The organism is Streptomyces sp. NPDC028711, assembly GCF_055565415.1.
The window spans coordinates 1-53,989 of sequence record NZ_JBVHUJ010000014.1; the positions used below are offsets into that span (position 1 = coordinate 1).

The window sequence follows — 53,989 nt, forward strand, 5'->3', positions numbered from 1 at the left end:
ACCCGCTACGACAAACGAGCCCGGCACTACCAAGCCATGGTCACCCTCGCCTGCCTTCGCCTCTGGCTGCCATGACTTTCCGGACACCCCCTAGGTCGTGAGGAGGGATTCCGGGGTCAGTTCGAGACGGCGGCCCCGGAAGCCCCGTCTGAGCCGGCGGTCGTGGGTGACCACGACCAGCGTGCCCCGGTACAGCGCGAGCGCGGCCTCGATCTCCTCCACGAGCGCCGGGGCCAGATGGTTGGTCGGCTCGTCGAGGAGGAGCAGATCGGCGGGCTCGGTGACGAGCCGTGCCAGTTCCAGTTTCCGGCGCTGTCCCGTCGACAGGTACCGGACCGGGGTCGTCAGGTCCCCGGCGGAGAAGAGACCGAGGGCGAGCAGTGCGTCCGTGCGGTCCACTCCGAAGGCCTCGCCCACCGTACGGGGGTCGGTGGGTGGGGCCGTCTCCTGACGCAGCAGCCCGACCCTGGCCGGAACGTTCACCGTGCCGGCGTCCGGGGCGAGTTCGCCCGCCAGGACCTTCAGGAGGGTGGTCTTCCCCGCGCCGTTCGCTCCGGTGACCAGGAGTCTCTCGCCCGCGGCGAGGTGGAGGCCGTCGAGCCGGAGCCGGCCGCCGACCCGTACGCCGTCGAGGTCGACGGTCGCGCCCTCGCCCATGAGGTCCGCCCGGAAGCGGAGGGGCTCCGGGGGTGCGGGCACGGGGTCGGTGGTGAGCCGGGCGAGCCTCTCGCGGGCCGCCCGGATACGGCCCATCGCCCCGTGCGCCCGTGACCGGGCCCGGAAGGCGCCCGCCCCGCTGAACGCGGCCGGGGCCTTGCGGGGGATGGCGGAGAACCGGTCGATGTTCGTGTCCGCGAGCGCCCGGTACCGGGCGAGCTCCGCCTTCCACTCCTCGTGCTCCCGCCGTCTGCGGGCCCGCTCGGCGGCGCGTCCGGCGAGGTAGCCGGAGTAGCCGTCGCCGTACCGGCGCAGGGTGTGACGGTCCTCGTCGACCTCCAGGACGGCGGTGGCGACCCGGTCGAGGAAGACCCGGTCGTGGGAGACGGCGACGACCGTGCCCCGGTGGGCGAGCAGCCGCTCCTCCAGCCAGGCCACGGCCTCGTCGTCGAGGTCGTTGGTCGGCTCGTCGAGCAGCAGCAGTTCGGGTTCGGAGGCGAGCACGGCGGCGAGGGCGAGCCGGGACCGCTGGCCGCCGGAGAGCGTCCCGAGCCGCCGGCCGCGGTCGAGCGGACCGGGTTCGCCGAGCCGCCGGAGCGTGGTGGCGACCCGCCGGTCGGCCCCGGGACCGCCCCGCGCCTCGTAGGCGTCGAGCAGCTCGGCGTACCCGGTGAGGTCACCGGTCACGGCGAGGACCGCCTCGGCCGCGCGGATCGCCCGCTCCAGCTCCCGTACGTCCGCGAGCGCGTGGTCGATCGCGGTGCCGACGGTGGCGGTCGGGGGGAGGTCCAGGGTCTGGGCGAGGTGGCCGAGTCCGCCGGGGACGTCGACGGTCACGGTGCCGTTGTCGGGGGCGTCGAGCCCGGCGAGGAGCCGGAGGAGGGTGGACTTCCCCGAGCCGTTGTCGCCGACGACGCCGAGGCGTTCGCCGGGGCGGACGGTGAGGGAGACCCGGTCGAGCACGGTCCTCCGCCGGTCATGGGGAGAGGGGCTTTCGTAGCGCTTGCTGACCTCGCTGAGCCGGACGTGGAATCGGTCAGGGAATCGGACAGGGAACAAGGGCGGTCTCCGGACGTCGACGACATAAACGATACGAGACGTCTCGTCTCATGTGCGTGACCGTACGGCATCGGCGGACCCGCCGCAAGACGTTTCGTCTCGCAATGGAGGCTGGGGCTGGGGCTCAGGCGGAGGCTATGCGCAGCACCAGGGCGGCCACCGCGAGCACGGTGAGCACGATGACCGGCGCCACCTCGTAGTCCTTCGCCCGCAGGTGCGTGATCAGAGCGCCGACGAAGTAGAGAACCACGCCGATCGCCGCCGCCCCGCCGAGCAGCGGCACGGCGAGCCCCACGAGCAGGCCGATCGCGCCCGCCGCCTTCAGGGTCGCGAGGCCCGGCATCCAGGACTCGGGCACGTCCAGCTTGGTCATGCTGCCGACGATCTGCGCGTTGCGGGTGAAGGTCAGGAACGAGGAGGCGGAGAGCGCGAAGGCGAGCAGTGCGGCGACGACGGCATAACCGATGAACATGGGTGTACTCCAATGATCTGACGACTTCAATCGTTGAACTGTATCAACGATTGCCCTCGCTCCACAATGGAGCCGCTGTTACGGTGGGTGTCATGGCAGCTCTCCCGACCGACCGCCTCGGCTTCCTCCTCTCCTTCCGCGGGGAACTCACCGGCGCGCGCATCCGCGCCGCCCTGGGCGTCGCCGGACTGCACCCCAGGAACGCGATGACCCTCATGCAGCTCGCCCCCGGGGCCATGGGGCAGCGCGACCTGGCCGCCGCGATGGAGATCGATCCCAGTCAACTCGTCGCCGTCCTCAACGAGTTGGAGACGGCGGGGCTCGCGGAGCGGCGGCGCGACCCGGCCGACCGGCGTCGTCACATCGTGGAGATCACGGAGGCCGGCTCGGCGGCCCTCGAACGGGTCGACGCGGCGGTGACCGCGGCCGAGAGCGAGCTCTTCGGCGATCTCACCGAGGCGGAGCGGACGCTGCTGCGCGGACTGCTCGACCGGGTCGTGGTGGACGCCGACGGCCACGACTGCGGCGCCGAGTAGAGACTCCGCCCGACGGGGTCCTGTGGAGAAGGTCCGCTCACCGGCCGCGCGGCCGATGAGTTCCGGTGGCGACGGGGGTCTACCCCCTGACCGTCCCACCACCGAGGAGAGACCGATGGCCGAGACCGAGACCCGGACCCTGGAGACCACTGGCGCGACCCTGCGCTACGACGTGCGGCCCGGCGCCGGGACCGAACACCGTCCCCTGCTGCTCGTCGGCTCCCCCATGGACGCGAGCGGCTTCACCACCCTCGCCTCCCACTTCGCCGACCGGACCGTCGTCACGTACGACCCGCGCGGAGTGGGCCGAAGCGAGCGCACCGACGGCGCGGCGGAGACGCTCCCCGACGAGCACGCCGACGACCTGGCCCGGCTGATCGAGGCGCTCGGCACCGGTCCCGTGGACGTCTTCGCGAGCAGCGGAGGCGCCGTCAACGCCCTCGCCCTGGTGGCCCGGCGCGGCGACCTGGTGCACACCCTCGTCGCGCACGAGCCGCCGACGGCCCAGGTCGTCCCGGACCGCGAGGCGGCCCTCGGGGTCTGCGCGGACGTCCACGCGACCTATCTGCGGGAGGGGTGGGGGCCCGCGATGGCCAAGTTCCTGACCCTGACGAGCCGTAAGGGGGAGTTCCCGGCGAACTGGGCCGAGGAGCCCGCCCCTTCCCCGGCCGCGTTCGGCCTGCCGGCCGAGGACGACGGCAGGCGGGACGACCCGCTGCTCGGCCAGAACATGCGCGGCTGCACGTCCTACCGACCCGACTTCACCGCGCTGCGCGCCGCGCCGGCCCGCATCGTCGTCGCCGCGGGGAAGGAGTCCGAGGGCGAGTTCGCCGCCCGCGCGGCGGCCGCGGTCGCCGAAGGGCTCGGCACCCCGCTCGCCGTCTTCCCGAGCCACCACGGCGGCTTCCTGGGCGGCGAGTTCGGGCAGCACGGCGCCCCGGCGGAGTTCGCTGAGGCGCTGCGCGCCGTCCTGGACGACAGCGGGAACTGACGGCTACCTCTCGGACGCGGCGGCGGCCTTCACGGCCGCCGCCGCGTCGACGTTCCCGAGGCCCAGCTTGGCGAGGTTCTCCGGGTTGGCGGCCGAGTCGCGGATCGTCCGCATGACCGCCGCCGGGTCCAGGCCCTGGTGGTGCAGGAGCGCGGCCACGGCGGAGACGTACGGCGAGGCCATCGACGTGCCGGAGAGCTTTCCGTACCCCGAGGTGTTCTTCAGGGTCTCCTTCGTCGTGTACGTGGGGAGGGTCGACAGGATGTCGACGCCCGGCGCCGAAACGGCGTTCCGCGCGCCGAAGTTGGTGAAGGAGGCCGGCTTGCCGTTCTCGTCGGCGGCGTTGACGACCAGGACCGGCGTGTCGACCTCGTAGGGCTGGAGCAGGGTGGAGTCGTTGCCCGCGGCAGCGACCACGACCGCGCCCTTGCCGTTGGCGACGGAGATGGCCTGGTTGAGGACACCACCCTTGAGGAGGCGGGCCATCAGGCCGGACTCGCCGAGGGAGAGGTTGATGACGTCGGCGCCGTGCTGGGCGGCCCAGACGATCCCCTTGGTGATGGCGGCGTCGCTGCCGCTGCCGTCCGCGCCGAGCACCCGGACCGGCATGATCTTCGCGCCGGGCGCGCCGCCGGCGACCCCGATGCCGTTGTCGGTGTGGGCGGCGGCGATGCCGGCGACGTGGGTGCCGTGGCCGTTCATGTCCTTGGGTTCGTCGTCGTCGTCGACGAAGTCGTAGCCGTCCACGAGCCGGCCCTTGAGGTCCGGGTGGTCGAGGTCGACGCCGGTGTCGACGACGGCGATGACGGTGTCCTCGCCCTGGGAGGTCTTCCAGGCGTCGGGCTGCTTCAGCGCGTCGAGTCCCCACTGCTGACCACGCATCGGGTCGGGCTTGTCGTCGTCGCTGCCGCAGCCGGTGACGAAGGCGGCGGTGAGGAAGGCGAGGGCGGTGAGGGTGGCGGTGGCGGGCCGACGGCGCATGCGTATCTCCCCGTTCGTGGGCATATGGGCCAGTCAACCGTCGATGATCAGCGCCCGCATCCCGAAGAGAAGACGAGTTGTTCTAGCGAAGTACGAACAACTTGTTCTATCCTGGTGCGAACAATGGAGGTTTCCATGCACCGATCCACCCTCACCCCCACGCCCCTGCTCCGCACCCTCGCCGCGCTCCCCTTCGCCCTCGCCCTCGTCGCGTACCTGCTGCTGCTCGCCCTCTGGCAGGACCGGCTCCCCGACCCCCTCGCCACCCACTTCACCGCCGGCGACGGCGACCGCGCCGACGGCTTCACCGGCCGCGCCGCGTTCGCCGTCGTCAGCGCCGCCCTGTTCCTCGGACTCGGCGCCGGCTGGACGCTCCTCGTCCGCCGGACCGCCCTCTGGGGCGCGTGGGCGACGGCCGGCCTCCTCGGAGCGCTGCTCGTCCTTCTCGTACGGAACAACCTGGACGCCACCGATCCCGCCCGGGTCGTCACCCCGCTCACCGACCTGGCCGTCGGAGCGGCCGCCGCCGCGGTCCTCGGCCTCACCGGATGGGCGCTGGCCTCGCTCGTCCCCGCGGACGCGCCCGCCGCCCACGCCGGCGCGGCCGACGGCCCCCGGCTCACGCTCGGCGCGAGCGAGGTCGCCGGCTGGTCCCGCGCCACCGTCTCCCGCCCGCTGACCGTCCTCGCGGTGCTCGCCCTCGCCGCCGTCCCGGCCGGTCTGCTCCTCGCGCCCCGGCCCGCCGCGCTGCTCGCCCTGCTCGGTCTCGTCGTCGGGGTGCCGGGCCTCGCCCTCGCCCGCGTCCGGGTGGCCGTCGACCGGCGCGGCGTCACCGTCAGGCCCTCGCTCGTGCCCCGGCCCCGGGTCCGGGTGCCGCTCGACGACGTCGTGGGCGCGGACGTCAGGGAGCTCGACACCGCCGCCGTGATCGCCGACTTCGGCGGCTGGGGGTACCGGGTCCGGGCCCACAGGACCGGCGTCGTCCTCCACACCGGCGAGGCCCTCGTCGTACGGCGGAGCAGCGGGCGCGAGTTCGTGGTCACCGTGCCCGACGCGCGGACCGCCGCCGCCCTCCTCAACACGCTCGCCGACCGCCATGGGAAGGTCTGACCGTGCTCTTCCGTGTCGACCCGGCCTCCGCCGCCCCCCTCGGCGACCAGATCGCCGCCTGCGTCCGCGGCGCCCTCGCCGACGGCTCCGCCGCGCCCGGCGAGCGCCTCCCGGCCGCCCGCGAACTCGCCGACTCCCTCGGCGTCAACGTCCACACCGTCCTCCGCGGCTACCAGCGGCTCCGCGAGGAGGGCCTGATCGAACTCCGCCGCGGCCGGGGCGCCGTCATCGTCCCCGGCGCCACCGCACCCGACCGCGCCCGCCTGGTCTCCCGGCTCCGCGAGGCGGCGACCGAGGCCCGCGAACTCGGCCTGTCGGACGAGGAGTTCCTCGACCTGGCGCGTACGAGCCTGGGCTAGCGGAGGCGCTGGCCGCTTCGCTCGGGCCGGGGATCGGGCCGGCTCCCGTACGCGCGCGCGTGGACGGCCGACATACGGTTCAGGCCAGTTCGCGTACGGGCGCGCCCTCCAGGAAGGCCTCGATGTCCTCGACCGCCTGGCCGAAGTACCGCCCGTAGTTTCCCTCCGTCACGTATCCCAGATGCGGCAGCGCGAGCACGTTCGGCAGGGACCGCAGGGGGTCGTCCACCGGCAGCGGCTCGGTCTCGAAGACGTCGAGGCCCGCCCCCGCGATCCACCGCTCCCGCAGCGCCCGCAGCAGCGCGCCGGCGTCGACGAGACCCGCGCGTGAGGTGTTGACGAGGTACGCGTGCGGGCGCATCGCCCGCAGCTCGGGCTCCCCGACCAGGCCCCGGGTGCGGTCGGAGAGCACCATGTGGAGCGAGACGAAGTCGCTGTCCGCGAACAGCTCCCGCTTGTCCTTCGCGAGCCGCACGCCGTGCTCGCCCGCGCGCTCCTCCGTCAGGTTCGGGCTCCACGCGCGCACGTCCATGCCGAAGGCGAGGCCGATCCCGGCCATCCGGGCACCGATCTTGCCGAGGCCGACGAGCCCGAGGGTCCGGCCGGCCAGGTCGGCGCCGACGGTGGACTGCCAGGGCCCGCCCTCCCGCAGCGCCCGTGCCTCGGCCGGGACGTGCCGGGCGAGGCCGAGGAGGAGCGCCCAGGTGAGCTCGGTGGGCGGTGCGGAGCTGCTGGCGGTCCCGCAGACGGTGACCCCGCGCGCGCGTGCGGCGGCGACGTCGACGGAGGCGTTGCGCATCCCGGAGGTGACCAGGAGCCGGAGCCGGGGCAGCCGGGCGAGGAGCGCGGCGTCGACGGGGGTGCGCTCGCGCATCACGACGAGGATCTCGCAGTCCTCGACGGCGGCGACGAGCGCGTCCCGGTCGGTGAGGTGCTCGCGCAGGACGCGCACGTCGACGCGGTCCGCGAGCGGGCTCCAGTCGGCGGAGGCGAGGGCGACACCCTGGTAGTCGTCGAGTACGGCACAGCGCAGCTTCATGACGGCATGATCCCGCACGGCCCCGGGGGCACGGGCCCCACCGGCCTCAGGCGGTCGGCGTGCGGCTGAAGGAGCGGCGGTAGGAGCGGGGCGGGACGCCGCGGCGGCGTACGAACTGGGCGCGCAGCACCGCCGCGCTGCCGAAGCCGACCGCGCGGGCGACCTCCTCGACCGGGAGGTCCGTGGTCTCCAGGAGCTCCTCGGCGCGGCCGAGCCGCAGGGAGAGCAGCCAGGCGTGCGGGGTGGTCCCCGTGGACGCGGCGAAACGGCGTGCGAAGGAGCGGCGGCTCATCAGGGCCCTGCGGGCGAGCTCGGCGACGGGCAGCGGCTCGTGGAGGTTCTCCCGGGCCCAGGCGAGGACGCCGGTGAGCCGCTCGTCCCGGCTGTCCTCGGGGACGGGCGTGGCCAGGTACTGGGCCTGGCCGCCGTCACGGTGGGACGGGAGCACCAGGTCCCGGGCGATGGCGTTGGCCGTGGTGGCCCCGTACTCCCGGCGCAGCAGGTGCAGACACAGGTCGAAGCCCGCGGCGGCGCCCGCGCCGGTGACGATCGGGCCCTGGTCGACGTAGAGGGCGTCGGGTTCGACGGTGACGTCGGGGTGGCGTTCGGCGAGGAGCCCGGCGAACCGCCAGTGGGTGGTGGCCCGCCGGCCGTCGAGCAGCCCGGCCGCGGCGAGCGCGAACGCGCCGACGCAGTGGGCGGCGACCAGCGCCCCGCGCGCGTGCGCCGCGGTCAGCGCGTCGAGCACGGCGGGCCCCGGTGGCGTACGGAACTCCGCCCAGGGCAGCGCGATCACCAGATCGGCGGCGGCGAGCCGGTCCAGGCCGTGCTCGACCACGAGGGGCAGTCCGACGTCGGTGCGGACGGTCCCCGGCCGGTCGGTGCAGAGCGCGAAGTCGAAGCGGGGCAGGTCCCCGCCACGGGCGTCGAACACCTCGGAGACGATCCCGGCACCGAGCATGCCGACCCGGTGCGGGGCGTAGGCGGCGACGGTCACGAAGGGCGGTGGCATGGGGGCGAGTCTGGCACGCGGGCGTGAGGCGCACGCGTGTCGAGCCGGGTCACGCGCACGCGGACGTACGTGGCACGATTCCCGCGATCGATGGCAGTGCGGCCACTCGTGGCGGGCCGGGCGCCGCAGAAAGACTGGGGGCATGACACACCACGACGACGCGCCCCGCGGCCGCACCGCCACGTACACGATCCTGACCACCGGCTACACGCTCTCCACCGGCCCGGGGGTCGCCGCCACCGTCTCCTACGTACGCGACGGCGACCGGCATGTGATCGTCGACCCCGGCATGGTGGCGAGCCGCGACCGGATCCTCGGCCCGCTCGCGGAACTCGGTCTCGGCCCCGACGACATCACCGATGTGGTGCTCAGCCACCACCACCCGGACAACACCATGAACGTCGGCCTCTTCGGCCGGGCCCGCGTCCACGACCACAAGGCGATCTACGAGAACGACCAGTGGACCGACCGCGACGCCGAGGGCCACGAACTCGCCCCGTCCCTGCGGCTGATCCGGACCCCTGGCCACAGCCCCGAGGACATCACGCTCCTCGCCGGTACCGGCGAGGGTGTCGTCGCCTTCGTGGGCGACCTCTGGTGGCGCCCGAACGGCCCGGTGGAGGACCCGGTGGCCCCGGACCACACCGTCCTGAAGGACTCGCGCCTCCGGGTCCTCGCCACGGCCGACGTGATCGTCCCGGGCCACGGCCCGGCCTTCCCGGCGGACGACACGGCACCGCTCTAGGGAGTGTGGGGACGGGCGTTCCGCCGATGGTGGGGGTGGCGCCTAGAATCGGCTTCCATGTCGAAGCCTGACGAGCTGCTCGTTGACATTGCCGCCACGGTGGAGTCCGGGCAGAGCAATCAGATGTCCCTCACGGTGGTCGTGGGGGGTGTGGTCCTCACCGGTCGGCTGGCCCCGGAAGCGCTGTGGCGACAGCGCGTGTCCGAGGTCCTGACCGACTCCACCCGCCTCGGTGAGTTCTCCGGGATCTTCAGCCCCTCCGAACGGAAGGAAGGGCCACCCACCCACCTGCACTTCCATCTCGCCCGGATCCTCCAGGGCACCGTCGGCATCCCGGAGACCGGCGGGATGTACCGGGTCGCCCTCTCGGACGTCAGCGCCTGGACGGTGGGCGACTTCCACTACTCCGACAACTGAGCGGGCCACGCACGACGACGGGCGGCGGCTGGGCAGCCGTACTCACGCGGCCACCGCCGCCCGCTCGGCCTCCCGCGTGTCGGCGGGGGCCTCAGAACGTGTCGAAACGCTGTTCGGTGGGCTGCTCAGCGGGCTGCTCGGCGGGGACGGTGAGGCAGGTGAAGCCGAGCTTCGTCATCGCCCGTACGACCTCGCCGGCACTGAAATCACGGCGGTCCTGGCGGGTGACGACCTCGCCCACCTGCTTCACGGGGAACTGGCGGCGCCCGATGACGACGACGTCACCGACGGCCGGCTCGGGCTTGACGCCCTTCATCGATTCGAGGACTCCGGCTTTGGTCAGCTCGAACGGGAAGCGGGCGATGACACAGCGCATGATGACTCCTGCGGAGAAGCGGTCCAGAAGTGGTCCAGAAGAGGGCCGGCCGGAATATTCCCGCAGCCGGCGATGAGGTGCAAAGAGCTGAGGCCCGCACCCCAAAGGTGCGGGCCTCAGCTCGTCAGCTTGTGCTACGCGTCAGCGCCTGGCGTCAGGCGGGGACGATGTTCTCGGCGGTCGGGCCCTTCTGGCCCTGCGCGATGTCGAAGCTCACCTTCTGGCCTTCCTGCAGCTCACGGAAGCCCTGGGCGGCGATGTTCGAGTAGTGGGCGAAGACGTCGGGGCCGCCACCGTCCTGCTCGATGAAGCCGAAGCCCTTTTCCGAGTTGAACCACTTCACGGTGCCAGTAGCCATGTCATTTCTCCTTCGGGGCAGTGCTCGGAGCCCACACCCTGTGTGCTCCGCGTCGCTGCGATGATCGCCCCGCCCGGAAAAAGCCCGGAAATGAAAAAGGGTGCCCAGCGCCGGATGAACCGGAAGGGGCACTCGTCGTTCGGGACCCACAACTGCAACTGATATCGACAGTAGCACGGTGGCGCGATGTGTGCCGGGTGAAGAATTGCGACACGCGCCATCCCGTGTGTTTACATGACAAATTTTCGCCCCGCGTCGCTTCGAATTCATACGGTGACGTCACCGCGATTTCCCTGCCCGGGACCGGGCAGGGAGGGGGCTGCGGCGCGACGGTGGCTCAGTGGGAGGCGGAGGACACGGCGGCGGCCTCCCACGCGAACCCGTCCGGATCGGTGAAGGGCGCGCCGGTGCCCTCGCCACCGAGCACGATCCGGTGCGATCCCTCGCCGTCGACCGGGACACCGGCGTCCTTGGCGAGGGCGCGGCGCCCGTACAGGGCGAGCTTGACGGGGCTGTCGCCGGTGGTGAACTCGACGTACTTGCGGCCGAAGCTCTTCCCGACGGTGAGGCCGTGCTCGACGTAGAACTTCCTGCTCGCGGCCACGTCCGCGGCCCCGAGCAGGAGGACGAACTGGTCCACCCGGCCGGTGGCCGGGCCGGTGTCCTTCTTCGCCGAGGTCGCGACCTTCCAGATGGTCCCGTCCGGGGCCCGGAAGGCGCCGCCGACGCCCCAGAAGGACTTCGCCACGGGCTTGAGCTCGGCGGCGCCGGCGGCCAGGGCGGCGTCGACGAGGAGTCGTACGTCGGCCGGCTGGGAGACCGTGAGCGACAGCGTGAACCCGCGGAAGCCGGTGGCCGGCGCGTCCGAGGCCCGCAGTCGCACATGGGCGCCCAGACCGGAGGCGGTGTAGAAGCGGTCGGCGGCCGGAAGGTCGGCCACCTCAAGGGTGACGGAGGCGATGGCGTTCATGGGAATCACGCTAGGCGGGGGGTGCCCGCCGGTGCTTCTCGATTCCTGACGGGTCGTGTGACCTGCTTCGCCACGCACGACGGCAGTCCGGCCTCGGCGTCCGCGACCTGACGCCGGTAGACGCTGGGCGGTACGCCGACGAGCTCGGTGAACCGGGTGCTGAAGGTGCCGAGCGAGGAGGAGCCGACCATGAAGCAGACGTCGGTGACGCTGAGGTCGTCACGGTGCAGCAGGGCCATCGCGCGCTCGATGCGCCGCGTCATGAGGTACGAGTAGGGCGACTCGCCGTAGGCCTGCCGGAACTGCCGGCTGAGGTGCCCCGCCGACATGTTCACGCCGCGGGCGAGCGCCTCGACGTCCAGCGGCTGCGCGTACTCCCGGTCCATCCGGTCGCGGACACGGCGCAACCGGGCGAGGTCACTGAGGCGCTGCGCCTCGTTCAGTGCGCTCATCCACGCAGGATGACACATGAGGAGAACCCTTTCAGCGGAGCTCCTGGACGCGGACGAGGTTGCCTGCCGGGTCGCGGAAGGCGCAGTCGCGGACGCCGTACGGCTGCTCGGTCGGCTCCTGGACGACCTCGACGTCCGCCGACTGCACCTTCTCGAAGGTGCCGTCGAGGTCGTGCGTGGCGAGCAGGATCCAGCCGTACGTGCCCTTGGCCATCATCTCGGCGATGGTGCGCCGCTCGGCCTCGGTGATCCCCGGGTCGGCACCGGGCGGCGCGAGCAGGATGGACGTACCGGGCTGTCCGGGGGGCCCGACGGTGATCCAGCGGGTCCTGCCCTGCCCGACGTCGGTGCGCACCTCGAAGCCGAGGGCGTCGCGGTAGAAGGCGAGGGAGGCGTCCGGGTCGTCGTGCGGAAGGACGGTGGTGTGAATGGTGAGATCCATGCCCACAAGCTAGTTGGGCGGGACCGCCCCCGCTTCTCGATTCCTGACGCGAGGCCCGACGCGAGGCCCGACGCGAGGCCCGACGCGAGGCCTGACGAGACGCCCGACGAGCGCCCGACGAGGCGCATCGTGGGACGTGTAGCACCGGCGGTGCCGGGCAGCCGCACCCCGAGGGCCGGGCCGCGGCCGTCCGCCCCCTTCCCTTCCACCCCGCGGCGGAGGTCGGTGCATCATGAACACGTCGATACCCCTGATCTACGCCTCGCGCGGCGAGCTGCTGATCCCCGCCACCAAGGTGACCGGCCTGCTCCGGCGGATCGGCGCCGGATGGCTGCGGTCGACCGAGGCGGGCGAGACGGACCTCGATCCCGAAACCGTCCTCGCCCTGGTCCGCCAGCTGAGCGACCTGGCCGATCAGATCGACGTCGAGTGCATCGCGGTCAGACGCCCGGCGAGCGGGCCCCCAGCGCGCGGAGGCGCGGACCGGGACCGCTGAGCGGTCCTTCAGCCCGGGTCCTTGAGGCCCGTCGCCCGCCCGCTCTCGTCCCACTCGACCTCCAGGACCCGGGCGACGGCCTCGCGGTCGACCGGGCCGAAGAGGTGGGGGAACAGGACGTCCGCGTCGGCCCCGGGCGGCGGAGCGGGAGCCGCCGCCTCGAACTCGAGCCGGGACGTCAGCCGGTCCTCGTCCAGCAGCAGCGCCAGGAGCGGTCTCGGCGCGCTCCGGTAGAAGGCGTTGACGACCGCGAGGGTCGTCCGCACGTCGGGGGAGCAGTGGACGAAACCGTCCTCCGCGAGGGAGGCGGGCGCGTACGGGACGTCGGGGCGGGCGTTCCACTCGCCGGAGGGCACGACGTGGTAGATCATGAACCATTTTCCCACGCGCCCGCGTGCCGGCCGGCGGGCCGGTCGACGTACGACTCCAGCGTGCCCCGGCGCCGTACGTCGAGCGTCGCGCAGTGGAAGGAGCCGCCGAACGGGGCGTAGTGCTGGAGGTCGCAGGGGATCGGCTCGAAGCCCCAACGCTCCAGGGCGCGCAGCGTGCTGGTGTGGTTCCGCTCCGCGATCACCCGCTTCTCGTCGACCATGAGGATGTTCATGCTGAGCCACTTCCCGCACATCGAGGTGAGCCTGAGCAGCCGCTCGTCGATCGGATCGGGCTGGGGGGCGACGAGCACGTCCCACGAGCTCAGGACGTCGGGCAGACGGTCGACGTCGACGTACTCCGGGTTGACGAGCACCTTGCCGGGCGCGAGCGGGAGGAACGTCGTGTCGATGTGCATCGGCGTGCGGCAGCGGCTCTCGATCTCGTGGATGCGGTAGCCGGGGCCGAGGTGGCGGCGCAGCCATTCGATGCCCATGCGGTTGGTGACGTTGCTCCGCGTCACGAAGAGGTCGCGTCCCGCACGGACGAAGTCCGCCGCGTCGAAGACCGGCTCGAACTCGGTGAGGATGTAGCGCATGGGCTCGCCGTCCCGGGGGGTACGGAAGTCCGCGTCGAACAGTTCGTCGGTGAGCTGCGGTTTCGGCGCCGCCGTCCAGCGCGCGCCGCGCCGGAAGTAGTCCTTGATGAGCGCGCGGTACGTGCCGGTCTCGAAGTACCGGCACGGCCAGGCCCCCGGCGTCTCGATGATCTCGTCACCGATCACGAGCAGGACGTCGCGCGGGCAGGCGTTGCAGAAACCTCGGGAGGACCAGTGGGGGGTCGCGAAGCGCTGCTTGTGGTCGACCGCGTCGGGCCGCGTGACGGTGACGCCGAGCGACCGCAGGAGGGCGATGAAGCCGTCGAGCTCCTCCTGCGCCCGCTCGACCAGCATGCGCGGGTACCGGAAGCCGGCGGAGAGGCCCTGCCAGCGTGCCGCCCACGGGGGGATGTTGCAGGAGACGACCGGATGGCCGGAGGGGATCGTCGCGCCTTCGAGGCGCCCGACGACGATCTCCTCCAGGGGATCCCACTCGTTGTGCGAGGAGACCGGCGACGCGAGGGGCGCGGGGCCGCCGGCCGTCGCGGCGGAGGGCGCCGCTGCCGGCGCGTCGGGGGTCTGTATCCGTGGTGCTGGCACGGCCGCCTCCTGGAATCGGTCAGGACACCCGAGGTGCTTGGTGCGGCTGCCCCTGTTCCCCTCCCGGCATGCGTACGGAAGGGGAACAGCGAGGTCGGAAGGGGAACAGCGAGGTCGGAAGGGGAACCGGCTGCCCGTCCGACCCGACCCCTGCTCCGTGTCCCGCCGCTACCGCCCGACCACCGCGTCGATGCGGGCCAGCTCCTCGGCGTCGAAGTCCAGGTTTCCGATCGCGGCCACGCTGTCCTCCAGCTGGCGCACGCTGCTCGCGCCGACCAGGGCGGAGGTCACCCGACCGCCGCGCAGCACCCAGGCGAGGGCGAGCTGAGCCAGGTTCTGGCCGCGGTCCTTGGCGATGTCGTCCAGGGCCCGCAGCCGGGCCACCAGGTCCCCGGTGACGGCGTCCCTGTTCAGGAAGGGGCTGTCGCTCGCGGCCCGCGAGTCCTCGGGGATGCCGTCCAGATAGCGCCCGGTGAGCAGGCCCTGCTCCAGCGGGGAGTACGCGATGGAGCCGACCTGGAGCTCGTCGAGCGCGTCGAGGAGGCCCTCGTCCTCCGGGCGCCGGTCGAGCATCGAGTAGCGGGGCTGGTGGATGAGGAGCGGGGTGCCGAGCTCGCCGAGGATGCGGGCGGCCTCGCGGGTCTGCTCCGCCGAGTAGTTGGAGACGCCGACGTAGAGGGCCTTGCCCCGCTGGACGGCGGAGTGCAGGGCACCCATCGTCTCCTCCAGCGGGGTGTCGGGGTCGAAGCGGTGCGAGTAGAAGACGTCGACGTGGTCGAGCCCGAGCCGCTTCAGGCTCTGGTCGAGCGAGGCCAGCAGGTACTTGCGCGAGCCCCATTCGCCGTACGGGCCGGGCCACATCAGGTAACCGGCCTTGGTGGAGACGATCAGCTCGTCGCGGTGGGGCGCGAGGTCGGTCCGCAGGACGTCGCCGAGGGCGGACTCGGCGGCGCCGGGCGGCGGGCCGTAGTTGTTCGCCAGGTCGAAGTGGGTGACGCCGAGGTCGAAGGCGCGGCACAGGATCGCGCGCTGGGTGTCGGCCGGGCGGTCGGGGCCGAAGTTGTGCCACAGGCCCAGGGAGAGCGCCGGGAGCTTCAGACCGCTGCGTCCGGTGCGGCGGTAGGGCATGTCGGCGTAGCGGCCGGGGTGTGCGGTGTACAACGCGACTCCAGGGGTGAGGGACGGTGTCCCCCGACTCCAGGAGTGAGGGGACGGCGTCCATCTCATCCGGCTCGCGGCCATGCGTCCAACAGGAGAATCCGATGGGATTCAGCAGTCAGGATTCTCAATCGATGGCTAGGCTCCTCCCTCATGGAACTCCGCCATCTCCAGCACTTCGTCGCCGTCGCCGAGGACCGGCACTTCACCCGGGCCGCGGAACGGCTGCTGGTCTCCCAGTCGGGCCTGTCGGCGTCGATCCGGGCCCTGGAGCGGGAGCTGCGGGCGCCGCTGTTCGTACGGACCACCCGCCGGGTGACGCTGACGGAGGCCGGGCGGGCGCTGCTCGTCGAGGCGGAGCGGATCCTGGCGCACGTGCGGGCGGCGCACGAGGCGGTCGCCGCCGTGCAGGGCGTGCTGCGGGGGACGCTCGCGCTCGGGACCGAGCAGTGCATCGCGGGGGTGCGTACGCCGGGACTGCTCGCCGCGTTCCGGCGGCGGCACCCGGACGTGGAGATCCGGCTGCGGCAGTCGGGCTCGCCCGACCTGGCCGAGGAGGTCGCGGCGGGCCGCCTCGACCTGGCGTTCGCGTACCGCACGCGCGCGGACACCGACCAGCTGCGCTCGGTCTCCCTCGCGGCCGAGCCGATGACGCTCCTCTGCCACCCCGACCACCCGCTCGCCACGGCCGGGCCCGCCCTCTCGCCCGCTGACGTGGCCGGGGAGGTCTTCGTCGACTTCCACCCCGACTGGGGCCCGCGCCAGGCCACGGACACGGCGTTCGCCGCGGCGGGGGTGCGCCGCACGGTCGCCCTGGAGGTGAACGACGTCCACAGCCTGCTCGACCTGGTGGACGAGAACCTCGGCGTCGCCGCCGTCCCCCAGCACTTCCGCCACAAGCGCGCGTCCCTGATCGCCACGCCCCTGAAGGGCACGGCGGAAGCGGCGTACGAGACGGTCGCCCTGCTCCCGCCCCCGGACGTCACGAGCCCCGCGGCCCGCGCCCTGATGACCCTCCTGGAGACGGGCGGCCACTGACCGGGGCACGGTCCGCGCTTGTCCACCGACCGGTGGACGCCGGGTTCCACCGGTCGAGGCTGCCGGGAGGCCGGTCGCGCGAACCAGCATGTGAGGCATGAGAAATCGCCCGGTACGCATGGCCCGCTGGAGCGCCCGACACCCATGGAGCGCGATCACCGGCTGGTTCGTCTTCGTCGTCCTGTGCCTCGGCGCCGGCCTCATCGTCGGGGGCAACGCGGCCACCACCGAGGACTTCTGGGTCGGGGAGGCGGGCCGCGCCGAGTCGATCGCGACCGAGGGCGGCCTCCAGCGCCGGCCCACCGAACACGTCCTGATCCACGCGCGGAACGGCCCTCTGGACGAGCGGGCGGCCGGTTCCGCCGTACGTGACCTCACCCGCCGCATGGCCGCCCTGCCCGAGGTGGACAGCGTGGCGGCCCCGGTCCGTTCGCGGGACGGCAGCGCCCTGCGCGTGGCCGTGGTCCTGAAGGGCGCCGAACTCGACGCCAAGAAGAACGTCGCCGCGCTCCTCGACCAGACGGCGAAGGTGGCCGCCGCCCACCCCGGCCTGGTCGTGGAGGAGACCGGTTCACCCGCCATCAGCAAGGGCGTCAACGACCAGCGCGACGACGACCTCGCGCTCTCCGAGCGCATCACCCTGCCGGTCACGCTCGTCATCCTGCTGATCGTCTTCGGCTCGGTGGTCATGGCCGGCGTGCCGCTGCTGCTCGCGCTCTCCTCGATCGCCGCCACCATAGGCCTGGCCATGCTGGCCTCCCACGTCCTGCCGGACCCCGGGGTCGGGACCAACATGATCCTGCTCATCGGCCTCGCGGTGGGCGTCGACTACACGCTCTTCTACCTCAAGCGCGAACGCGAGGAACGGGCCCGCGCCGACGGCAGGCTCAGCGCCGAGGCGCTGGTGGAACTCGCGTCGGCGACGGCCGGCCGGGCCATCGTCGTCTCCGGCCTCGCGGTGATCGTCTCCACCGCCACCCTCTACCTGGCCACGGACGTCATCTTCTCCTCCCTCGCGACGGGCACGATCCTCGTCGTGGCGGTCGCCGTGATCAGCTCCCTCACCGTGCTCCCCGCACTCCTGGTGAAGATCGGCCACCGCACCGAACGCCGCGCCGCCAGGAAGGCCGCGCGCCGGGCGAGCCGGGGCGAGCCGGTCCGTACGAAGCGGGTGAAGCCCGAGAACGGCAGGGTGTTCGACGCCCTGCTGCGCCCCGCGCGGCGGCATCCCGCGATCACCCTGTGCGTATCCGTACTGCTCATGCTCGGTATAGCGGCGCCCGCTCTGGGCCTGGAGCTCATCGACCCGGGCAAGGACACCTTCTCCCGCGACATCCCGGCCATGCAGGTCTACGACCGGCTGACCGCGCGGTTCCCGGAGGTACTGGTCAGGCACGAGGTCGTCGCCCGCTCCACCCCCGACCGGGCCCCGCAGGTCAGGGAGGCCCTGACGGAGCTGGCGCGACGGGCCCAGGCGGACCCGCTGTTCACCCGGAACGCCGAGCCCGCGGTGCGGACGTCGGCGGACGGCCGGATCAGCGTGCTCGAACTGTCCGTCCCGTACCCCGCACCCTCCAGCCGGGCGATCGCGTCACTCGACCATCTCCGTGAGGAGTACCTGCCCGCGACGGTCGGCGAACTGCCCGGTGTGGAGACGGCGGTGAGCGGTGACGTGGCGCGCGGCCAGGACTACGTGGAGCACGAGCAGGGCAAGCTGCCCCTGGTCATCGGGTTCCTTCTGCTGCTGACCTTCCTGATGACCGCGGTCGCCTTCCGCTCGGTGGGCATCGCCCTGATCGGCGTACTCCTCAACCTGCTGTCCGCCGCGGCCGCGCTCGGCGCGCTCGTCCTGGTCTTCCAGGGAACGTGGGCGGAGAACCTGCTGGACTTCGACTCCCTGGGCGCGATCGCGTCGCGGGTGCCGCTCTTCCTCTTCGTGATCCTCTTCGGCCTTTCCATGGACTACCAGGTGTTCGTGGTCAGCCGGATCAAGGAGGCCATGGAGAACGGGATGACGGCCCGCGCGGCGGTCGTCGACGGCATCGGCCGGTCGGCCAAGGTGGTGACCAGCGCGGCCACGGTGATGGTCACGGTGTTCGCGGCCTTCGTCTTCCTGCACCTCACGGAGATGAAGCAGATGGGCTTCTGCCTGGCGGTCGCGGTCCTGCTGGACGCCGTGGTCATCAGGATGATGATCCTGCCGTCGATCCTGCTGCTGCTCGGCGAGCGGGCCTGGTGGCCCCTGCGCCCCGCGCCGAGGACAGCGAACGCCGCCCCCGTCACGCCTCCCCTCCAGAACGTACGCTGACGACATGCTTCAACTGCCGCGCCGCGGCGACCCCTTCCTGATCTGGGCACTCCACTGGTGGGAGGGGTTGTCCTGGGCGCTGATCGCCCTCGTCACCCTGATCACCGTCCTCGGTGACGCGCCCACGACGACGAAGTACGGGATGTCGGCCCTCGTGGCCGTGCTTGCGCTCTCCTACGCGCTGGTGCGCCGCCACCCCGACAACCCCGTCCTTCGCCCCTACGGGTATCTGTGCGTCCTGGTCGTCACGCTGGGCGGACTCTCCTACGTCGGCGACGGCCTCGGGGTGTTCTACACCGTGACGCTCGCGCAGTTCGTCGTCTTCGCGGACAGCGTCAGGTCCGCGGTCGTGTCCACCGGCCTCGGCGCCGTGGCGATCACCCTCGGCGGAACGCTGCGGGAGGGCTGGCGGGCCGACGTACTCGCCACCAACACCGTCTCCTCGCTCGCCGTGTACGCGGTGGGGCTCCTGATCGCGGTACTGACGCCCCGGGCGCTGGCACTGCGAGACGAACGGGCGCGACTGCGGGCCGAGTTGAAGACCGCGCGCAGGGAGCTGGCCGAGGTGTACCAGCGACAGGGCGCGGCGGAGGAGCGCGAGCGTCTGGCCCGGGAGATCCACGACACCCTCGCCCAGGGCTTCGCCTCCATCATCGTGCTCGCCGAGGCGGCCAGGTCCGGCCTCGCCGTGGACGTCGGGAGAAGCGCCCTCCAGCTGCGGTCCATCGAGCAGACCGCCCGGGAGAACCTCGCCGAGGCCCGAGTCCTCGTCGGCGCCGCGCCCCGCAGCGGCGTGGCCGCCGGATCGGTCGCCACGACGCTCCGCCGCACCGTGGACCGGTTCACCGAGGACACCGGGCTCGTCGTCACGGCGGAGCTCCCTGACATCGAGTGCGACCAGCCGACCCGGGTGGCGCTGTTGCGGTGCACCCAGGAGTCCCTGGCCAACATCCGCAAACACGCGGCCGCCTCCACGGTGGGCGTCGTCCTGGCGAGGCACCCCGCCGGCGTCGAGCTGGAGATCACCGACGACGGCCGCGGATTCGTGGTCGAGGAGTCCCACGGCTTCGGCCTCGACGGCATGCGCAAGCGCCTCGCCGAATTCGGCGGCGACCTCACGGTCACGAGCTCGGTCGGCGGCGGCACCAGGATCCTCGCGATGATTCCGATGAACGGCCAGGAGTGACATGACGAGCGCGACGACGACTGCGAAGCCGACAAAGGTCCCCCTGCGCGTCATCCTGGCCGACGACCATACGGTGATGCGCGCCGGCCTGGTCGCGCTGCTGTCCTCCGAGCCCACCATCGACATCGTCGGCGAGGCGGGAGACGGCCGCGAGGCCGTACGGCTCGTGGAACAGCTGGAGCCGGATGTGGCGCTGCTCGATCTCCGGATGCCCGTACTCGACGGCGTGGGCGCCACCGTCGAGATCGTCAGGAGCCCGGCGCGGACCCAGGTGCTCATCCTGACCACGTACGACACCGATGAGGACATCGAGCGCGGCGTCGAGGCGGGAGCGACGGGCTATCTCCTCAAGGACGCGACGCGCGACCAGCTCGTCGAAGCCATCCACGCGGCGTCCCGGGGCGAGACCGTCCTCGCCCCTCGGGTCGCGCAACGGCTGGTGGCGAAGATGCGGCAACCGGTGCCCGTCACCCTCACCGCACGCGAGTCCGACGTACTGGGCGGGGTCGCCGACGGGCTGTCCAACGCGGAGATCGGCCGGCGTCTGTTCATCGGAGAGGCCACGGTGAAGACCCATCTCCTCCGCATCTTCGCCAAACTCGACGTCAGCGACCGCACGCGCGCGGTGGTCGTGGCGATGAACGGCGGGCTGCTTCCCAGGCGTTGACGGCGATCCGTCACGCCCGGCCGCATGCGATTGCCCCCTGCGAGGGGCCGATCGCGGACTACCGTAGGCGCAATGACTACACGATCTACGTCAGCCGACCGGCCCGCGTCCGTGGCCCTGGCCGAGGCGCCCAGGCGCCAGGCCCGTAACTCCGCCGCCTTCTGGGCCGCGACCGGCCGGTCCAGGGGCCATGAGGTCATCCGGCGCCGCGGATTCGTCGCGGTCGACGGCGGCGTGCGCGCCGGCCTGCGGGTCCTGGTCCAGGAGCCGGTCCTCGACGCGGGTGAACTGGCCGAGGTGAGCGAGCTGGTACGCCGAGCCGCAGGCCCGGTGACCGCCGAGGATCCGTTCAGCTCGACCGACCTGAGCCACCTGGACATGCGTCATTGGCAGATGCCGGTCATGCTGCGCCCGCCCGGGCCCGTCGGCGAGCCGGCGCTGGACGTGATCCGGGTACGGCGGCCCGAGGACCTCCAGGCGGCCGAGCGGATCGTGATCGAGGGCTTCGGGCTGGCCGGATTCACGCCCTACCACCCCGGTGAGCTGTTCCCGGCGGCGCTGATCGAGCAGCCGGGCGTGGACGTGTTCCTCGCCACGCACGAGGGCGTCCCCGCGGGAGCCGGCGTCAGCGTCGTGGACGACGGTGTCGGCAGCCACTACTGGGTCGGTACGTCGTCGGCCTTCCGGTCGCGTGGCGTGGGGCGGGCCGTCATGCTCGGCTCCCTCGCCCACCTGGCGGACCTGCCGGTCACGCTCACCGCGTCGAAGCTGGGCAGGCCGCTGTACGAGTCGCTGGGGTACACCGTCGCGGCGCCCTCGACCTGGTGGGCCTCTCAGTGACGCCGCCGCGGTAGCTCCCGCCGGCGCGCGTCCGCACACCCCGACCGCCCACCGGGCGGACACGACCGCGCTCGGCACCGGCGGAAGCGGGTAACGTCCTTGTCATGTTCTTCCACACGCCGATTCACGCGTGGAGAGCGTGACGGGCTCCCGCTGACGTCCTTCGACGTCGCGCGCCCGTCCCCCACCGATGAATCCGTGTTACCGGGAGAACCCATGACCGTGAGCAAGAACATCAACAACCCCGTGGGCCAGGGCGGCGGCCAGCGCAAGAGGCAGTCCCGCGCCGAACGGCAGAACAACGGTCCGCACCGCAACCTCGACCGCCGGGGTGCCGCCGACCAGAAGGCCGAGCTGGTGCGCAAGATGCGCGAGAAGGCAGGCGCGACCGGGAGCACCGGGCAGACGGGCGACAACAGCGCCCAGAGCTGACACACCGCCGCTGCGGATCGACTACGCGACGGGCTCGGCGTCACCTCTCGCCGGGGCGAGCTCCTTCGGGCCGTAGAGGGCCGCGGTCTCTCCTGTGACCAAGGCCCAGTAGCGGTCCCCGAAGGACCAGTGCCACCACTCCGTGGGGTAGTTCACCAGCCCCGCGGCCGTGAGCACGGTGCCCAGCAGCTTCCGGTTGGCGCGGGCGTCGTCGCTGATGTTGGTGGCGTGGGTGTAGCAGGCACCGGCGCTCTCCTCCGGGTCCGCGTTCATGCGCGTGCCCAGGTCCAGCTCGCGCCCGTCGGCATCGGCGAGGGTGAGGTCGACGGCCGCGCCGGCACTGTGCGGGGCGATGTCGGGGGGTGACACGTACCTGCTCGCCGCCGAGTGGATCTGTGGGGAGGACCACTCGGGGTTGGCGGCTCGCAGCTGGTCGGCGTACTCCTCGAAGTACTCCCGCTGGAGGGAAGGGGGCCGGTACCCCTCGACGAACAGCAGCCGCATGCCCACCGGAAGCATCGTCTGTGCCGTGAGCAGCCGCTCCAGCAGACCTTCCCGCAGGTGGGCGAAGGCGTCCGCAGGGTCCTGCTTGCGGGTGTCGACGAGCAGCAGGCCGCCGAGGCGGACGTCCACGAGGCGTTCGCCGGACTCGATCACAGGCACGGCGGCGACCTTCGGATCCGACATCAGCACGATCTCGCTCATGGTGCCGCCCTTCATCCGGCCGGCGTGGCCGAGGGGCGCACGCCGAACCACTGCTCCGCGCCGTACTCCTCGAACCGCTCGACCTCGATGAAGCCCAGCTTCGCCGCGAGGCGCATCGCCCGGCCGTTGGCGCTCCGGGTCGAGAGCACCACGGGTTCGCCGGGACGTGCGCCGGCGAACCAGTCGAGTGCCGCTGCGCACGCCTCGAAGGCGTACCCGCGTCCCCATGCCTCCGGCAGGAACAGGTAACCGAGCTCGGCTTCCCCGGCCTCCGGGCGGACATGCCCCCGGCGCTCGGCACCGCGGGGGTCGAGCGTGACCACGCCGATCATCGTTCCGTCGAGTTCGACCACGAAACAGCCGGGGCGTCGGCCCGGCACTTCGGGCACGGCGCGCTCGAGTTCGTCGCGAGGCCGGGCGCCACCGATGTGGGTTCCCACCTCCGGCGAGGCGAACAGCTCGACGAACGCCGCGCGGTCCCGGGCCTCGGACTCGCGGAGCACGAGCCGCTCGGTCGGTATCGGGGCGGGCGGCCAGGCGAAGGCTCCGGGTTCGATCACGGCCGGAAACCTATCGCACGCCCGTGAGAACGATCGGCGGAGAAGCCGGGCTCCTGCCTGGCGATCTTTTTCCATCGGTCCGCAACCGGGACCGCTTCGGCGCGCGTGTCGATGATCTGAGAAGCGCGAAGCGGGAAGTCGTTGTCCGCATGGCCGTCACGGGGGTTCGAACCGTCTGGCCGAGAGGACGAGTGAGCGCGGGGCGGCGAGCGGACGGGGGCGGCACGGCGTGGACCATGATCAGGTGCTCGAAGCGTTTCGGCTGGAATGCGAAGCCCTCGGCGACGCCGTGGCCGGACTCTCCGAGGGCGAGTGGAACCTCCCGACACGCTGTACTCCCTGGACCGTACGCGACCTGCTCGGGCACGTCTGCGTGGTGATCGACTGGCTCCCGGCCATGCTGGACGCCCCGGCACCCCGCGAGGCGGAGATCTCCGCGGTGGAGTACTACCGCCCGGACGGCCGCTTCTCACCGCAGACCAACGGCAAGCGGATCGCCTTGGCCCAGGACCGTGCGGCGCGGCCGGCCGGCGGCGCCGCCTTCGCCGAGGACTTCACCGCGACCTGGCGGCGGGTCGACCGGCTGTGCCGGGCCCAAGCAGGCGGTCGGACAGTGCGGACACGCCATGGCGACGCCATGCTCCTGTCGGAGTTCCTCCTCACCCGCGTCGTGGAAGTCGCCGTCCACGGCATCGACCTGGCCGACGCACTCGGACGCGAAGCCTGGCTCACACCGGCGGCTGGTGACGCCGTGACGGAGCTGCTCCTCGGCCCTGAGCACGCCGCGGCGGCCGACGAGCTGGAGTGGAGCCGTCACCGCCTCCTGCGCAAGGCCACCGGCAGAGAGCCGCTGGACGAAGTGGAGGCCGCGCGGATCGATCAGCTCGGCATCCGTTGGCTCGCCCTGGGCTGACGTCCCTCCCCAGGTGCTGAACCGGGCGGCCGCCCGCCTCCCTGTAGGGAGAAGGCCTCGGTGATCCACGAGACGGTGCGCCCGCTCACCGCCGCCTCGTCCGGTGACGGATCGGAGTCCGTCGCACCCGCACGGAGCTGGTCGGCGCACGCCGTGGATGGAGACGGAAACGGATACGCCTCGTGGCCCGATGCCGAAGCCGTCGTCACGAGTGGGAGCTAGCCCGCCTCGCGTCGAGCCGCACTCGTGCCAGAGGTGGACGCCTGCGCGTCCTCGTCGAACAGGAAGGCTTCGGTCTCCCCGAAGTCGGGAGCCTGGAAGGGATGTGTGGAGGGATGCGGTGATGCTGAAGCGGCGCAGGGGGACGCCTCTACCGGAGCGGAGAACGGCGAGGTCAGGTCGATGGGAGGGGTCCTCTTCCTTGCGGGTCCATGAACGGATCTGGTGTGCCGTGACCGGGCACGGCGGTCCTACAGCTTGCTCATCTTGGCGTACGGACTCAGGATCCGCTCTTGCGCCGAGCCGAAATCCACGACCGCCGCGATCCCGTCCTCGACGCCGGTGACCCGGCCGAGGCCGTGCACGTCGTGTGTGACCTGGTCGCCTACGGCGAACTGCTTGGGAGGCAGCGCGACGGGGGCTTTGAAGGGGCTGGTGGGCAAAAAGCGCTTCGGTGCACTGGGCTTTGTCATTGCTGCCAGTATGCGCCCGCACGTAACCGCTACGCCCGTTCACGTCCGCAGCGCGAAGCAGCTGAGAAGAGTCTCGCCGAGAAGGCCCTCCGAGCGGACGTGGACGGGGCAGACTCCCAGGCCCTGGGCGGCGGGCTTGGTGCCGCGCAGACGGGCCCCGATCTCGGCGACGACGAGGTCGCGCGAGGCGGAGGTGTCGCCGGCGTACGGGGCGAGGCCCCCGACGGCAGGATTCATCGGCCGGTCGTCACGTACGCGGACCGTGCCGGTGCGCCCGAAGCGCCGGTAGGGGAAGGGAAGGCGGCACCGCGGAGGATGGCCTGCTCGGCGGGGGTGGCCCGGCGGATCCATGCGGGTGCGAGCGCCGCGTAGGTGGTGACGTCGTGCCACCGGCCCTGGGTGTGGAACAGTTCCCGCAGCGTGGCCTCGGGCTGCAGCCCGGCCGCGAGCATCACCTCGCGCATCCGGGTGTGATCGGCGCGGTGCCCGGCCCAGATGCGGTGCAGCCCCAAGTGACCGAATCCATAGGCCATCAGGAGGCGCCCCGCTTCGTGCCCGTGACCCCGCACAGGTGCGTCGGGGAGCAGGACCAGGCTGGTGAGCATGGCGTTGCGCCCGTAGTCCTCGATGAGCAGGCCCATGGTGCCGACCATGACGTCCTGGCCAGGTGGACAGACGGCGAGGGTGTGCTTGCGTCGCGGATGGGTGTAGGGCTGGGCGAGATGCTGCGCGAACGCGTCCTGGGCCTGACGGGCGTCCATCCGGTCGACACCGAGGTAGCGAGTGAGCACACGGTGGGTGTGGATGCGCTCGAAGGGGGCCAGGTCGGTGGCCCGCAGTTCGCGCAACCACAGGTGTTCACCGTGGAGTTCGGGAAGGTGGTTCACCGGGCTGCTCCCGCGGGGACAGGCTCGGCGTCGATGACGCCGATGATCTCTTCGAGGTCCGTGTAGTAGCGGCCCGAGACCACGGGCGCGCCGAGCAGGATGCGGCGCGCGGTGTCGGTGACCAGGGCGCCGCCCAGCGTCACCCCGCTGGCCAGCTGTGGCCAGCTGGACAGGGAGTGCCCGATCCGACCGAGAGCATCCTTCATGGCAGGACTGAGCCGGCTCTCGTCGCAGACGCGCAGCAGGTAGGCCAAGGCGTCCGCCGGTGTGAGACGCCGTACGTCCTCGGCACTCAGGTCGCCGCCCCGGCCGTGGAACAGAGGACGGTCCGGCTCCAGGTCGAAGCGCTCGACGTCCAGCATCCCCCGGTCGTTGGTGTCCATCAGGACGGGGACACCGTGCCGTCGTGCATGCTCGCGAGCGGCGGTCTTCACCCAGGGGGTGTCACACTCCTCGATCACGAGGTCGAGCGGACGGTCCGCGGCGCCGAAGAAGGCGTCGATGGTGTCCTCGGTGAGTCCCTCCGGCCACAGCTCGATGTCGAGGTAGGGGTCGATCTCGTACATCTGCCGTGCGCACAGCTCTGTCTTGGGCAGCCCCAAGTCGTGCACGCCGGCCCGCAACCGGTTGAGGTTGCTGAGTCCGAGAGTGTCGAAGTCGGCCAGACGAAACGATCCTGCGACGCCCTCTATGGCACAGGTGAGCGCCGCACTGTTGCCCACCGACAGGCCGATCACCCCGATCCGCCGCGCGAGCAGACGCCGCTGCTCGGCAGTGGTGATCTTGCCCCGGTTGCGGTCGGTGCGCACCCGTCGGAACTCCTCGCAGGGCAGCACATGCACGAGGCGCCCGGACCACGGGTACCACGCCCACGTTCCGTAACGGCTGAGCTCGGCGCCACCGGTCAGCTCTTCCACGGCTTCCGCCAGCCGACGTCCCGTGAGGACGTCATGAGGGCGCGAGCAGCGCGCCAGTTCGGCGAGCTGCTCGTCGATGCGGTCATGTCGCTCGCGCACGCGGCCGGAGTCGAGCAGGGCGTCGAGGACGGCCCGGTCGTCCTCCTCGGCGGGGCGTAGAAGGGTGGGACGGACGGAGAGCTCCCGTCCCGGTGGCATCGGCATGGAGTACTGCGGGTCACCCGTACTTTCGGGAAACGAATTGATCACGAGGCCGGAAGCTACCAGCGTGTGATCTTTGAATCCCTCTGCGCGAGGGGGCGTACGTGGTCGAATTCGTGCGCGGTATTTCACCACCTCACGCCCCCTTGCACCGACGCGCTCCCGAAGGCGACCTTGGCCAGGTGGCACAACGCTTTTCGCCACGCCGGACCAGCGCGGAGAAAGTCGTACCGGGCGCGGCAAACGGGTGACGGCCCGGGAAAGTCATCTCTTATGATCGCGCCGCGCCGACGCCCTACAGGGGTGGTTCACCGCCGGCCGCCCAGGCGAGCATCTCGCCGGGGTCGGCATGGGCGGCCTCGCTGCGGTACGACTCGTAGGCAACCGCACCCACCAGCCTGCGTGCGGTGTCCTCGCCCGCCTCGCGCAGCGGGGCCACGTCCGGAGCGCCACGCTGCGGATGCCCCACCGCGTCCCACAGCCGCTGGCCCGCGCCGGATGCGAGCGCCGCGGAATAGCCGTCTCCGTTGGCGGAGAAGGCCGCGGCCAGCATGTCGAGGCCCAGCGCGATGCCGAAGGTGTCGCCGATCTGCTGCTTCGCGTGCAGCATCGAACGGGCGTACTCCAGGGCCAGTTCACTGTCCCCCTCACGCAGCGCGATCACACACATCTGGTAATCGGCATACGAGCGGATCCAGTGCTCGCCCATGGCGACACACTCCGCGCGCAGGACCGTGGCCGACTCCAGACTCTCCTCCAACTCCCCGAGCCCGGTGAGGGCGAACAGACGCAGCATCCGGCACATCATCACGGCCTGGGGAGCGGCGTCCGTGCCGTGTGCGTCCGCGTTCCGCAGGGCCTGCTCCAGAAGCTCCAGGCTCGGCCGGGGATTGCCCCGCAGAAGGTCGCTCATGGCCTGCAGATAGGCGGCCCGCAGCAGCGCCGCCGCATCCCCGGTGACACGGGCGTGCTCCAGGCACTGGCGCGCCAGGTGCGTCCCCGCGGCATGATTTCCCTGCAGGAGATAGGTCAAGCCGAGGGCCCACAAAGCTCGTTGCCGCACGGGCCCCTGGCTGTCGCAGGCCTTCAGCGTGCGTGAGAGATAGAGCTGCGCGGTGTGCGCATGTCCGCAGCAAGTCCAGTAGAAGCCCGTCAAGGTGGCCAGCTCGAGCGCCGCGTCGACGTCGTGGACGATCAAGTGGTCCAGGGCCGCACACAGATCGGGGTGCGCCTCCTTGATGGTGCGATACCAGCCGGTCTGCTCGGCACTCGTCCACGTGGCGTCCGCATGCCGCGCCTCAGTCAGGAAGTACGAGGCGTGCCGGCTCGCCATCGCGTCCAGCTCGCCGAGCTCGGCGAGCCACAGACGTCCGTATTCACGCACCGTGTCGAGCAACAGGTAGCGCCCGCGTCTGCGGGTCACGACGGACTTGTCCACCAGCCTCTCCAGAGCGTGGCCCACGTCGAGGGCGGAGAGCGGCCCACCGGCGCACAAGGCCACTGCCAGGGTCTCGTCGAAGTGCCCTTGGACAATGGACAGCCGCGCCCACAGCAGACGCTCCGCAGGCGTGCACAGTTCATGGCTCCACCCCAGGGCGGTCCGCAGCACGTCGTGCCGGCGGGGCGCCACTGGACGCACCTCATCCTCCCCCCGGCTCAACTCGTGCCGCGGGCGCCGCAGAAGGTCCTCGATGCCGCAGTGCCGCAGTGCCCCCGCGGCGAGCTCCAGCGCCAACGGAAGCCCGTCGAGGTAGGAACACAGCTCGGTGACCTGGTTCAGGTCCCCGGGCTCGGGCACGTGCCCCAATTCCGTGGCACGCCGCAGAAACAACTCGGGGGCATCCGTGGCACACGGCAGCGGTTCGACGACAACGACGTACTCCCCGTCCAGGTGGAACATTTCGCGGCTGGTGGCCACGATCCTCAGATGCGGACACTTCTCGAGCAGCCTCCGCAGCAGGCTCCGGCACGCGGTCAGCACATGCTCACAGGAATCGAGCACGAGCAGCAGTTCGCGATCGCCGATCCAGTCGCAGATCACATCCACCGGCATCCTCGGCGTGTGATCGGACAGACCGCACGCATCAGCCACGAGCGCCGCGAGCAGGCCGTCATCGCGCAGCTGCCACAGATCCGCCCAGCAGGAATCCTCCGCGGCGGCCACCAGGCCGAGGTCCACCACCTGCCGCGCAAGCCGCGACTTGCCGACGCCCGCCACACCGGTCACGGTCACCAGCCGGCAGACCTTCAACGCGCTCTGGAGCTCAGCCAGTTCCCGCTCGCGCCCTACGAACACGGCCCCCATCCTTCCCCTACCCGTGGATAGGCTTCCGGCCCGGCGCGACGGCCTCCTTCATGCCGACGGGCTGCACAGAGGGACACGTATCGCGTGTCCTGCGGCAAGACCCCGGAGCTGGGGCCGCGCCGAGAACGAAAGCGTGCACGCATCCTGGCAGCCCGGGCCTGATCACGGAATACGAATGACGATGGTCGAACCGGCACCACCACCGAGACCGTCACAGGGACCCGGCAGTCGCCGCCTGCCGTACCGTCCCGGCCCGGCTGCGTGGAACGCTTTCACGCCGATGACCGCCGTGACGGCGACCTGGCGGCGCCGAGGGAACGCGTCTCGGTGGGCAGGTCGGCGTGGCCGCGCCGCAGCTGGTCGAGCCCGCTGAGGGCGGCGGTGCCCCAGGTGCCGAGGCCGGCGATCAGGAGAGCGGAGCCGGTGCGGTGTGCGCGCCCAGAGAGGGTCGAGACAACGACGAGTTGGTTCCGACTTCCGAACGGCCGTACAACCCTGAACGGCCGTCGTGAGTCGCTGTGGTCGTGGCACCTGGAGGTGCCACGACCACAGTGCCCGAGAGGACTTCCCTTGGACCACCTCAGCCCCGCCGGTCGGCGCCTCGCCGTTGCCGCCGCCGTGGCCCTCGCTGTGACGGCCGGCGTCCTGACCGCCCCAGCCCTCGCGGCCGGCCCGGCGGTCTCGGCATCCGCCACGACCCAGCATCAGGCGATCTCCTTGCCGCCCGGCACGGTCGCTCTCTCCGGCGGGCCCGTGGGCTTCCTGTCACGTCACAAGGAGGGCGAGACCGACGTCTACACGTGGACGCGGTATGACGGCACCCGGACCCCGCTGCCCGGCGGGCCGTACGAGGCGAACACGGGCACGGATACGGTCGTCCGGGTCGACGGCACCACACGCACCTTCCTGGACATGGCCACGGGCGAAGAGCTGGTCTCCTACGACCTCGGCGGGGTCTACGGCGCCCTCCGGTACCAGGGGACCACGCTCGTTGCCTCGAAGAGGGTGGACAACCGGCAGGAGCTGCACCTGCTCGACAAGGACGACCAGGGCCGGGTCGTGGACCGGACGGTGACCGGCCTGCCGGAGGGCATGGCGTGGCGGGCCGCGGAAAACTCGGACCCGGACACGTTGCTGCTCCGCGGCGTCAAGGTCACGGACGGGATATGGCAGCAGCGGCTGGCCCTCGTGGACCTCGCCTCGGCCTCGGTGACGGCGACGTACGACATTCTGAACAACAAGAACGTCGTCCGTCCCGTCAGCGGGTCGCGGACGCACGTGATCTGGCAGGAGCGGGATGCCGAGGGGAAGGCCGTCTTGGCCGTGGCACCGCGAGGCTCCCAGGAGGTCAGCCGCAGCAAGTGGGTGGAGAGGGCGAACGAGACCACGCTGAAGCTCGGTCTCGCGGGCGACTGGGCCGTGTACAGCGACCCCGGTGCTTTCACCGCCCTGCGCCCGTTGGGTCTGCCCGGACTGATCGCCCAATCGCTGATGACGGGCGAGTCCATCCAGCTCCTCGCGCACGCCACTTCCGTCGTCCCGACCGCCGACGGCGGTCTGATCGCGACCGGCGGCACGATCGAGCACGGTGAGGGGCTGTACCGGATCACACCTGACGCGAACGACGGTCGGCCGACCGTGTCCGTCCTGGCGACCACCGGACTCCCCACCGTCCTCACCGCCCTGTCCGAGCCTCTGGCGCCGTCCGGCGTGATCGACCTCGACCAGGCCGGCGGGAAGGTGCCGGCCGCTTGGACGCTCAGCCGCTCCGGCGCACGCGTCACCATGAAGCTGGTCCACGCCGCCACGGGTGTGTCCGGCACCGTCGTGGCCTGGGCGCCCGTGACGGGCACGACGGACTTCCGCCTGGACTGGGACGGCCTCCTCGACAAGTTCCCGGCGTACCGGGGCGCGTACACGTGGACGATGACGGCCGAGCCCGCCAACGGCATCGGCCCGGCCGTCGAGCGCACCGGCTCGTTCACCGTCACCCGCGCGCCCCGCCCGCACGACTTCGACGGCAACGGCTCACCGGACATCTTCAGCCGCTCATCGTCCGGTGTCCTGTCCCTGTACGACGTCGGCCAGCTCCGGTACTTGACGTACGACAAGACGCAGCGCCGGACCGGGATCGGCGGCGGGTGGAACGTGTACGACCGGATCGTCCCCGCCACCACCGGTCTCGTCGCCCGCGACAAGTACGGCATTCTCTGGTCGTACGAGGGCAAGGGCAACGGCACCCTCACCCCCCGCAAGCGGGTCGGCGGTGGGTGGAACATCTACGACAAGTTCACCAGCGGCTCCGATCTGACCGGCGACGGCCGAGACGACCTCCTCGCCACGGACAAGGCCGGCGTGCTGTGGCTGTACCCCGGCATGGGGGACGGCACCTTCGCCGCCCGCAAGAAGATCGGCAGCGGCTGGGGCGTCTACAACCAGCTGACCGCCACAGGCAACCTCGCGGGCGCCCCGGCCGGTGACCTCGTTGCCCGCGACAGATCAGGCGTGCTGTGGCTCTACCTTGGCAAGGGCGACGGCACCTTCGCCCCCCGCGTACGGATCGGCGGCGGCTGGGGCCCGTACCGGATCATCGGCCCGGGGGACGTCGACGGCGACGGTCGGAACGACCTGGTCACCGTCCCCGGGGATGGCAGCCCCAACACGTACATGAGGTTCTATTACGGCACGGGCCAGTGGAAGACGCCGATTCCCGCCGCCGAACCACCCGGTGCCCACCTGACGGGATTGGACCCGCTCCTCTGACCAGCTGATGCCACGTCGGGTGTGATGAGGTCCGGACAACAAGCAAGCCCCAGGTCACTGACCTGGGGCTTTGCAATGGAGCGGATGACGGGAATCGAACCCGCGCTATAAGCTTGGGAATCACCCGGCATTTGACCTGCGTAAGGGCCCTGACCTGCGGAAATGTCAACTCGGCCCCGTCCCCTCAGCGTCTGGCGGCTCCCCTGTTGTCCGCTGTTCACCGCCTCTACTGGCACACACCCGCACGCCCCTTGGATGATGTGCGGGTGCGTCGGTGACCACCTCCTGCTGGGGCGAGACGTCAGATCGAGACAACGGCGGAACCTCGGGGGCTCGGACCTGGGGGCTGCTGTTCATCGCTCCCAGGGAGACGGTTGGGGCACAGAGCGCGTAGGGTTCCCCACCCTTCGAAGACTTGTTTATCGAGCCGGTCCGGCCACGATCCACTCGCCCCGGCGTCGTTGTCAGTGTCTCTCTCTAAGGTCACCGCATGACGACATTCCGTTCAGGCTTCACGCTCTGGCAGATGGTCAGCGGGGCACGGGGGCTCACTGAGCACCCGAGCGTGCTGGAGCGCATCGATGCAGTGCTGCACATCATGGGTCCTGCCTTCGGCGGGACTGGGTACGGCAAGGGCAGGCCATTGGTGAACGCCTTGGAGGATGTTGCCCAAGAATCGCTCCTGCTCGGAGACTTCGCTCTCGCGCAGCGGTTCCAGCGCTTCGCCGCCTATGCCGGCGGCGAACTGTTCCTCGAAATCCTGGAGAACTACTACGACGAGAAGGCTCGGCATAGTAGCGAGGAAGGCATGCACAGGCTGGTGGCCATGGGCGCCGATCGAGCGGTGGCCGTTTTGGACGCCCTCTCCAAGGACGACCCCGAGGCAACGGTGGCCGATGCGCGGGACCTCTTTCGCGGTATAGCCCTGTCCGTGGACCATTTGGGCCTTGGTACGGGGGAGGGCGGGATTCGGCTGCCCACTCGAGAGAGGAGGCGGCTCCAGCAGTACGGGCACATGGAGCTGGTCCTGAAGAACCTGCCGCGACCGGCCTCGGCCGAGGCGGCGCGGATGGTGGGCGACTTCCTCGCGGATGCCGACGCGGGGCTGCTCGCTCAGTTGCTGGAGCTGAAGGCCCGGCGAGCGGGTCTCGACGCTTTGCGTGCTGTGGTGGAGGACGAGACGAGCTCGGAGAGCGCCCTTCACGCCCGTCTGAAGAATCAGGAGTGGATCTTCGGCGGTGCCTACGTGGCAGAACTGGCACGTAGGCAGTACACCGAGCACACGATTCTGGATATCCCGCTTCTGCGTGGTGATGGGGCTCTTCACGTGGTGGAGCTCAAGCGCGCCAACATCAAGGACCTGGTGATTCGCCGCAGCGGCCACCTCATGTTGGGTGCCGCAGCCCACCACGCGGTGTCGCAGGCGCAGAACTACCTCCGCACCATGGACGAGAACCGCAAGGCCATCCTCGCGGACCATGGAGTCGATACCCGTAGAGCCTCGGCAACGGTTGTGATCGGGCATCCGCGATTCGTCAGTGCGGGCATTACCTCCCAGGACATCGCGGAGACACTCCGCACCTACAACACACACGCGGCACGCATTGAAGTGATCACGTACGAAACCCTGCTGGAGTCAGCATCCCGAATGCTGGCCCTCGCGTCGGCGCAGCAGGATCCTGACCAGACAGAGGAGCCCACGGCATGACCGAAGACAACCGGCCTGCGATCGAACAGTTGCTGGCCCGCCTGTGCGGTGGCGTGATTACAGGCAAGGACTACGTCGGCTACTTCCTCAACGAGCATGGAGAAGAGCTCGTCTTCGCCCAGCGCCGGGGAGAGAAGACCGCCCGGTTCTGGCACAGCGACGCCGACTGGCAGATGGTCCGCGTCGACGACCACTCAGTACGGGTCGGCAGCGTGATGGACGGGGTGATCACCGTCGGCGACCTGATCATCGATCGCAATGAGGCGACATGGCTGTCCTCATGCCTTGCCGCCTCCCGCCGCCTGCGTCAGAAGCACGGCTGACACGTTGCTCGGAGAAGGGACAACGACGAAGGCCCAGGTCGCTGACCTGGGCCTTCTCTCAAGAGCGGATGACGGGAATCGAACCCGCGCTATAAGCTTGGGAAGCTCATGTTCTACCATTAAACTACATCCGCGCAGCGGCCGGGTGATCCGTGCCGCATTGTTGCACACTGTACCCCATGTGCCACTTGAGGCGAAGCTCTGGCTTTTCGGGTGCGGAGTGCCGTCTGGAGGGTGTCCCGTTCATCCCCTAATGTGGCTGCTCGTCCAGCACGTGTGTAGGGGAAGGGACTTGATGGGTCCGATGGAGCGCACCGTCGTCCGTTGTGCCGAAGGGCATGTGTTCAGTACCGCCTCGTTCCCGCTTCAGCAGCTCGGGACCGGGCGGATCGGGCCGGGGCGGCTCATCCGGTGTCCGCGCTGTGCGCGGCTGCGGCATGCGGTGCCCGTGGAGCTCGGGCGGCGCTGACCGGTGCCGGGGCGCGGATGCCTGCCGATTGCGGCAGGTCCGCGCCCTCTGCGTATCGTGGGGGCGTGCTTCTCTCAGACAAGGACATCCGGGCCGAGATCGATGCCGGACGGGTGCGCATCGACCCGTACGACGAATCCATGGTGCAGCCCTCGAGCATCGACGTGAGGCTTGACCGCTTCTTCCGGGTGTTCGAGAACCACCGCCACCCCCACATCGACCCCGCCGTCGAGCAGCTCGACCTGACCCGTGAGGTCGAGCCCGAGGGCGACGAGGCGTTCATCCTCCACCCCGGCGAGTTCGTGCTCGCCTCGACGTACGAGGTCATCACCCTCCCGGACGACATCGCGTCGCGGCTTGAGGGGAAGAGCTCCCTGGGGCGGCTCGGGCTGGTCACGCATTCGACCGCCGGCTTCATCGACCCCGGGTTCTCCGGGCACGTGACCCTGGAGCTGTCGAACCTCGCCACCCTGCCGATCAAGCTCTGGCCGGGCATGAAGATCGGGCAGCTCTGCATGTTCCGTTTGAGCTCGCCCGCCGAGTTCCCGTACGGGAGCGAGCGGTACGGCTCCCGTTACCAGGGGCAGCGGGGGCCGACGGCCTCCCGCTCGTTCATGAACTTCCATCGGACCCAGGTGTGAGGCGGTCGCAGGCATGAGTGAAGTACGCGAGAACCTGACGTACGAGGGTTTCGGGCGCGCGGTCCGTGAGCTGGCGCAGACCATCGCCGATGACGGTTACGAGCCCGACATCGTCCTTTCCATCGCCCGTGGCGGGGTCTTCGTCGCCGGCGGCCTGGCGTATGCCCTGGACTGCAAGAACATCCACCTCGTGAACGTGGAGTTCTACACCGGGGTGGGGACCACCCTGGAGATGCCGGTCATGCTGGCGCCCGTGCCCGACGCGATCGACTTCTCCGACAAGAAGGTCCTGATCACGGACGACGTCGCCGACACCGGCAAGACCCTCAAGCTCGTCCACGACTTCTGCGTCGACCACGTCGCCGAGGTCCGCTCGGCCGTCATCTACGAGAAGTCGCACTCCCTCGTGAAGTGCGAGTACGTGTGGAAGAAGACCGACGAGTGGATCAACTTCCCCTGGTCGGTCGAGCCGCCCGTCGTGAAGCGCGAGGGCCAGGTTCTCGACGCCTGACCCCCGGAGATACGAGGAGAGGGCCCCCACCGGCAGACGGTGGGGGCCCTCTCTCTTCTCGTGGTTCTCCTACAGCGTGCCCAGCTTGATCAGGCTCAGCAGCGCCACCAGCTGGATCGCCGACGCGCCCAGGGCCTTCGGCCACGGCAGGTCGTGTGAGCGGCTCACCATCACCGTGAAGAGCGCGCCCGCCGCCAGCCAGGTCAGCCAGCCGATCACCTGCACGAGGCCGTTCTCGCCGCCCAGGAAGAGCGCGAAGATCAGCCGGGGCGCGTCCGTGAGCGACATGATCAGCATGGAGAGGCCCACGGTCGGCTGCCAGGCCCCGTCGCCGCCCAGCTGCCGCGCCAGGGTGTGGGTCACCGCGCCCAGGATCAGTCCGCCGACGACGAAGCCGAGGGCGGTCATGAGGACGTACGGGATCGCCGTCGACAGCGTCGCGTTGATCGCCTCTTCGCGCGCCTGGTCGAAGCCGAAGATGGCGAGCAGTCCGTAGAGGAAGGTCACGATCAGCGCGGGGCCCCAGACGGCGTGGTCCCGCATCCGCAGGAACGTGTCCGCGGGGCGGAGCACGATGCCGCTCAGGAGCGCCTGCCAGCGGAGCCGGGGGCCCGTCGGGGGCGGCGGCGCCTGGTAGCCCCCCGCCTGGGCGTACGGGTCGTCGACGCTGAACATCTGGGTGTGGCCCGGGTTGTTCGCCGTGGCCGCGTGGGGGTGCTGCGGCCGGCCGTACGGCTCGCCGAAGTACTCCGGCTCCCCGTAGGGCTGCTGCTGTTGCCCGCCCTGCTGCTGCCCGTACGGGGCCGGGGTCTGGCCCTGGCCCTGCGGGGGCCAATGCTGCTGCGGGTGCGGCGGCGGGGCCGCGTTGTACCCGTACGGCGCCTGCTGCGGTTGTTGTTGCGGGGGGCGGTTGTCCCTGCCGCGTCCGTTCCTGAATCCAGCCACGTCGTCGAACGTACCCGCTTCCGCCGTGCGGGCGCTCCCCAGGCCGCCCCTTGCCACTGAGCTGTGACATCCCCTAGGGGATGTCGAACCTCGGGGGACGACGAGAAGGGCCGCCCCGCGATCTCGCGGGGCGGCCCTTCTCCGGTGGATCAGGCTCAGACGGCCGGCTCCGGCTCCTCCGAGGACTCCGACTCGGGCTCCGGCTCGGCCGGGGTCTTCACCGACTCCAGGAGCAGCTGGGCCACGTCGACGACCGTGACGTGCTCCTTGGCCTTGCCGTCGTTCTTCTTGCCGTTGACCGAGTCGGTCAGCATGACGAGGCAGAAGGGGCAGGCGGTGGAGACGATGTCCGGGTTGAGGGACAGGGCCTCCTCGACGCGCTCGTTGTTGATGCGCTTGCCGATGCGCTCCTCCATCCACATCCGGGCACCGCCGGCGCCGCAGCAGAAGCCGCGCTCCTTGTGGCGGTGCATCTCCTGCTGGCGCAGGCCGGGGACGGCGGACATGATCTCGCGCGGCGGCGTGTAGACCTTGTTGTGACGGCCCAGGTAGCACGGGTCGTGGTACGTGATGAGGCCGTCGACCGGGGTCACCGGGACCAGCTTGCCCTCGTCGATGAGGTGCTGGAGCAGCTGGGTGTGGTGGATGACCTCGTACTCGCCGCCGAGCTGCGGGTACTCGTTGGCGATGGTGTTGAAGCAGTGCGGGCAGGTGGAGACGATCCGCTTGGCCGACTTCGGCTTCCGGGTCGACGGATCTTCATCGTCTTCGCCGAACGCCATGTTCAGCATCGCGACGTTCTCGGCGGCGAGCTGCTGGAAGAGCGGCTCGTTGCCCAGGCGGCGGGGGGAGTCACCGGTGCACTTCTCGTCGCCGCCCATGATGGCGAACTTGACGCCCGCCATGTGGAGCAGCTCCGCGAAGGCCTTGGTGGTCTTCTTGGCCCGGTCCTCCAGGGCGCCGGCGCAGCCGACCCAGTAGAGGTAGTCGAACTCGGAGAGGTCCTCCGCGTCCTTGCCGATGATCGGGACGTCGAAGTCGACCTCCTTGGTCCACTCGACGCGCTGCTTCTTCGCCAGGCCCCAGGGGTTGCCCTTCTTCTCCAGGTTCTTGAGCATCGTGCCCGCCTCGGACGGGAACGCGGACTCGATCATCACCTGGTAGCGGCGCATGTCGACGATGTGGTCGATGTGCTCGATGTCGACCGGGCACTGCTCGACGCAGGCGCCGCAGGTGGTGCAGGACCACAGGACGTCGGGGTCGATGACGCCGTTCTCCTCGGCGGTGCCGATGAGGGGGCGCTCGGCCTCGGCGAGGGCCGACGCGGGGACGTCCTTGAGCTGCTCGGGCGTGGCCTTCTCGTTGCCCTCCATGTCCTTGCCGCCGCCCGCGAGGAGGTACGGCGCCTTGGCGTGCGCGTGGTCGCGCAGCGACATGATGAGGAGCTTGGGGGAGAGGGGCTTGCCGGTGTTCCAGGCGGGGCACTGCGACTGGCAGCGGCCGCACTCGGTGCAGGTGGAGAAGTCGAGGATGCCCTTCCAGGAGAACTGCTCGACCTGGGAGACACCGAAGACGGCGTCCTCGGCCGGGTCCTCCCAGTCGATCTCCTTGCCGCCGGTGCTCATCGGCTGGAGCGCGCCGAGGGCGGTGGAGCCGTCGGCGTTGCGCTTGAACCAGATGTTCGGGAAGCCGAGGAAGCGGTGCCAGGCGACGCCCATGTTGGTGTTGAGCGAGACCGTGATCATCCAGGTGAAGGAGGTGACGATCTTGAGCGCGGCGAAGAAGTACGTGAGGTACTGGATCGTGCTCAGGCTCAGGCCGTCGAGCAGCGCGATCAGCGGGTACGAGGCGAAGAAGCCCGGCTCCCAGCTCGTCACGTGGTGCTGGACGCCTTCGAGGGCGCGCAGCGTCATGATGCAGACGCCGACGATCAGGATGACCGCTTCGACGAAGTAGGCCTGGCCCGTCTTGGAGCCGGTGAAGCGGGACTTGCGGCCCGCCCGGGTCGGCCTGCTGAGCTGCCGGATCACGATGAGGGTGACGATGCCGAGGACCGTCATCAGGCCGAGGAACTCGGTGAAGATCTCGTACGGCAGCCAGTCGCCGATGATCGGGATCAGCCAGTCGGCCTGGAAGAGCTGGCCGAAGGCGTTCACGATCGTCAGGAGCAGCGAGAAGAAGCCCACCGCCACGAACCAGTGCGCGAAGCCGACGATGCCCCAGCGGTTCATGCGCGTGTGGCCGAGGAACTCCTTGACCAGCGTGATGGTGCGCTGCTTGGGGTCACCGGTGCGCGTGCCGGCGGGCACCGGCTGACCGAGCCGCACGAAGCGGTAGATCTGCACGGTGGCGCGGCCGAACAGCGCGACGGCCACCACCGTGATGACGATCGACACGATGATCGCGGCGAGTTGCATGAAGGGCTCCTCGGGCGGGCCTACTAAGCGGTAACTTATCGAGTTCCTGCTGAGATTACCCGGTCACGGCGCCGCGCTGTAGCGGCGCTCGCGGTGATATGTGTCGCTCAGGCAAACCTTGCCGCGCGACGCCTGCGTACTGCTGGAAGCGTACGCGCCAGGATCCTCAGATCCATCCCCAGCCAGTGGTGGTCCACATAGTGGAGGTCGAGCAGCTCGCGCTCCTCCCACGGGAGGTCCGAGCGGCCGCTGATCTGCCACGGGCCGGTGAGTCCCGGCCGTACGGAGAGCCGGCGGCGCCCCTCGCCCGCGCACTCGCGGTGGGACGGGCTCAGCGGGCACGGTCCGACCAGCGACATCTGGCCGACGACGACGTGCAGCAGGAGCGGCAGGGCGGCCAGCGGGCTCCTCGTGCGGAAGGTCAGCATCGTGAAGGGCCGCCCCCCGAGACCGGCCACCGTGCGGCGGCGCAGGACCCCGCGCCCCGGGGGCGCCGAGCCGAGGGCGACCGAGAGGGCCACGGCGGCGAGCACCGGGGAGAGCGCCGCCAGGAGGGCGAGCCCGCCCAGGACGTCGAACGTGCGCTTGGCCGTCATTCCCCCACACCCTTCCGAGTGGCGACCGAGAATCATGGGATATTCGTGGGATATGCCTGCTTTGCCCGTTGAGGGGCATGCGGACTCTCTCACCCGCACCCTGTCCGGTCCGGGATCGACGCGCTCCCGCGCCGCGGCTGAGCGGGGCGCCGGATGAAGAGTTGAGTCGACTCCACTCAGGTCTGTTGACTCGCCGACGGGTGTCATGCATCCTTGAGTGAGTTCCACTCAAGTACGTCAGCTGGAGGAATCGAAATGGCACGTGCGGTCGGCATCGACCTGGGCACGACTAACTCCGTCGTCAGCGTTCTGGAAGGCGGCGAGCCCACCGTCATCACCAACGCCGAGGGCGCCAGGACCACGCCGTCCGTCGTCGCCTTCGCGAAGAACGGCGAGGTGCTCGTCGGCGAGGTGGCGAAGCGTCAGGCCGTCACCAACGTCGACAGGACCATCCGGTCGGTCAAGCGCCACATGGGCACCGACTGGAAGATCGAGATCGACGGCAAGAACTTCAACCCGCAGCAGATGAGCGCCTTCATCCTGCAGAAGCTGAAGCGCGACGCCGAGGCGTACCTGGGTGAGAAGGTCGTCGACGCGGTCATCACCGTCCCGGCGTACTTCAACGACTCCGAGCGTCAGGCGACCAAGGAGGCCGGTGAGATCGCGGGCCTCAACGTCCTGCGCATCGTCAACGAGCCGACCGCCGCCGCCCTCGCGTACGGCCTCGACAAGGACGACCAGACGATCCTCGTCTTCGACCTCGGTGGCGGCACCTTCGACGTGTCCCTCCTGGAGATCGGCGACGGCGTCGTCGAGGTGAAGGCCACCAACGGTGACAACCACCTCGGTGGTGACGACTGGGACCAGCGCGTCGTCGACTACCTGGTGACGCAGTTCCAGAACGGCCACGGCGTGGACCTGGCCAAGGACAAGATGGCTCTCCAGCGTCTCCGCGAGGCCGCGGAGAAGGCGAAGATCGAGCTGTCGTCCTCGACCGAGACGTCGATCAACCTGCCCTACATCACGGCTTCCGCCGAGGGCCCGCTGCACCTGGACGAGAAGCTCACGCGCGCCCAGTTCCAGCAGCTGACCTCGGACCTGCTCGACCGCTGCAAGGTGCCGTTCCACAACGTCATCAAGGACGCGGGCATCAACCTCTCCGAGATCGACCACGTCGTTCTCGTCGGTGGTTCGACCCGCATGCCGGCCGTCGCCGAGCTCGTCAAGGAGCTGACCGGCGGTCAGGACGCCAACAAGGGCGTCAACCCGGACGAGGTCGTCGCCATCGGCGCCGCGCTCCAGGCCGGTGTCCTCAAGGGTGAGGTCAAGGACGTCCTGCTCCTCGACGTGACCCCGCTGTCCCTCGGCATCGAGACCAAGGGCGGCATCATGACCAAGCTCATCGAGCGCAACACCACGATCCCGACCAAGCGGTCCGAGATCTTCACGACGGCCGAGGACAACCAGCCGTCCGTGCAGATCCAGGTCTACCAGGGCGAGCGCGAGATCGCGGCGTACAACAAGAAGCTCGGCATGTTCGAGCTGACCGGTCTGCCGCCGGCCCCGCGCGGGGTCCCGCAGATCGAGGTCGCCTTCGACATCGACGCCAACGGCATCATGCACGTGACCGCGAAGGACCTGGGCACGGGCAAGGAGCAGAAGATGACCGTCACCGGCGGCTCCTCGCTGCCGAAGGACGAGGTCGACCGGATGCGCCAGGAGGCCGAGCAGTACGCGGACGAGGACCACCGTCGCCGCGAGGCCGCCGAGTCCCGCAACCAGGGCGAGCAGCTCGTCTACCAGACGGAGAAGTTCCTCAAGGACAACGAGGACAAGGTCCCCGGTGACGTCAAGACCGAGGTCGAGGCGGCGCTCTCCGAGCTGAAGGAGAAGCTCAAGGGCGAGGACACCGCGGAGATCCGCACCGCCACCGAGAAGGTCGCGGCCGTCTCCCAGAAGCTCGGCCAGGCGCTGTACGCCGACGCCCAGGGCGCCCAGGCCGCCGGCGGCGATGCCGGTCAGGCCCAGGCGCAGGACGACGACGTCGTCGACGCCGAGATCATCGACGACGAGCCCAAGAAGGGTGGCCAGGCGTGACCGAGGAGACCCCGGGCTTCGAGGAGAAGCCCGACGTCCCCTCCGGCGCCACCCCTGACGACGCCGCCGAGGCCGTCGAGTCCTCCGCCACGGAGGACACGACGGCCCCGGCCGGGGACGAAAGCAGCCAGAAGTCGGCCGGTACCGCGGGCCTCACCGCCCAGCTGGACCAGGTCCGTTCCGCGCTCGACGAGCGCACCGCGGACCTCCAGCGGCTCCAGGCCGAATACCAGAACTACCGCCGCCGCGTGGAGCGGGACCGGGTCACGGTCAAGGAGATCGCCGTCGCGAGCCTCCTGTCCGAGCTCCTCCCCGTGCTCGACGACGTCGGCAGGGCCCGGGACCACGGCGAGCTCGTGGGCGGGTTCAAGTCGGTGGCCGAATCGCTGGAGACCGTCGTCGCCAAGCTGGGTCTGCAGCAGTTCGGCAAGGAGGGCGAGCCCTTCGACCCGACGATCCACGAGGCCCTGATGCACTCGTACGCGCCGGACGTCACCGAGACGACCTGCGTGGCGATCCTGCAGCCCGGGTATCGAATCGGCGAGCGGACCATCCGGCCCGCCCGCGTGGCCGTCGCCGAGCCCCAGCCGGGCGCGGCTCCGGCCAAGGAGGACGGCACGTCGGCCGACGAGGAGAGCGGTGCCCCCGACGAGGGGTGACGCGCCGATCGTCGGAGCAGGGGTGACCGCCGGAGCTCCGGCGGTCACCGGAGCAGTGACGAACACCGGAGCAGTCCGGAAGGAGGGACGTCGATGAGCACGAAGGACTTCGTCGAGAAGGACTACTACAAGGTCCTCGGCGTCCCCAAGGACGCCACCGACGCCGAGATCAAGAAGGCGTACCGGAAGCTCGCCCGCGAGAACCACCCGGACGCCAACAAGGGCGACAGCAAGGCGGAAGCCCGCTTCAAGGAGATCTCCGAGGCGAACGACATCCTCGGCGACCCGAAGAAGCGCAAGGAGTACGACGAGGCCCGCGCCCTCTTCGGGAACGGCGGCTTCCGGGCAGGCCCCGGCGCCGGCTCGTTCAACTTCGACCTGGGCGACCTCTTCGGCGGCGCGCAGGGCGGCCCCGGCGGAGCCGGCGGCTTCGGCGGCGGCGGGATCGGGGACGTCTTCGGCGGCCTGTTCAACCGCGGGGCGGGCGGCGGCGCGCGGACCCAGCCGCGCCGCGGTCAGGACATCGAGTCCGAGGTGACGCTCAGCTTCACCGAGGCCATCGAGGGCGCGACCGTACCGCTGCGGATGTCGAGCCAGCAGCCGTGCACGGCGTGCTCGGGCACCGGCGACAAGAACGGCACGCCCCGGGTGTGCCCGACCTGTGTCGGCACCGGGCAGGTCTCGCGCGGCAGCGGCGGCGGATTCTCGCTCACCGACCCGTGCGTGGACTGCAAGGGCCGAGGTCTGATCGCGGAGAACCCCTGCGAGGTCTGCAAGGGCAGCGGCCGGGCCAAGTCCTCCCGCACCATGCAGGTCCGCATCCCGGCGGGCGTGAGCGACAACCAGAAGATCCGGCTGCGAGGCAAGGGAGCGCCGGGCGAGCGCGGCGGGCAGAACGGCGACCTGTACGTCGTCGTGCACGTCGACACCCACCCGGTCTTCGGCCGCAAGGACGACAACCTCACCGTCACGGTGCCGGTCTCCTTCACGGAGGCGGCGCTCGGCGGCGAGATCAGGGTGCCGACCCTCGGCGGCCCCGCGGTCACCCTCAAGCTGCCCGCGGGCACCCCGAACGGCCGGACCATGCGCGCCCGGGGCAAGGGCGCGGTCCGCAAGGACGGCACCCGCGGCGACCTCCTCGTCACGATCGAGGTCGCGGTGCCGAAGGAGCTGGACGACAAGGCACGTGAGGCCCTGGAGACCTACCGCGAGGCGACCGCCTCCGAGGACCCCCGGGCGGAGCTGTTCCAGGCCGCGAAGGGAGCGTGACCCGTGGACGGGCGCCGACGCAATCCGTACGAACTGACCGACGAGTCGCCGGTGTACGTCATCTCGGTGGCGGCCCAGCTCTCGGGTCTGCACCCGCAGACCCTGCGGCAGTACGACCGTCTCGGTCTGGTCTCCCCGGACCGCACGGCGGGCCGGGGGCGCCGCTACTCGGCCCGTGACATCGAGCTGCTCCGTCAGGTGCAGCAGCTGTCGCAGGACGAGGGCATCAACCTGGCCGGGATCAAGCGCATCATCGAGCTGGAGAACCAGGTCGCGGCGCTGCAGAGCCGGATCGCCGAGCTGTCGGCGGCGGTCGACGGCGCGGCGGCGGCGATGCGGCAGCGCGAGGCCCAGGTCCACGCCTCGTACCGGCGTGATCTGGTGCCGTACCAGGACGTGCAGCAGGCGAGCGCGCTTGTGGTGTGGCGCCCGAAGCGCGGCGAGTAGCCGTCCGGGACGTGCGTGAGGCCCTCTCCACTCCGGTGGAGGGGGCCTCACGCGTGTCAGGGGATCAGCTCGGAGACGATGTCGCCGACCGTCTCGTACCAGGGGGCCGCGCCCGTCCCGAAGGCCGCGGCCAGGGCGTTGCCGAGGGCGATGTCGCGGGGGGTCGCTCCGGGTTCCCAGGTGTCGATGACCCGCCCGTCGCCCGAGCAGAGCAGGGTGCCGATCCGCCGCCCGTTCCGGGTGAGCCGGCTCTGGTCGTGGTCGCAGGGCACAAGCCGGTAGCGGGCGCCGCCGGTGCGTACGTCGACGCGGTAGGAGCGCCGCAGGAGCCGTCCGCGCGCGGCCCTGAGCCCGGCCGGCTCCCCGTCCACGGTGAGCGCCAGCAGGGCGGCCTTGCGGGTGCCGATGGGGGTGTGGGCGTCGGGGCGGGTCCCCGGGGCCCGTACGAGTTCCACGGTGGGCAGCTCGTGCCCGGAGACCCGGAGGGTCCCTGCGGGCCCGTCGAGGTCGATCTGTACGTACACGGTGGTCATTCGTCCCGTTCGAGTCCGGTCGGGTGGGTCGTCGGCCGGCTGTCGCCTTCGAGGCCGGTCGGGTGCGGGGCCGGCCGGGTGTCGCCTTCCAGGCCGGTCGGGTGGGGCGCGGGCCGGGTGTCGCCTTCGAGGATGCCGGAGCGGGCGATGAGGTAGCCGAGCTGGGCGCGGCTGCCGCTGCCGAGGGCGGCGGCGAGTTTGGCGATGTGGGCGCGGCAGGTGCGGACGTTCATGCCGAGGCGGCGGGCGATGGCCTCGTCGACGTGGCCCTCGACGAGGAGTTTGGCGATGGAGCGCTGGACGCCGCCCACGCCGTCCACGGACGGGCTGTAGGGGATCTCCTCCTCCCAGGGCACGCCGTGCAGCCAGAACTGGTCGAAGACGCCGACGAGGTACTGGACGAGGCCTTCGTGGCGCAGTTCGAGGGCGACCTGGCGGTCGCTGCGCGCGGGCACGAAGGCGACCTTGCGGTCGACGATGATCAGCCGGTCGACGATCTCCTCGAGGGTGCGCAGTTCGAGCCCGTAGGGGGCGACCCGTTCCACGTAGGCGAGGGTGGCGGGGTGGTGCCGGGCGGTGTGCTGGTAGAGCGTGCGCATCCGGACCCCGCGGTCGAGCAGCGGTTCCATGCGGCGCAGGGCGGCTTCGAGGGTCTCGGGTCTGCGGCCGCTGCCGGGCTGGATGGTGAGGAGTTCCTCGGTGCACTCGTTGATGACGCGGTCGAGCGTGGCGTTGATGACGCTGAGGCCTTCGAGGACGGTGATGGCCTGGGTGCCGGAACGATCCTGCGTGTGGAGGGCCATGAACGGCTCGAAAGCGTCGGCGAGTGCGATGGCGTGCTGCCGGCGGGCCTGTATCTCCTGCTCGATGGGGTGCACGAGCTGGCTGAGGGCGATCGTGGGCGGCACGGGACGCAGCCACTGGCTGTCGTCCGGGTCGGGGTGCAGGAGGGAGAGTTCCCTCAGGCAAGGGGCGTCTTCGGTGGCGGAGCGGGCTATGCGTCCGGTGCGGAGAGCGTTCGCATACAGCTCTTTGCCCACGTCGCATAGTTCACCGTGACTGTGCTTATGACCGGACTCGTCGCATTCTCGCCTCATTTGCACCCCCCTCAGGGTCATGAATTACAGGAACATGATGCCCGGCTTGGCTGGTGAAAGGGGGCGTGCGTGAGCCATCGTCTTACTCGCGGGGGGGAGGTAGTGATCAAAAGAGGTGGAGATCGGCCATGACCAGGATGGTTCGTGCACTTAGCGCCATAGCCGTTGCGGCGGCTGCTCTCGGCGCACTCGCCGTAGGCGAGCCCTCGTGGGAGAGCACCCCGGCGCATTCCGTGGCGGGTCCGGGCGAGCCCTCGTGGGAGAGCGCCCCGGCGCACTCCGTACTGGCGGGACCGGGTGAGCCCTCGTGGGAGAGCGCACCCACGGACGTGCTCGCCGCCCCCTACGAGCCGTCCTGGGAGATCGCTCCCAAGGGCGCGGGCGCGTGACCGTGCCGCCGGACGACCCCAGGTTCCGCCGGGAGATGGCTTCGGCCTACCGCTCCGGATGGCACTTCGTCGACCTGTCCACGGCCATCCCCCACCGTGGCGACTCGCTGAAGGTCACCCTCTTCGGAGAGCCGATCGTCGTGGCACGGGAGCAGGACGAGGACGTCCGCGCCTACCGCTGCCTGCGTCGCCCCCGCGGCGCCCCACAGCCCATCCGCTGTGCCATCCGGTACGGCATGATCTTCGTCAATCTCGACCAGCGGGACCACCAGCTGATCGAACCCGAGACCATCACCGCCACCCCCCGCAGTGCCTGAGCGGTTCCCCCGTCGTTGTAGATCGCTCAGGTACTTCCCCCACACAGCGGCGCCATCGCGGACCTGAAACGCGATGGCGCCGCTGTGCTGCGTCCGCCCTCTTCTTCCAGGCGCGGCTTCTTCTCAGGCGCGGCCCATCGCCCGGGTGAGGGCGATCTCGATGACGACCCGGTCCGGGTTCGGGCTCGGCGTGCGTCCGTAGCGCTCGGCGTAGCGGGCGACGGCGTCCGCGACGGCCTCCTCCTCCGTACGGATGCGGGCGACGCCCTCCAGGGTGGCCCAGCGCCCCTTGTCGACCTGGCAGACCGCGACCCGCGCGCCGTCCGCGCCCGCCGCCAGGACGTTGGCGACCTTCCGGCTGTGCTTGTTGGTGATCACGCGCGCGTACCCCTGCTCGGGGTCGTACGTGACGCCGACCGCCACGACGTGCGGGGTGCCGTCCGGGCGCGGGGTGGTCAGGGTGCACATGTGGTACTCGCGCCAGAAGCTCAGGTACGAGTCGGAGGGGTTCCTGGGGTCTGTGGCCATGCCTGGAAACTACCCGGGGCGGAGGCCCCTCCGGCACCTTGAGCCGTACCGACTCAACTTTGTGTACTCTGGACACGTCATAAAGGGAGAGGACCCACGACGTTCGAGGAGGAGCACCGCACGTGGACGCCGAACTGACCAACCGGAGCCGGGACGCGATCAACGCGGCGAGCAGCCGCGCCGTGTCCGAGGGGCACGCGGACCTGACCCCCGCCCACCTTCTGCTGGCGCTGCTCACGGGTCAGGACAACGAGAACATCACCGACCTGCTCGCCGCCGTCGACGCGGACCAGGCGGTCGTCCGCGCCGCAGCGGAGCGGCTGATCGCCGCCCTGCCGAGTGTCACGGGATCCACCGTCGCGCCCCCGCAGCCCAACCGCGACTTCCTCGCGGTCATCGCCGACGCCGACCGGCAGGCCAAGGAGCTCGGCGACGACTACCTGTCCACCGAGCACCTCCTCATCGCGATCGCGGCCAAGGGCGGCCGGACCGGTGAGATCCTCGACCGGCAGGGCGCGAGCGCGGCGAAGCTGCTCGACGCCTTCGAGAAGAGCAGGGGAGGACGCCGGGTGACCACACCCGACCCGGAGGGGCAGTACAAGGCGCTGGAGAAGTTCGGTACGGACTTCACGGCCGCCGCGCGCGAGGGCAAGCTGGACCCGGTCATCGGCCGGGACCACGAGATCCGGCGCGTCGTGCAGGTGCTGTCCCGCCGCACCAAGAACAACCCGGTCCTCATCGGTGAGCCCGGCGTCGGCAAGACCGCCGTCGTCGAGGGCCTCGCCCAGCGGATCGTGAAGGGCGACGTGCCCGAGTCGCTGAAGAACAAGCGGCTGGTCTCGCTCGACCTCGGCGCGATGGTCGCCGGAGCCAAGTACCGCGGCGAGTTCGAGGAGCGCCTGAAGTCCGTCCTCTCCGAGATCAAGAGCAGCGACGGCCAGATCATCACCTTCATCGACGAACTGCACACGGTCGTCGGCGCGGGCGCCGGCGGCGACTCCGCCATGGACGCCGGCAACATGCTCAAGCCGATGCTGGCCCGCGGCGAGCTCCGCATGGTCGGCGCGACCACCCTCGACGAGTACCGCGAGCGGATCGAGAAGGACCCCGCCCTGGAGCGCCGCTTCCAGCAGGTCCTCGTCGCCGAGCCGACGGTCGAGGACACCATCGCGATCCTCCGCGGCCTCAAGGGCCGGTACGAGGCCCACCACAAGGTGCAGATCAACGACTCCGCCCTGGTGGCCGCCGCGACCCTCTCCGACCGGTACATCACCTCCCGCTTCCTCCCCGACAAGGCCATCGACCTCGTCGACGAGGCCGCCTCCCGGCTCCGTATGGAGATCGACTCCTCGCCCGTCGAGATCGACGAGCTCCAGCGCGCCGTCGACCGGCTCCGCATGGAGGAGCTCGCCCTCAAGAACGAGACGGACGCGGCGAGCAAGCAGCGCCTGGAGAAGCTGCGGCGCGACCTCGCCGACCGCGAGGAGGAGCTCCGCGGCCTCACCGCCCGCTGGGAGAAGGAGAAGCAGTCCCTCAACCGGGTCGGCGAGCTGAAGGAACGCCTCGACGAGACCCGCGGCCGGGCCGAGCGCGCCCAGCGCGACGGCGACTTCGACACCGCCTCCAAGCTGCTGTACGGCGAGATCCCGGCCCTGGAGCGGGAGCTGGCGGAGGCGAGCGAGGCCGAGGCCCAGCAGGAGTCGTCCCGGGACACCATGGTCAAGGAGGAGGTCGGCCCCGACGACATCGCGGACGTCGTCGGCGCCTGGACCGGCATCCCCGCCGGGCGCCTCCTGGAGGGCGAGACGCAGAAGCTGCTCCGGATGGAGGACGAGCTCGGCAAGCGGCTGATCGGCCAGTCCGAGGCCGTCCAGGCCGTCTCCGACGCCGTGCGCCGCACGCGCGCCGGCATCGCCGACCCCGACCGGCCCACCGGCTCCTTCCTCTTCCTCGGCCCCACGGGCGTCGGAAAGACGGAGCTGGCGAAGGCGCTCGCCGACTTCCTCTTCGACGACGAGCGGGCCATGATCCGCATCGACATGTCGGAGTACGGCGAGAAGCACAGCGTCGCCCGCCTGGTCGGCGCGCCTCCCGGCTACGTCGGCTACGAGGAGGGCGGCCAGCTCACGGAGGCGGTCCGCCGCCGCCCGTACAGCGTGGTCCTGCTCGACGAGGTGGAGAAGGCGCATCCGGAGGTCTTCGACGTCCTGCTCCAGGTCCTCGACGACGGCCGGCTCACCGACGGCCAGGGCCGGACGGTGGACTTCCGCAACACCATCCTGGTCCTGACGTCGAACCTCGGCAGTCAGTACCTGGTCGACCCGCTGACCTCGGACGAGGTCAAGAAGCAGCAGGTCATGGACGTGGTCCGGGCGAGTTTCAAGCCGGAGTTCCTCAACCGGCTCGACGACCTGGTGGTCTTCTCCGCCCTCGACCGGGCCGAGCTGGGCCGGATCGCGCGGCTCCAGATCGACCGGCTCGCGAAGCGGCTCGCCGAGCGGCGGCTCACCCTGGACGTCACCCCCGACGCCCTGGAGTGGCTCGCCGAGGAGGGCAACGACCCCGCGTACGGCGCCCGGCCGCTGCGCCGTCTGATCCAGACGGCGATCGGCGACCGGCTCGCCAAGGAGATCCTCGCGGGCGAGGTCCAGGACGGCGACACCGTCAGGGTCGACCGCTTCGAGGACGGTCTGATCGTCGGACCGGCGGGACGCTGACACACGGGCTCGGCCATCCGACGGGCCCGGGGTTGCCACAACCCGCCCGGGATGGGGGAGGATGGCGAGCATCCGTACGAAGGGAAATACACGGTGAGCATCGACCCGTCCTCGATTCCGAATTTCGGGGGCCAGCCCCAGCCTCAGGCCGCAGGACCGGCGGGCCCCGTCGTCCCCGACCAGGACCTCGTCAAGCAGCTCCTCGAGCAGATGGAACTGAAGTACGTCGTCGACGACGAGGGTGACCTCGCGGCGCCGTGGGAGGAATTCCGCACGTACTTCATGTTCCGCGGCGAGGACGAGCAGCAGGTCTTCTCGGTGCGGACGTTCTACGACCGCCCGCACTCCGCCGACGACCGCGCGCGGGTTCTCGACGCGATCGACGACTGGAACCGCCGCACCCTGTGGCCCAAGGTCTACACGCACCTGCACGAGGAGGAGGACGGCTCCGCCACCCTCCGCCTCATCGGTGAGGCCCAGATGCTGATCGGCACCGGCGTCGCCCTGGAGCACTTCGTGTCCTCCACGGTCAGCTGGGTCCGCGCCTCCATCGAGTTCGACAAGTGGATCGTCGAGCAGTTCGGTCTGGAGACCCCCGAGGAGAAGGCGGGCGACGAGGAGGCCTGAGCCTCCCCCGCACCGCTTCGCGTACGAGAGCCCGGCCGCCCCTGTGAGAGGGGGGCCGGGCTCTCGTACGTCCCCTGTCGTACGTCCCTCTCGTACGACCCGGGTACGGGCCTCAGCCCAGTCGCTTGAGCCGGGAGACCGCCTCCTCCAGCACCTCGGTCTTCTTGCAGAAGGCGAAGCGGACGAAGGGGGCGCCGGCCTCGCGGTGGTCGTAGAAGACGGCGTTGGGGATGGCGACGACACCGGCGCGCTCCGGCAGCGAGCGGCAGAAGGCGAAGCCGTCGGCGGCGCCGAGCGGGCGGATGTCGGTGGTGACGAAGTACGTGCCGGCCGGGCGGTAGACCTCGAAGCCCGCCTGCGCGAGGCCCTCGCTCAGCAGGTCCCGCTTGGCCTGGAGGACGGCGCGCAGGCCGTCGAAGTACGAGGCCGGGAGGCGGAGCGCCTCGGCGATCGCGTACTGGAACGGCCCGGAGGAGACGTACGTGAGGAACTGCTTGGCCGAGCGGACGGCGGAGGTCAGCGCGGGGCTCGCGGTGATCCAGCCGACCTTCCAGCCGGTGAACGAGAAGGTCTTGCCGGCGGAGCCGATGGTGACCGTGCGCTTCCGCATGCCGGGGAGGGACGCGATCGGCAGGTGCTCGGCGCCGTCGAAGACCAGGTGCTCGTACACCTCGTCGGTGACGACGAGCAGGTCCCGCTCGATCGCCAGCTCGGCGACGGCGGTCAGTTCGGCCCGGGTGAGGACGGTGCCGGTGGGGTTGTGCGGGGTGTTGAGGAGGATGAGGCGGGTCCGGTCGGTGACGGCGGCCCGCAGCTCGTCGAGATCGAGGACGTAGGTGCCCAGGTGGGGGCGGAGGGTGACGGGGACCCTGGTCCCGCCGGCCATCGCGACACAGGCGGCGTACGAGTCGTAGTACGGCTCGAGGGCGATCACCTCGTCGCCCGGCTCGACCAGGGCCAGCAGGGCCGCCGCGATCGCCTCGGTGGCGCCCGCGGTGACGAGGACCTCGGTGTCCGGGTCGTACGCGAGGCCGTACCGCTCCCGCTGGTGGTCGGCGATCGCGGACCGCAGCTCGGGGACGCCGGGGCCCGGCGGGTACTGGTTGCCGCGACCGTCCCGCAGGGCGCGGACCGCGGCCTCCCGGATCTCCTCGGGGCCGTCGGTGTCGGGGAAGCCCTGGCCGAGGTTGATCGCCCCGGTCCTGGCGGCGAGCGCGGACATCTCGGCGAAGATGGTCGTCCCGAACTCGGCGAGGCGGCGGTTGAGCGGCGGTCGTGTCATGGCAGCCATCCTGGAGCCAAGCTCTGGACTTGCTCAAGTGGGCTTTGACGCGCGGACGCGGCGGGGATCGCCCTGGCATGAACATCGCACTCTTCATCCTCGGGATCGCGGTCGTGATCGCGATCGTGGTGTGGGTCGTCGCGCTGTCGCTCCGCGGCACCGCGCGTGTCAGCCGTGGCGCCGACAGCTGGTGGGCGGGGTCGTCCTCGTCCTCCTCTTCGTCCTCTTCGTGTTCGTCGTCGTCCTCTTCCTCTTCGTCCTCGTCCTGCTCCGGTTCGAGTTCGTCGTGTTCGAGTTCGTCGTGCTCCTCGTCCTCGTCCTCCTGCTCCAGCTCCTCGTCCTCGTGCAGCTGAAGCTCTGGACTCGCTCAAGTCGGCTTTGACGGGGTGCCGGACCGGGCATCCCCGTCGCACAGAAGAACGGGGGTAATACAGATGAGTCTCTTCATCGTCTTCATCGGGGTGGTCATCCTCATCGGCCTGATCTCCACCGTCCACCGCCTCGCCGGCGGCAGCGGCGCGCGGCGCGGCGGGCGGCGGAGGGGCGGCCGCAGCTGGGCCGACGGCGGCGGCAGGGGCGGCGGGGGCAGCGGGGGCTGCGGGACGGGCGGGAGCTCCTGCGGATCCGGTTGCGGCGGTGGCTGCGGCGGCAGCTGAGCGCTAACGGCGCCGTAAGCACGTGTCGTTGGCAAAGCGGCGGACCTTGTCGATCGATTCTGATTGAACAATTGAACTGTGGGGTCCCCGAAGGGGTTGGAAAACACAGCAAGTTGGGTAAAAACGCTGCGAGTCGCTCGGCGTCCGTGGTTCTCTCGCTCCTGACAGAGACAGCCCTCGGACCGTGTGTGGACCCGAGCCGGCGATTCCCCACTCCCGTTGAACCCTCTCCGGGGCGCCCCCGGCCCACCCGCCAAACCGTGTTTGCGGAGCCGACCCATGCTCACCACCCTGAAAACCTCCTACACCGACACGCGCGCGGCCGATCTGGCCTGGGCCCTCGGGCGCGAGCCGCTCCCCGCCCTCGCCGTGCTCGACCTCGAACTCTCCGGCGCGACCCTTCAGTTGAGGCTGCTCGGCGCCTCTCACCAGGTGCTCCTCGAAGAGGAGGGCCGCAGCTGCTCGGAGACCGTCGCCTGTATGCGGGGCAGCAGCACCCCGCTCCCGCTCGGCGTCTCGAAGCGCGTCGGCGGATGGGAGTACGAATTCGCCGCACGCGTCGAGACGCTCTCACACGGCTCCTTCGCGGGCCGTGCCCAGGAGTTGCTCGCCCTCGTCGCGGACCACCCCAACGGGCTCGCGGGGACCTTTCCCGGCTCCCCGCACGCCTTCACGGCGATGCTGGCGCAGCGCCACGAGGGCCAGGTGCGCTGGCGCACCTGGCACGCCTACCCGCAGGAAGGGCAGTTGGTGGTGACCAGGACACGTATCGGCGCACGTATGCCCGCAACGCTCTGATACGCCCTCCGGGAGCCCCAGGTGCACTCGTGTGGGTGACAAAGGGTGGAAGAATTGTGACGTAGCGTTACGGCCATGATCGAGCCGACCGTGACCATGCCACCCGAGAGGGTGCGGCGGGCGCCCGTGCGGCGGCCCGAGCCGCCGCGCGAGACGGTGCGGTTCCCGGTCCTCGCGGTGGTCTTCGTCTGCGCCGCCTGCGGCCTGGTCTACGAACTCGAACTGGTCGCGCTCGCCTCGTACTTGATCGGCGACTCGGTCACCCAGGCCTCCGTCGTGCTCTCCGTGATGGTCTTCGCCATGGGCGTGGGCTCGCTCCTCGCCAAGCGGCTGCGCTGCCGCGCCGCCGTCGGCTTCGGCCTGGTCGAGGCCGGGCTCGCGCTCATCGGCGGCTGCTCGGCGATGGTGCTGTACGCGGCCTTCGCCTGGCTCGGCGAATCGCGGTACGTGGTGGTGGCGTTCTCGCTCGCCATCGGGGTGCTCATCGGCGCGGAGATCCCCCTCCTGATGTCGCTGATACAGCGGTCCTCCGGGCCGGGCGGGACCGCCGGGCGCGCCGCGCGCACGGGCCGGTCCGGCCGTTCGGGACGGCAGGCCCCGCCCGGGGACCAGGACGACGCCGCCGGGACGGTCGCCGACCTCTTCGCCGCCGACTACGTCGGCGCGCTCGTCGGCGGCCTCGCGTTTCCCTTCCTGCTGCTGCCCTGGCTCGGCCAGCTCACCGGCGCGCTCGTCACCGGCGCGGTGAACGCGGTGGCGGGCGGCGGCCTCGTCCTCTGGGTGTTCCGTCGCGACCTCACCGCCCGCTCCAGAGCCCTCCTCGTGGCCGTGAACGTGTCCGTCCTCGCCGTCCTCGCCACGGCGACCGTCCTCGTCGACGACTTCGAACAGGCCGCGCGCCGGGCCGTGTACGGGGAGCGGGTGCGGGTCGCCGTCCACACCGAGTTCCAGGAAGTGGTGCTGACGGGAGGCCGCGAGGGCCCGCCCGACCTGTTCCTCGACGGGCGCCTGCGGGTCGCCGGGCAGGACGAGTACCGCTACCACGAGGCGCTCGTCCACCCCGCGATGAACGGCGTGCACAGCCGCGTGCTGATCGTCGGCGGCGGGGACGGCATGGCCGCCCGCGAGGTGCTGCGCTACCCGGGGGTGCGGGCCGTCACCGTCGTCGAGATCGACCCGGGCGTCGTCCGTCTCGCCCGTACGGACCCGGCGCTCGCCACGCTCAACGCGCAGGCGTTCCGTGACCCGCGCGTCCGGGTCGTCCACGCGGACGCCTTCCACTGGCTCCGCGGTGCCGTCGCGCATCTGCAGGAACGGTACGACGTGGTGATCTCCGATCTGCCCGACCCCGG

General features: G+C 70.7%; 58 protein-coding genes and 1 tRNA gene (1 of these 59 cut by a window edge). 31 read left to right on the plus strand and 28 right to left on the minus strand.

Annotated elements, in window-relative coordinates; translation table 11 throughout:
• Positions 1-90: 90 nt before the first annotated feature.
• A complete protein-coding gene (locus tag ACZ4VK_RS32710) occupies positions 91-1,716 on the minus strand; it encodes an ABC-F family ATP-binding cassette domain-containing protein (RefSeq protein ID WP_468360229.1) in 1,626 nt (541 codons plus the stop codon).
• Between the two features lie 124 nt (positions 1,717-1,840).
• Positions 1,841-2,188 (minus strand): DoxX family protein, encoded by a 348-nt coding sequence (locus ACZ4VK_RS32715; protein ID WP_468360232.1) that lies wholly within the window; start codon positions 2,186-2,188, stop codon positions 1,841-1,843.
• Positions 2,189-2,280: 92 nt separating this feature from the next.
• Here ACZ4VK_RS32715 and ACZ4VK_RS32720 point away from each other — a divergent pair, with 92 nt between their 5' ends.
• Both ACZ4VK_RS32720 and ACZ4VK_RS32725 read left to right on the plus strand, forming a co-directional pair.
• Positions 2,281-2,724 carry a MarR family winged helix-turn-helix transcriptional regulator gene (locus ACZ4VK_RS32720; RefSeq protein WP_468360234.1) on the plus strand — a complete coding sequence of 148 codons (444 nt, stop codon included), beginning with the start codon at positions 2,281-2,283 and terminating at the stop codon, positions 2,722-2,724.
• 115 nt (positions 2,725-2,839) lie between these two features.
• Positions 2,840-3,715, plus strand: a complete 876-nt coding sequence (locus ACZ4VK_RS32725) for an alpha/beta fold hydrolase (protein ID WP_468360236.1) — start codon at positions 2,840-2,842, stop codon at positions 3,713-3,715.
• Positions 3,716-3,718: 3 nt separating this feature from the next.
• On the opposite strand, the gene ACZ4VK_RS32730 is transcribed toward ACZ4VK_RS32725, so the two are convergent.
• A complete protein-coding gene (locus tag ACZ4VK_RS32730; protein WP_468360238.1) occupies positions 3,719-4,696 on the minus strand; it encodes a S8 family serine peptidase in 978 nt (325 codons plus the stop codon).
• Between the two features lie 135 nt (positions 4,697-4,831).
• On the opposite strand from ACZ4VK_RS32730, the gene ACZ4VK_RS32735 reads away from it, so the two are divergent.
• Positions 4,832-5,806 carry a hypothetical protein gene (locus ACZ4VK_RS32735; protein ID WP_468360240.1) on the plus strand — a complete coding sequence of 325 codons (975 nt, stop codon included), beginning with the start codon at positions 4,832-4,834 and terminating at the stop codon, positions 5,804-5,806.
• A gap of 2 nt (positions 5,807-5,808) precedes the next feature.
• On the plus strand, positions 5,809-6,165 hold the full coding sequence (locus ACZ4VK_RS32740) for a GntR family transcriptional regulator (protein ID WP_468360242.1): 357 nt from the start codon (positions 5,809-5,811) through the stop codon (positions 6,163-6,165).
• A gap of 79 nt (positions 6,166-6,244) precedes the next feature.
• On the opposite strand, the gene ACZ4VK_RS32745 is transcribed toward ACZ4VK_RS32740, so the two are convergent.
• Together ACZ4VK_RS32745 and ACZ4VK_RS32750 are read right to left on the minus strand one after the other, a co-directional pair.
• Entirely contained in the window at positions 6,245-7,204 is a 960-nt protein-coding gene (locus tag ACZ4VK_RS32745; protein ID WP_468360245.1) for a D-2-hydroxyacid dehydrogenase family protein, read from the minus strand.
• Between the two features lie 46 nt (positions 7,205-7,250).
• Entirely contained in the window at positions 7,251-8,216 is a 966-nt protein-coding gene (locus ACZ4VK_RS32750) for a GlxA family transcriptional regulator (protein ID WP_468360248.1), read from the minus strand.
• Between the two features lie 142 nt (positions 8,217-8,358).
• On the opposite strand from ACZ4VK_RS32750, the gene ACZ4VK_RS32755 reads away from it, so the two are divergent.
• The gene (locus ACZ4VK_RS32755; protein WP_468360251.1) at positions 8,359-8,961 is read left to right on the plus strand and encodes an MBL fold metallo-hydrolase; all 603 of its coding nucleotides are present in this window, start codon (positions 8,359-8,361) and stop codon (positions 8,959-8,961) included.
• A gap of 57 nt (positions 8,962-9,018) precedes the next feature.
• The gene (locus tag ACZ4VK_RS32760; protein WP_468360254.1) at positions 9,019-9,378 is read left to right on the plus strand and encodes a hypothetical protein; all 360 of its coding nucleotides are present in this window, start codon (positions 9,019-9,021) and stop codon (positions 9,376-9,378) included.
• Between the two features lie 91 nt (positions 9,379-9,469).
• On the opposite strand, the gene ACZ4VK_RS32765 is transcribed toward ACZ4VK_RS32760, so the two are convergent.
• From ACZ4VK_RS32765 to ACZ4VK_RS32785, 5 genes are all read right to left on the minus strand, one after another.
• Positions 9,470-9,754, minus strand: a complete 285-nt coding sequence (locus ACZ4VK_RS32765; RefSeq protein WP_468360257.1) for an SCO5918 family protein — start codon at positions 9,752-9,754, stop codon at positions 9,470-9,472.
• 154 nt (positions 9,755-9,908) lie between these two features.
• The gene (locus tag ACZ4VK_RS32770; protein ID WP_030210008.1) at positions 9,909-10,112 is read right to left on the minus strand and encodes a cold-shock protein; all 204 of its coding nucleotides are present in this window, start codon (positions 10,110-10,112) and stop codon (positions 9,909-9,911) included.
• A 337-nt stretch (positions 10,113-10,449) separates the two neighbouring features.
• Positions 10,450-11,082: a glyoxalase gene (locus ACZ4VK_RS32775; protein ID WP_468360260.1), complete on the minus strand. Its 633-nt coding sequence runs from the start codon at positions 11,080-11,082 to the stop codon at positions 10,450-10,452.
• Between the two features lie 5 nt (positions 11,083-11,087).
• Complete coding sequence (locus tag ACZ4VK_RS32780) at positions 11,088-11,534, minus strand: helix-turn-helix transcriptional regulator (protein ID WP_468360263.1); 447 nt, start codon at positions 11,532-11,534, stop codon at positions 11,088-11,090.
• 31 nt (positions 11,535-11,565) lie between these two features.
• On the minus strand, positions 11,566-11,976 hold the full coding sequence (locus tag ACZ4VK_RS32785) for a VOC family protein (protein WP_468360266.1): 411 nt from the start codon (positions 11,974-11,976) through the stop codon (positions 11,566-11,568).
• Positions 11,977-12,208: 232 nt separating this feature from the next.
• On the opposite strand from ACZ4VK_RS32785, the gene ACZ4VK_RS32790 reads away from it, so the two are divergent.
• Positions 12,209-12,472, plus strand: a complete 264-nt coding sequence (locus ACZ4VK_RS32790; RefSeq protein WP_468360269.1) for a DUF6213 family protein — start codon at positions 12,209-12,211, stop codon at positions 12,470-12,472.
• An 8-nt stretch (positions 12,473-12,480) separates the two neighbouring features.
• On the opposite strand, the gene ACZ4VK_RS32795 is transcribed toward ACZ4VK_RS32790, so the two are convergent.
• The 3 genes from ACZ4VK_RS32795 to mgrA all read right to left on the minus strand — a co-directional run bounded on the left by ACZ4VK_RS32795 (position 12,481) and on the right by mgrA (position 15,200).
• On the minus strand, positions 12,481-12,843 hold the full coding sequence (locus ACZ4VK_RS32795) for a DUF952 domain-containing protein (protein WP_468360272.1): 363 nt from the start codon (positions 12,841-12,843) through the stop codon (positions 12,481-12,483).
• Entirely contained in the window at positions 12,840-13,922 is a 1,083-nt protein-coding gene (locus ACZ4VK_RS32800; RefSeq protein WP_468360881.1) for an amidinotransferase, read from the minus strand. The genes ACZ4VK_RS32795 and ACZ4VK_RS32800 overlap by 4 nt, the downstream gene beginning before the upstream one ends.
• 285 nt (positions 13,923-14,207) lie before the next feature.
• On the minus strand, positions 14,208-15,200 hold the full coding sequence (gene mgrA / locus ACZ4VK_RS32805) for an L-glyceraldehyde 3-phosphate reductase (protein WP_468360275.1): 993 nt from the start codon (positions 15,198-15,200) through the stop codon (positions 14,208-14,210).
• 150 nt (positions 15,201-15,350) lie between these two features.
• Between mgrA and ACZ4VK_RS32810 the strand changes: the two genes are divergently transcribed.
• From ACZ4VK_RS32810 to ACZ4VK_RS32835, 6 genes are all read left to right on the plus strand, one after another.
• Positions 15,351-16,235, plus strand: a complete 885-nt coding sequence (locus ACZ4VK_RS32810) for a LysR family transcriptional regulator (protein ID WP_389680322.1) — start codon at positions 15,351-15,353, stop codon at positions 16,233-16,235.
• 97 nt (positions 16,236-16,332) lie between these two features.
• On the plus strand, positions 16,333-18,543 hold the full coding sequence (locus tag ACZ4VK_RS32815; protein WP_468360279.1) for an MMPL family transporter: 2,211 nt from the start codon (positions 16,333-16,335) through the stop codon (positions 18,541-18,543).
• A 4-nt stretch (positions 18,544-18,547) separates the two neighbouring features.
• Positions 18,548-19,729: a sensor histidine kinase gene (locus ACZ4VK_RS32820; RefSeq protein WP_468360282.1), complete on the plus strand. Its 1,182-nt coding sequence runs from the start codon at positions 18,548-18,550 to the stop codon at positions 19,727-19,729.
• Position 19,730: 1 nt separating this feature from the next.
• Positions 19,731-20,396: a response regulator gene (locus tag ACZ4VK_RS32825; RefSeq protein ID WP_468360285.1), complete on the plus strand. Its 666-nt coding sequence runs from the start codon at positions 19,731-19,733 to the stop codon at positions 20,394-20,396.
• A 72-nt stretch (positions 20,397-20,468) separates the two neighbouring features.
• Positions 20,469-21,236: a GNAT family N-acetyltransferase gene (locus ACZ4VK_RS32830; RefSeq protein ID WP_468360288.1), complete on the plus strand. Its 768-nt coding sequence runs from the start codon at positions 20,469-20,471 to the stop codon at positions 21,234-21,236.
• A 216-nt stretch (positions 21,237-21,452) separates the two neighbouring features.
• Positions 21,453-21,668 carry a DUF6243 family protein gene (locus ACZ4VK_RS32835; protein ID WP_468360291.1) on the plus strand — a complete coding sequence of 72 codons (216 nt, stop codon included), beginning with the start codon at positions 21,453-21,455 and terminating at the stop codon, positions 21,666-21,668.
• 21 nt (positions 21,669-21,689) lie between these two features.
• Here the strand turns inward: ACZ4VK_RS32835 and ACZ4VK_RS32840 are convergent, their stop codons facing one another.
• Entirely contained in the window at positions 21,690-22,373 is a 684-nt protein-coding gene (locus tag ACZ4VK_RS32840; RefSeq protein WP_468360294.1) for a M15 family metallopeptidase, read from the minus strand.
• A gap of 11 nt (positions 22,374-22,384) precedes the next feature.
• The gene (locus tag ACZ4VK_RS32845) at positions 22,385-22,933 is read right to left on the minus strand and encodes a GNAT family N-acetyltransferase (protein ID WP_468360297.1); all 549 of its coding nucleotides are present in this window, start codon (positions 22,931-22,933) and stop codon (positions 22,385-22,387) included.
• Positions 22,934-23,177: 244 nt separating this feature from the next.
• On the opposite strand from ACZ4VK_RS32845, the gene ACZ4VK_RS32850 reads away from it, so the two are divergent.
• On the plus strand, positions 23,178-23,846 hold the full coding sequence (locus ACZ4VK_RS32850) for a maleylpyruvate isomerase family mycothiol-dependent enzyme (protein ID WP_468360300.1): 669 nt from the start codon (positions 23,178-23,180) through the stop codon (positions 23,844-23,846).
• 470 nt (positions 23,847-24,316) lie between these two features.
• Here the strand turns inward: ACZ4VK_RS32850 and ACZ4VK_RS32855 are convergent, their stop codons facing one another.
• From ACZ4VK_RS32855 to ACZ4VK_RS32875, 5 genes are all read right to left on the minus strand, one after another.
• Positions 24,317-24,538 (minus strand): hypothetical protein, encoded by a 222-nt coding sequence (locus ACZ4VK_RS32855; protein WP_468360303.1) that lies wholly within the window; start codon positions 24,536-24,538, stop codon positions 24,317-24,319.
• A gap of 39 nt (positions 24,539-24,577) precedes the next feature.
• Positions 24,578-24,775, minus strand: coding sequence for a hypothetical protein (locus tag ACZ4VK_RS32860; RefSeq protein WP_468360306.1), 198 nt, complete (start codon positions 24,773-24,775; stop codon positions 24,578-24,580).
• The gene (locus ACZ4VK_RS32865; RefSeq protein WP_468360309.1) at positions 24,772-25,425 is read right to left on the minus strand and encodes a GNAT family N-acetyltransferase; all 654 of its coding nucleotides are present in this window, start codon (positions 25,423-25,425) and stop codon (positions 24,772-24,774) included. Before ACZ4VK_RS32865 ends, ACZ4VK_RS32860 begins: the two co-directional genes overlap by 4 nt.
• Positions 25,422-26,591 carry a ThiF family adenylyltransferase gene (locus ACZ4VK_RS32870; protein ID WP_468360312.1) on the minus strand — a complete coding sequence of 390 codons (1,170 nt, stop codon included), beginning with the start codon at positions 26,589-26,591 and terminating at the stop codon, positions 25,422-25,424. Before ACZ4VK_RS32870 ends, ACZ4VK_RS32865 begins: the two co-directional genes overlap by 4 nt.
• Positions 26,592-26,838: 247 nt before the next feature.
• Positions 26,839-28,839 carry an ATP-binding protein gene (locus tag ACZ4VK_RS32875; RefSeq protein ID WP_468360315.1) on the minus strand — a complete coding sequence of 667 codons (2,001 nt, stop codon included), beginning with the start codon at positions 28,837-28,839 and terminating at the stop codon, positions 26,839-26,841.
• A 579-nt stretch (positions 28,840-29,418) separates the two neighbouring features.
• Between ACZ4VK_RS32875 and ACZ4VK_RS32880 the strand changes: the two genes are divergently transcribed.
• The 3 genes from ACZ4VK_RS32880 (at position 29,419) to ACZ4VK_RS32890 (ending at position 33,642) form a co-directional block, all read left to right on the plus strand.
• Entirely contained in the window at positions 29,419-31,611 is a 2,193-nt protein-coding gene (locus ACZ4VK_RS32880; protein WP_468360318.1) for an FG-GAP repeat domain-containing protein, read from the plus strand.
• A gap of 490 nt (positions 31,612-32,101) precedes the next feature.
• Positions 32,102-33,319, plus strand: coding sequence for a Shedu anti-phage system protein SduA domain-containing protein (locus tag ACZ4VK_RS32885; protein WP_468360321.1), 1,218 nt, complete (start codon positions 32,102-32,104; stop codon positions 33,317-33,319).
• The gene (locus ACZ4VK_RS32890) at positions 33,316-33,642 is read left to right on the plus strand and encodes a hypothetical protein (RefSeq protein WP_468360324.1); all 327 of its coding nucleotides are present in this window, start codon (positions 33,316-33,318) and stop codon (positions 33,640-33,642) included. Before ACZ4VK_RS32885 ends, ACZ4VK_RS32890 begins: the two co-directional genes overlap by 4 nt.
• 63 nt (positions 33,643-33,705) lie before the next feature.
• Here the strand turns inward: ACZ4VK_RS32890 and ACZ4VK_RS32895 are convergent.
• Positions 33,706-33,776 (minus strand) — tRNA-Gly (locus ACZ4VK_RS32895).
• Positions 33,777-34,176: 400 nt separating this feature from the next.
• On the opposite strand from ACZ4VK_RS32895, the gene dcd reads away from it, so the two are divergent.
• Positions 34,177-34,752 (plus strand): dCTP deaminase, encoded by a 576-nt coding sequence (gene dcd / locus ACZ4VK_RS32900; protein ID WP_030209939.1) that lies wholly within the window; start codon positions 34,177-34,179, stop codon positions 34,750-34,752.
• A 13-nt stretch (positions 34,753-34,765) separates the two neighbouring features.
• The gene (locus ACZ4VK_RS32905; protein WP_030323619.1) at positions 34,766-35,263 is read left to right on the plus strand and encodes a phosphoribosyltransferase; all 498 of its coding nucleotides are present in this window, start codon (positions 34,766-34,768) and stop codon (positions 35,261-35,263) included.
• A gap of 69 nt (positions 35,264-35,332) precedes the next feature.
• Here the strand turns inward: ACZ4VK_RS32905 and ACZ4VK_RS32910 are convergent, their stop codons facing one another.
• The 3 genes from ACZ4VK_RS32910 to ACZ4VK_RS32920 form a co-directional block, all read right to left on the minus strand.
• The gene (locus ACZ4VK_RS32910; protein ID WP_468360329.1) at positions 35,333-36,208 is read right to left on the minus strand and encodes a Yip1 family protein; all 876 of its coding nucleotides are present in this window, start codon (positions 36,206-36,208) and stop codon (positions 35,333-35,335) included.
• 155 nt (positions 36,209-36,363) lie between these two features.
• Entirely contained in the window at positions 36,364-38,625 is a 2,262-nt protein-coding gene (locus ACZ4VK_RS32915; RefSeq protein ID WP_468360332.1) for a (Fe-S)-binding protein, read from the minus strand.
• Positions 38,626-38,732: 107 nt separating this feature from the next.
• Positions 38,733-39,221, minus strand: a complete 489-nt coding sequence (locus tag ACZ4VK_RS32920; RefSeq protein ID WP_468360335.1) for a sugar transferase — start codon at positions 39,219-39,221, stop codon at positions 38,733-38,735.
• A 255-nt stretch (positions 39,222-39,476) separates the two neighbouring features.
• On the opposite strand from ACZ4VK_RS32920, the gene dnaK reads away from it, so the two are divergent.
• The 4 genes from dnaK to ACZ4VK_RS32940 all read left to right on the plus strand — a co-directional run bounded on the left by dnaK (position 39,477) and on the right by ACZ4VK_RS32940 (position 43,693).
• The gene (dnaK, locus tag ACZ4VK_RS32925; RefSeq protein ID WP_468360338.1) at positions 39,477-41,318 is read left to right on the plus strand and encodes a molecular chaperone DnaK; all 1,842 of its coding nucleotides are present in this window, start codon (positions 39,477-39,479) and stop codon (positions 41,316-41,318) included.
• Entirely contained in the window at positions 41,315-41,977 is a 663-nt protein-coding gene (gene grpE, locus ACZ4VK_RS32930; protein ID WP_468360341.1) for a nucleotide exchange factor GrpE, read from the plus strand. Before dnaK ends, grpE begins: the two co-directional genes overlap by 4 nt.
• A gap of 93 nt (positions 41,978-42,070) precedes the next feature.
• On the plus strand, positions 42,071-43,246 hold the full coding sequence (gene dnaJ / locus ACZ4VK_RS32935; RefSeq protein WP_468360344.1) for a molecular chaperone DnaJ: 1,176 nt from the start codon (positions 42,071-42,073) through the stop codon (positions 43,244-43,246).
• Between the two features lie 3 nt (positions 43,247-43,249).
• On the plus strand, positions 43,250-43,693 hold the full coding sequence (locus ACZ4VK_RS32940) for a heat shock protein transcriptional repressor HspR (protein WP_015034631.1): 444 nt from the start codon (positions 43,250-43,252) through the stop codon (positions 43,691-43,693).
• A gap of 56 nt (positions 43,694-43,749) precedes the next feature.
• On the opposite strand, the gene ACZ4VK_RS32945 is transcribed toward ACZ4VK_RS32940, so the two are convergent.
• Positions 43,750-44,226, minus strand: a complete 477-nt coding sequence (locus tag ACZ4VK_RS32945) for a hypothetical protein (RefSeq protein WP_468360348.1) — start codon at positions 44,224-44,226, stop codon at positions 43,750-43,752.
• The gene (locus ACZ4VK_RS32950) at positions 44,223-45,344 is read right to left on the minus strand and encodes a helix-turn-helix transcriptional regulator (protein ID WP_468360351.1); all 1,122 of its coding nucleotides are present in this window, start codon (positions 45,342-45,344) and stop codon (positions 44,223-44,225) included. Before ACZ4VK_RS32950 ends, ACZ4VK_RS32945 begins: the two co-directional genes overlap by 4 nt.
• Before the next feature lie 107 nt (positions 45,345-45,451).
• Between ACZ4VK_RS32950 and ACZ4VK_RS32955 the strand changes: the two genes are divergently transcribed.
• Both ACZ4VK_RS32955 and ACZ4VK_RS32960 read left to right on the plus strand, forming a co-directional pair.
• Positions 45,452-45,712: a hypothetical protein gene (locus ACZ4VK_RS32955; RefSeq protein ID WP_468360354.1), complete on the plus strand. Its 261-nt coding sequence runs from the start codon at positions 45,452-45,454 to the stop codon at positions 45,710-45,712.
• Entirely contained in the window at positions 45,709-46,029 is a 321-nt protein-coding gene (locus tag ACZ4VK_RS32960; protein ID WP_389680391.1) for a (2Fe-2S)-binding protein, read from the plus strand. The genes ACZ4VK_RS32955 and ACZ4VK_RS32960 overlap by 4 nt, the downstream gene beginning before the upstream one ends.
• Positions 46,030-46,152: 123 nt before the next feature.
• Here the strand turns inward: ACZ4VK_RS32960 and ACZ4VK_RS32965 are convergent, their stop codons facing one another.
• Positions 46,153-46,557: a pyridoxamine 5'-phosphate oxidase family protein gene (locus ACZ4VK_RS32965; RefSeq protein WP_468360357.1), complete on the minus strand. Its 405-nt coding sequence runs from the start codon at positions 46,555-46,557 to the stop codon at positions 46,153-46,155.
• A gap of 122 nt (positions 46,558-46,679) precedes the next feature.
• Between ACZ4VK_RS32965 and clpB the strand changes: the two genes are divergently transcribed.
• Both clpB and ACZ4VK_RS32975 read left to right on the plus strand, forming a co-directional pair.
• Positions 46,680-49,274, plus strand: coding sequence for an ATP-dependent chaperone ClpB (gene clpB, locus ACZ4VK_RS32970; protein ID WP_468360360.1), 2,595 nt, complete (start codon positions 46,680-46,682; stop codon positions 49,272-49,274).
• 93 nt (positions 49,275-49,367) lie between these two features.
• Positions 49,368-49,901 (plus strand): type III secretion system chaperone family protein, encoded by a 534-nt coding sequence (locus ACZ4VK_RS32975; protein WP_468360363.1) that lies wholly within the window; start codon positions 49,368-49,370, stop codon positions 49,899-49,901.
• 112 nt (positions 49,902-50,013) lie between these two features.
• Here ACZ4VK_RS32975 and ACZ4VK_RS32980 read toward each other — a convergent pair whose 3' ends face one another.
• Positions 50,014-51,183, minus strand: coding sequence for a pyridoxal phosphate-dependent aminotransferase (locus ACZ4VK_RS32980; protein WP_468360366.1), 1,170 nt, complete (start codon positions 51,181-51,183; stop codon positions 50,014-50,016).
• A 190-nt stretch (positions 51,184-51,373) separates the two neighbouring features.
• Here ACZ4VK_RS32980 and ACZ4VK_RS32985 point away from each other — a divergent pair, with 190 nt between their 5' ends.
• From ACZ4VK_RS32985 to ACZ4VK_RS33000, 4 genes are all read left to right on the plus strand, one after another.
• Complete coding sequence (locus ACZ4VK_RS32985; RefSeq protein ID WP_468360369.1) at positions 51,374-51,565, plus strand: hypothetical protein; 192 nt, start codon at positions 51,374-51,376, stop codon at positions 51,563-51,565.
• Positions 51,566-51,617: 52 nt separating this feature from the next.
• On the plus strand, positions 51,618-51,839 hold the full coding sequence (locus ACZ4VK_RS32990; RefSeq protein ID WP_468360371.1) for a hypothetical protein: 222 nt from the start codon (positions 51,618-51,620) through the stop codon (positions 51,837-51,839).
• 279 nt (positions 51,840-52,118) lie between these two features.
• Positions 52,119-52,637 (plus strand): DUF2617 family protein, encoded by a 519-nt coding sequence (locus ACZ4VK_RS32995; protein ID WP_468360374.1) that lies wholly within the window; start codon positions 52,119-52,121, stop codon positions 52,635-52,637.
• A 75-nt stretch (positions 52,638-52,712) separates the two neighbouring features.
• A protein-coding gene (locus tag ACZ4VK_RS33000) for a polyamine aminopropyltransferase (protein ID WP_468360377.1) crosses the window boundary here: on the plus strand, positions 52,713-53,989 show its 5' portion. Its footprint extends 439 nt past the window's final position; only the first 1,277 of its 1,716 coding nucleotides appear in the window; it begins with the start codon at positions 52,713-52,715; its stop codon lies off the right edge, out of view.

What these genes read in the sequence shown, in the direction of transcription:
- ACZ4VK_RS32715 (WP_468360232.1), bottom strand. Translation starts at nt 2,188, where the DNA reads ATGTTCATCGGTTATGCCGTCGTCGCCGCACTGCTCGCCTTCGCGCTC.
- ACZ4VK_RS32995 (WP_468360374.1), top strand. Translation starts at nt 52,119, where the DNA reads ATGCTCACCACCCTGAAAACCTCCTACACCGACACGCGCGCGGCCGAT.
- ACZ4VK_RS32955 (WP_468360354.1), top strand. Translation starts at nt 45,452, where the DNA reads ATGACCAGGATGGTTCGTGCACTTAGCGCCATAGCCGTTGCGGCGGCT.
- ACZ4VK_RS32890 (WP_468360324.1), top strand. Translation starts at nt 33,316, where the DNA reads ATGACCGAAGACAACCGGCCTGCGATCGAACAGTTGCTGGCCCGCCTG.
- ACZ4VK_RS32765 (WP_468360257.1), bottom strand. Translation starts at nt 9,754, where the DNA reads ATGCGCTGTGTCATCGCCCGCTTCCCGTTCGAGCTGACCAAAGCCGGA.
- ACZ4VK_RS32835 (WP_468360291.1), top strand. Translation starts at nt 21,453, where the DNA reads ATGACCGTGAGCAAGAACATCAACAACCCCGTGGGCCAGGGCGGCGGC.
- ACZ4VK_RS32990 (WP_468360371.1), top strand. Translation starts at nt 51,618, where the DNA reads ATGAGTCTCTTCATCGTCTTCATCGGGGTGGTCATCCTCATCGGCCTG.
- ACZ4VK_RS32795 (WP_468360272.1), bottom strand. Translation starts at nt 12,843, where the DNA reads ATGATCTACCACGTCGTGCCCTCCGGCGAGTGGAACGCCCGCCCCGAC.
- ACZ4VK_RS32775 (WP_468360260.1), bottom strand. Translation starts at nt 11,082, where the DNA reads ATGAACGCCATCGCCTCCGTCACCCTTGAGGTGGCCGACCTTCCGGCC.
- ACZ4VK_RS32720 (WP_468360234.1), top strand. Translation starts at nt 2,281, where the DNA reads ATGGCAGCTCTCCCGACCGACCGCCTCGGCTTCCTCCTCTCCTTCCGC.
- ACZ4VK_RS32830 (WP_468360288.1), top strand. Translation starts at nt 20,469, where the DNA reads ATGACTACACGATCTACGTCAGCCGACCGGCCCGCGTCCGTGGCCCTG.
- ACZ4VK_RS32945 (WP_468360348.1), bottom strand. Translation starts at nt 44,226, where the DNA reads ATGACCACCGTGTACGTACAGATCGACCTCGACGGGCCCGCAGGGACC.
- ACZ4VK_RS32905 (WP_030323619.1), top strand. Translation starts at nt 34,766, where the DNA reads ATGAGTGAAGTACGCGAGAACCTGACGTACGAGGGTTTCGGGCGCGCG.
- ACZ4VK_RS32855 (WP_468360303.1), bottom strand. Translation starts at nt 24,538, where the DNA reads ATGACAAAGCCCAGTGCACCGAAGCGCTTTTTGCCCACCAGCCCCTTC.
- ACZ4VK_RS32885 (WP_468360321.1), top strand. Translation starts at nt 32,102, where the DNA reads ATGACGACATTCCGTTCAGGCTTCACGCTCTGGCAGATGGTCAGCGGG.
- ACZ4VK_RS32840 (WP_468360294.1), bottom strand. Translation starts at nt 22,373, where the DNA reads ATGAGCGAGATCGTGCTGATGTCGGATCCGAAGGTCGCCGCCGTGCCT.
- ACZ4VK_RS32785 (WP_468360266.1), bottom strand. Translation starts at nt 11,976, where the DNA reads ATGGATCTCACCATTCACACCACCGTCCTTCCGCACGACGACCCGGAC.
- ACZ4VK_RS32725 (WP_468360236.1), top strand. Translation starts at nt 2,840, where the DNA reads ATGGCCGAGACCGAGACCCGGACCCTGGAGACCACTGGCGCGACCCTG.
- ACZ4VK_RS32815 (WP_468360279.1), top strand. Translation starts at nt 16,333, where the DNA reads ATGAGAAATCGCCCGGTACGCATGGCCCGCTGGAGCGCCCGACACCCA.
- ACZ4VK_RS32820 (WP_468360282.1), top strand. Translation starts at nt 18,548, where the DNA reads ATGCTTCAACTGCCGCGCCGCGGCGACCCCTTCCTGATCTGGGCACTC.
- dnaJ (WP_468360344.1), top strand. Translation starts at nt 42,071, where the DNA reads ATGAGCACGAAGGACTTCGTCGAGAAGGACTACTACAAGGTCCTCGGC.
- ACZ4VK_RS32920 (WP_468360335.1), bottom strand. Translation starts at nt 39,221, where the DNA reads ATGACGGCCAAGCGCACGTTCGACGTCCTGGGCGGGCTCGCCCTCCTG.
- ACZ4VK_RS32755 (WP_468360251.1), top strand. Translation starts at nt 8,359, where the DNA reads ATGACACACCACGACGACGCGCCCCGCGGCCGCACCGCCACGTACACG.
- ACZ4VK_RS32750 (WP_468360248.1), bottom strand. Translation starts at nt 8,216, where the DNA reads ATGCCACCGCCCTTCGTGACCGTCGCCGCCTACGCCCCGCACCGGGTC.
- ACZ4VK_RS32950 (WP_468360351.1), bottom strand. Translation starts at nt 45,344, where the DNA reads ATGACCCTGAGGGGGGTGCAAATGAGGCGAGAATGCGACGAGTCCGGT.
- ACZ4VK_RS32770 (WP_030210008.1), bottom strand. Translation starts at nt 10,112, where the DNA reads ATGGCTACTGGCACCGTGAAGTGGTTCAACTCGGAAAAGGGCTTCGGC.
- ACZ4VK_RS32980 (WP_468360366.1), bottom strand. Translation starts at nt 51,183, where the DNA reads ATGACACGACCGCCGCTCAACCGCCGCCTCGCCGAGTTCGGGACGACC.
- ACZ4VK_RS32790 (WP_468360269.1), top strand. Translation starts at nt 12,209, where the DNA reads ATGAACACGTCGATACCCCTGATCTACGCCTCGCGCGGCGAGCTGCTG.
- ACZ4VK_RS32825 (WP_468360285.1), top strand. Translation starts at nt 19,731, where the DNA reads ATGACGAGCGCGACGACGACTGCGAAGCCGACAAAGGTCCCCCTGCGC.
- ACZ4VK_RS32915 (WP_468360332.1), bottom strand. Translation starts at nt 38,625, where the DNA reads ATGCAACTCGCCGCGATCATCGTGTCGATCGTCATCACGGTGGTGGCC.
- ACZ4VK_RS32860 (WP_468360306.1), bottom strand. Translation starts at nt 24,775, where the DNA reads ATGAATCCTGCCGTCGGGGGCCTCGCCCCGTACGCCGGCGACACCTCC.
- ACZ4VK_RS32810 (WP_389680322.1), top strand. Translation starts at nt 15,351, where the DNA reads ATGGAACTCCGCCATCTCCAGCACTTCGTCGCCGTCGCCGAGGACCGG.
- ACZ4VK_RS32760 (WP_468360254.1), top strand. Translation starts at nt 9,019, where the DNA reads ATGTCGAAGCCTGACGAGCTGCTCGTTGACATTGCCGCCACGGTGGAG.
- ACZ4VK_RS32780 (WP_468360263.1), bottom strand. Translation starts at nt 11,534, where the DNA reads ATGAGCGCACTGAACGAGGCGCAGCGCCTCAGTGACCTCGCCCGGTTG.
- ACZ4VK_RS32735 (WP_468360240.1), top strand. Translation starts at nt 4,832, where the DNA reads ATGCACCGATCCACCCTCACCCCCACGCCCCTGCTCCGCACCCTCGCC.
- ACZ4VK_RS32745 (WP_468360245.1), bottom strand. Translation starts at nt 7,204, where the DNA reads ATGAAGCTGCGCTGTGCCGTACTCGACGACTACCAGGGTGTCGCCCTC.
- ACZ4VK_RS32965 (WP_468360357.1), bottom strand. Translation starts at nt 46,557, where the DNA reads ATGGCCACAGACCCCAGGAACCCCTCCGACTCGTACCTGAGCTTCTGG.
- ACZ4VK_RS32730 (WP_468360238.1), bottom strand. Translation starts at nt 4,696, where the DNA reads ATGCGCCGTCGGCCCGCCACCGCCACCCTCACCGCCCTCGCCTTCCTC.
- dnaK (WP_468360338.1), top strand. Translation starts at nt 39,477, where the DNA reads ATGGCACGTGCGGTCGGCATCGACCTGGGCACGACTAACTCCGTCGTC.